Origin of the sequence: Providencia rettgeri (genome assembly GCF_013702265.1) — a bacterium.
Taxonomy (GTDB): Bacteria; Pseudomonadota; Gammaproteobacteria; order Enterobacterales; family Enterobacteriaceae; genus Providencia; species Providencia zhijiangensis.
Window position 1 is genome coordinate 3,515,656 of record NZ_CP059348.1, and the last position, 57,671, is coordinate 3,573,326.

Genomic DNA, 57,671 nt, shown 5'->3' on the forward strand with positions numbered 1-57,671 from the left:
AGGTGAATAACTGCCCATGTTGATGAAGTCGGTAATCTGTTTCTGTCGGTAACGTATTACAGATCACTCGGTTACAGGCGTCCGCAAACAGGGTTATTGGATCACCTTGTTGGTTGGTTAACACCAATTGGTCATCACTACGCCCTTCGATGCGTTCAATGGCTATTTGCGCATCGCCACAGGGGCATGGGGTCTCCCTAACAACCAAGATATCATCCAGTTGATAGCGCACAATGGGCTGAGTTTGCCGCGTAAAATCGGTGATAATCGGTGAAAAACGGCGTTCATCAATCCACTGTTTTTCAATATGCAAAAAAGCTTCATTCAGATGCAATGTGCCATGAGGGCAGGTGCAGCCAAGAAAACCTTCCGTCGCTTGATACACTTCGCCCACATCTGCAAAAACCGTTTTTAGCAGGGATTTGTCATCGGCATTTAGCACTTCCGCCACTGATATCACCCTTTTTGGGGTTAGTGAGCACTCATTTCGCTGCTGGCGTTTTGCGATTTCCACCAGCACCTGAGCAGGAGCAACAATAATGGTAGGCTGCCATTGATTAAGTGCAGCAAGATGCTCATCAAAATCCCCTAGCAAATCGTAAAACTGAAATGAGAGCCAACGGTTATTCACACTTTCATATAAGTTATTGTTTGCACGTAGAAACAGTGCAACGCGCTCTCCGGCAAATAGCCCATCCGGCAGCATCTTAGCCAGCATGGTTCCCGACCAGCGAGCTTGCTCATCAGGGCTAACCACAAACACCCCGCGTTTTCCTGATGTCCCAGACGATAACCCCACACTGAATTTCCCCACTGTTGGGGAGAAATCACGGGAAGATTCGCTCTGTCTTGCGCAGGCAAGCAGCTCATCCACTTTCAGCCCTTGGGTGTTCATACGGTCAAAATACTGCATCATCAAGGCTTTATTCATCACAGGCCACTGAGTAAGTGCTTGCTCACAATAGGCCGAAAAGTAGGGGCTACGCCGTAAAAAACGCTGAGTAAATACCGACAATTTTCGCTGTTGATATCGCTCTAGCGCTGTGGGATCCGTAAAACGCAGTCGACGAGCCTGCCAGTAATACCACAGGATTTTCAGCAGTTTCACAGCTCGCCCTCATGACACAATTGGATCGGTATCTGACGTTTATCAATCTGATGCAATTTATTGAGCGTGTCGTAATAGGCTTGGCTGTCATCCATAATCAAATTCGCCACCGCCATTGGCCCACGCAATTCTCGGTAATTTGTTGGCGACCACGCCGCATCCCCCGCCAGCAAGATCCAGCCGTCATCCGTTGCCACACATAACCCAGTATGCCCCGCGGCATGACCCGGCAGCGGTACTGCAATCAACGTTTTTTCAGGATTTATGGCGTAGCCAAATCCTAATTCGGCTAAGGCTTCAGGGAGCTCAATACGCTCAAAACCTTCATAAAACCGTGCTCTTTCTTCGAAATCTTCGGGTATCAATCCGCGCACAAAGGCTTTACGTAATGCGGAAAATCCGGTTAGATTGCGCGTTTTTTGCCACCCTTCCCCCGAACAGATTAACGGCACAGAGGGGAAATCCCGTAGCCCCGCAATATGGTCACCATGGAAATGGGAAATAATCACCCCAGTAATATCAGCAGGAGTAATGCCATCCGCCTTAAGCTGAGAAACGAGAGCATCTTTGGTATCAAAATAAACCGGCGTAACCGCTCGATACAGCCGAATGATCCCTTCACGGGTATGGTCATAAAAGTGGTCGGCATACCCCGTATCAAACAGCCAGCGCTGGTCATGCCCCTCAATCAGCCATGCCCGCGCGGGGAATTTACACGCTTTCATACTGGCACCTTTAAGGGCAACACAGCCGGGATGGGTGCAATATCCCACTTCAAATACCCGAATGTTCATCATGGTTTGCCCTCTTGGTTTTCATTAAGCCATTTTGCGGTGCGTGCGATGCCCTCCGCCATGGAATAACGTGGGATGTAACCGAGTTCCTGCTGAGCGCGTTGATTGTTTAAAATCATCGTGAAATAAGCAGCGCCGAGGCTATAACGGGTTAATAACGGCTCTTTTCGCTGCATAATCGCCAATTTTTCTAAGCAAAATGCCACACCGTATAATAGCGAATAAGGGGCTGATTTAATCTGGCACTCAGTACCTGTTTGCTCAAATAGCATTTTTAATGTCGTGGCCAACGGCTGAGGGTCTTGGTTGGTAATATTGTATACCGACCCGCTTTTTAACGGTTTTTGGGTTGCCAACATCATGGCATCCACCACATTTTCAACGTAGGTCAAATCGAAGGCATTTTTGCCCCCTGCCGGCAGCACCAATTTGCCATGACGGGCGCGAACTTGCCCCATCAAACGCGGCAATAAAACCCGGTCATGCGCACCAAATAATCCACGAGGGCGCAAAATCACAAACGTAGTTGAGGGATAATTCGGCACTATCTTGGTAATTTCTTGCTCGGCAAGGAACTTCGTTCGCGCATAATCATTGGCAAATTGCGTGTTATTCGTTGATTCGAAGATATTGTATTGGTGAGTAAAATTAAAATAGATAGCTGGCGTGGAGATATGCACAAACCGCTCGATGCCCTGCTCTGCCGCAGTCTGCGCCAAGGTTTTGGTGGCTTGCCAATTGATGGATTCAAATTTTTCACGTGCACCCCATGGCGCAGATAATGCGGCACAGTGCCAAATGGCCTGACACCCCAACATCAATTCCCGTGCGTTTTCCTGTGTTAACGTTGCCAGTTCTATGGGAATAAATGCCGCGCCAGAATCAGCTAATATCTGACCAATCGCCAAATCACGCCCGCAAGCTACCACCTGATGCCCTTCTCGTAGCAGTATTTCGACCGCATTGCGCCCAAGCCCGCTGGTCGCGCCGGTAACTAAGATCTTCATGGCACAAGCACCATTGCCGATAAGGCTAGCCCAGCGGCGGTTCCCACCAGCATTACGCGAGATTTGCCATAAAAACGGTCGGTGATAATGGCTTCATGTAGCGCGGAAGGAATTGATGCCGCCACTTGGTTGCCATGTGTGGCATAGATATCGACTAACTGTTCGGCGGTGACACTAAGGCGCTTGCGCATATGTTCCAAGGATAAGTGACTCGCTTGATGGGGAACTACCGTATCAATCTGCGCTAAGGTCACTCCCGCTTGAGACAGTATTCTCCCCATAAAATCCTCAACCATGGCGGATGCCATCTTGAATAGCGGTTTGCCTTTCATGTGGAATAAGAAATCGCTCGGCTCCATCCCTGAGCGTGGATTACGGCGAGTACCACCCGCTCTGATCTCACAAAGATCCAGTCCTTCAGGATAGGTTTCCAAACGAAATGCCAAAATGCCGCTATGCCCATCACCGCGCTCAACAAGTGTACAAGCTGCGCCATCACCAAAGATCAGCGAAGATTCTTCATGTTCCCAATCGATCCCACGAGAAGCAATATCCGCAGAGACAATCGCAATTCGGCGATATTGATGAGTAGCGAGTAGCCCACCCGCAATTTGCAACGCCGATAAATAACTCACACAACTCGCATTCACATCAAAGCAAGCAATTCCCGAGTGAAGCGCTGAACTTGCAAGAATATGAGCTGCGCTACAAGGTAGGGCTTGAACGGGAATAGCCGATGCACAAATCAAGGCATCCACTGAAGCAGGATCAATATGGTGGCGAGTTAATGCATCGTGAATCGCCGCGGCGGCTAATTCCGCTTGGCTATCGGTATTGGATGCATGGTAGCGCCAGCGGATCCCTGAGCGCTTTTCAACGTAACCGTTCGGCTTATTCAGCTGCTTATCCAAATCCATCGACAATATTTTATGTGTGGGTAGTGCGATGCCAGAAGCAATAATTTTCAGTGGCACAAACGTGTTGGGGTTAAGCATTTTTTACCTATTCTTGTAGTTTATTGCTTTATTACCCTTTCATTTATCAAATAACTCGTCGTCATGGTATCGGAAAAAGTGCATATAAAATAAATATTGGATAAGTTAGCTTATTTTCCATCAAATAAATGCGCTTCGCTTTTATTTCAAAGATAGCGCCCCATATTCAATACTCGAGCCACATTGCACGCTGTATTTTCTAAGTTTTCAGCCCCCTGCTTGAGCGCCTCACTAAGCGAAGACAATCTTGGCAGAATGCTAAATACCGCCGTGACACCTTCTTGGTGCAGACCTTTCACACCATCCCCTAACACACCACTTAATGCAATAACCGGAACCTGATGTTTTGCCGCGAGTCTCGCAATACCAAGAGGCGCTTTTCCGCCAGCGGTCTGCCCATCCATACTACCTTCCCCGATGATCACCAAATCGGCATCTGGTAAATGTTGCTCAAACGCTAAAGCGTCCATCACAATCTCAATACCGGATTTAAGCTCACCGCCGAGTAGCGCAGCCGCTGCAACGGCGATCCCCCCTGCTGCGCCGCCACCTGCAAGATAACGATAGTCAGTCCCCGTTAACTGCTGAAGAAGCGCCGCAAACTGATTTAACCCATTGTCTAACTCTGCCACCATTTCTGGCGTTGCGCCTTTTTGTGGACCAAAAACTGCCGCAGAGCCGTGTTCCCCAACCAAGGGGTTACTCACATCACAAGCAATGTCGATTTTGCACTGAGATAAACGCGGATCAAGCTGCTGAATGTCGATATGCGCTATCTGCGAAAGGATATTCCCCGTGCTCCCCAGTAATTGATGATTTTCATCATAAAATCGAACACCCAGCGCCTGTAACATGCCGACACCACCATCCACTGTGGCGCTGCCGCCAATCCCTAGAATAATCCGCTCAACCCCTTGAGCAAGCGCATTGGCTATCAGCTCTCCCGTACCATAACTGTTCGTCAGCATCGGGTTTCGCTTGGCTATAGGCACTAACATCAACCCACTGGCTTGCGCCATTTCAATCACCGCCGTCTTACTTTCAGCTAATAGCCCATAATAAGCCATGACAGGGAGCCCCAAAGGATCTGCCACGGTAACTGGTATTTTTTCGCCGTGCTGCGCCGCAATCAGCGCATCCACCGTTCCTTCTCCGCCATCAGCCACTGGCAGCGAAATATATTCTGCGTCAGGAAACACGCGTTGAAAACCTTTTATCACTGATTGAGCTGCAAGCTCGGCGCTCATGCTCTCTTTAAAAGAATCAGGTGCAATGATAATTTTCATTAATCAGCATTCCTTATTTGCACGATGTCATATTTATTCTTATTTCTATAAACTATTTAAAATAATGCCGATAATCAATAAACAAATCTGTATATTTATGACGAAGTAAATATAAATCTTTCTCTCGAAACATATTTATGAATAATATATATATAAGTGTAACAGCCCATTACCTAATTCATACTTCATTATTATTTTTTGCATTATTTTTATAAAAAATAAGCCAGTAATTATCGCCATAAAAAACCAATAAAAACCCCAAAACCCAGATTATTTAGCTAATTAAATCAAAATAATCGAACATAAGACCCGTAATCCTTTGTAATTTTACTCACTAACTGAGTGATCGAAATAGCTATTAACTATCGAAAATAGCCTATCAATCCGTCATAGATATTGGTAATTAGTTTAACTTAGCGGTTAAATACACCTAAATTGATATAGTCAATTTTCGATTACTCTCGCCAATTAAAGATAATAATATTTAATTATCTTTGAATACTATTATCTCAATAAAACTCGCATGGAGGGATCATGCTAGCTAATCAACAATTCGATAGCCATGAAGTATCCACTTACATTGGTTCATTTCTTAAACGACGACGTAAAGTTGTTGGGCTCACCGGTGCTGAACTCGCTTCTCGTTTAAGCATCAGCCAACAACAGATTTCTCGCTATGAGCGAGGTGTCAATGCGATTACTATTCAAAATCTTTTGGGAATTTTGCATGCTTTAGAATTAAAAAAGCACGATATTGATGAGTTCCTACAAAATATTTTCAATTTTTATCATATCGATATTGATATGGAGAATAAGTTGTTTAACTAGGAATTAGTTTCGACTAAACAACTCGTTAGGTATAGAGAGGGTAACGCCTCTCTACCTCTTCGCTCTCTGATTTCCCCATAACTCCCCTCAATCCCCCTCATATTTGTGACAAAATCAACGCCTATAAATCAACTTTGAACATTGCTATGATGGAAAAATTAGCCAATCTTGTGATGGAGATAACGATGAGTATCCAGCGCGACACTATTTTGAGCCATGCGTTAAACCAGTTAGAGAAACAGGGGTTATCCGCCTCGACAGAGAGTTTACTCACTGAAATTGAGTCCGATTTTACGACCCTGCGCCAATTCTGGCCTGATGATGAAGCGCTCGTTTATGATTCTCTACGCTATCACGGGCAGCAAATTGAAGTGTGGCAGCGCCAAACCTTATTAGATGAGCGACTCAGCCCACAATCAAAACTCATGGCTCGTTATCAACAACTGGCAGAAAAAGTCCGTGAAGGACGCTTCCCAGGCTGCCTGTTTATTTCCGCCTGTAACTATTATCCAGACCCAGAGCACCCTATCCACCAATTAAGCCGACTGCAAAAATCCAACTCATTCAGCTTTACTAAGCAGCTGCTCGATGAGCTAGATATTGAAGATGCGGAACTCGTCGCCAATCAGATGGAGTTGGTCTTAGAAGGCTGTTTAAATCGCTTGTTGGTTAATCGTGATATCCGTGATGTGGAAATTGCTCAACAGCTTTCTGAAGATATTTTGACTATCGCTCTGTGCCGTAAAAAAGGCGCATTAAGTTAAAATTCGTACACTCGCGCGTTAAACAGGCGTTTTTTGTCGAAAAAGAAAACACTCAGTCAGAAAATGGTTTTTTTTATAAAAAATGCATTGACGGGAACAGCCTAATACGGTTTAATGCGCCCCGTTGCCCGGATAGCTCAGTCGGTAGAGCAGGGGATTGAAAATCCCCGTGTCCTTGGTTCGATTCCGAGTCCGGGCACCACTATTTAAAGAACCCGCCCTAGTGGCGGGTTTTTGCTTTCCAGCGGATCACTTCAGTCTTCACTTCTCAAAAACCTCTTTCTTTATTCACCACAACTACCCTAAAAAATAGCGCAGTATCGTGACTACAGGCTTTTGAGTAAGTCTTGGCGATATGGCAATGCGGTCATTGCACCTTTCGCCGTGGTGGCTAAGGCACCACAAATTTGAGCTTGCCCAATAATCACACCCAGCGTGTCTTCATCACGCGGCAGACCATACACCGCCAGCCCTGCCAGTAAACCTGCGACAAAAGCATCTCCCGCACCTGTCGTATCAACCACCACTACCGGTCTAGCAGAATAATGTAGGATATCTCCCTGCCAACACACCATCACCCCATTTTTACCTAAAGTGACCAGCAGCAAATCAAAAGAATACTGTGCTGAAAGCTGTGCAATACCTTGCTGAATATCCGTTTTTCCGCTTAAGAAAAATAACTCTTCTTCGGATAACTTCACCACTGAGGCGAAAGTTAGCGCTTTATGTAAACATTCACGTAATAGATTTTCATCCTGCCAAAGATCCGTTCGGATATTAGGATCAAAACTGACGCGTCCACCGACACTACGGATTTTTTCCATGGCATAAAATGTGGTACTGCGGCTCGGTTCCGCACTCAGCGCGATAGAGCAAGCGTGTAGCCATTCATTTTTCTGAAATACGGGTAAGTCTTCGACTTCTAAAAAAAGATCCGCAGCGGGACGAACCATAAACGTAAAGGTTCGTTCTCCCTCTTCATCCAGTTCAACCACCACCGTTGATGTACGATGTTGCGGATCCAACTTCATATAGTCAGTGTCCACTCTCTCTTGCTCTAGCGTGCGGCACATAAAGCGACCAAAAGGATCATTCCCGACACGACCAATAAACCCACTTTGTCCATCAAGGCGAGCAACCCCAGCCGCCACATTCGCAGGCGCACCACCCGGCATCTGAAGTAAGCAGCCTTCTCTTTCGGGGATCAAATCAACAACAGCATCACCGAGAACCCACACTTTATCGGTCATAAATAACTCCACAAGCAATATTGAAAATAGTCAGTATGATTAAATTGAATCCCTTGGTAACCAAGGCGATGAAATATAGACAGTTTCTCGATGTGTCTCCCCATTAATGATATGTAGCGCGCTGCGTTTGCCAATTTCATAATGCGGGAGTTGTACCGTCGAAAGCGGTGGAATAAATAATTCACCGATCCCAACCATATTGTCGTAGCCCACAACGGCGACATCTTTTGGGATCTTCAATCCACTCTCTAACAAGATTTGATAAACGATGAATGCGATCCGATCATTTCCACAAATAACTGAATCAAAACCCGCTTTTCCATGGTGGATCTGCTTGCGTACAATCTCAGGAATATCTGCATAGTTTTCTGTACTTAAAAAATGATGAGATAACGCATCCGCATTAATTCCATGCTCTTCACAAGCGCGCTTAACCCCAAGAGCTCGGCGAAGAGTCGCAGGGTGGTTAGCTGGGAGATATAAACACAGCGGTTGGCGGTACCCCGCATTTAATAGCGCTTTCACCGCGTTATATTGGCCATCTTCATCATCGGGTACATAGCTGGCCGTTGGTACATTTAGGCTTTCACAGTTAGCGAGTACTAATGGCACTTTCATCATGTGCTTGGTAATTTCAACCTGCCGAAGTCCCATTGCCGTGTAGATAATGCCATCTGGGCGATGAGAAAAAAGTAAACTCGCGATGGCTTCAGGGTCATCACCTTCTAGCATATTCACCACATAGCTATTCCAACCATGTGAACGCGCCGTTTCTTCAATAGACAGCGTGATATCGACAGAGAAAGGGGACGTCGCCGTATCTAGCGCCAATACCCCAATCGTTCGAGGTTTTTGTCCTGAACGTGTACCGCGGATCATCCGAGCTGAAAGATCAGGCGTATAACCCGTTTCATTAATGGCTTTCTGAATGCGTTCTAATGTCTCTTTTTTCAGCTTTTCAGGGTTATTGATAGCCCTTGAGACCGTCATCATTGAAACACCAGCCAGCTTGGCGACATCTTTTAAGAGTACCATTTTGCCCTCTTTACTCTATTTTCAACGTCTTTGTTTTCAACGTCTTTTCATCGGAGTATACCAACCAATAAATCGCCACATGATTGCGAGAATAAGAAACCTGTGACATCCCTCACATACCGCCAATGTTAATGTTAACATTGGTGATTAACATCATATTTATGCACTATACCGTCTTTTATAAAGTGAATGTTAACATTAACAATATAGACATTCTGACAGTAGGAGAATATCTATGGGCAAAAAAACACGCGCTAACATGCATGCCTATCTCACATTAAGTGGTTTGTTATTTACTTTTTTTTGGACATGGTCATCCGTGTTTTCCTTGGTATCTCTGTGGCTTAGCCAAAAAATTGGCCTAAAGGGCACCGATACGGGCATTATTTTTTCTGTTATCAGCCTAACCGCATTTTGTGCTCAGCCTCTTTATGGGTTTATTCAAGATAGGCTTGGCTTGCGCAAAAATCTATTATGGTTTCTGGGGGGATTGCTATTAATCAGCGGGCCTTGGTTTATTTTTGTCTGTACCCCGTTATTAAAATGGAACATTTTTGCGGGAGCTGCTGCGTTGGGCATTTATGTTGGCGCGACTTTCTTTGCCGGTATTGGTGCACTTGAATCCTATACTGAACGCGTTAGCCGCATTGCGAGTTTTGAATATGGTCGTGCCCGTATGTGGGGTTCACTGGGCTGGGCAGGCGCCACCTTTTTTGCAGGGTTATTATTTAATATCGATCCCAACTTAAATTTCGCCATGGGTTCTGCCAGCGCGCTGCTGTTCATCATCCTGTTATGGCGTTTACGCAATGTTCGCCCTCATACCATGAATGAGCTTGAGTTCGGCAAAACTCAGTCACTGACTATCACTGATGCGCTGGGATTATTACGCATGCGTTCATTTTGGTCTTTGGTGATATTTGTCTGCGGGGTGAGTGTTTATAACGTCTACGACCAACAATTTCCGGTCTATTTTGCCTCGTTGTTTGCTAACCAAAACGAAGGCAACGAGATGTTTGGCTACTTAAATTCGCTTCAGGTTTTCTTAGAGGCGGGAGGGATGTTCTTAGCACCTTTCCTCGTCAATCGAATTGGCGCAAAGCGAGGCCTGCTTTTGAGCGGTGTCATCATGGCGCTGCGTATTTTAGGTTCAGGGCTTGCCGACGATGCAATCACAATTTCATTTATGAAACTGCTACATGCAGTTGAACTCCCTATCCTATTAATTTCATTATTTAAATACATTACATCCGTATTTGATAAACGTTTATCTGCAACCATCTACTTAGTGGGTTTCCAGTTTGTAGCGTCGCTCTGCGCCTCATTCTTATCCCCACTCGCGGGATACAGCTATGACACATTAGGCTTTGCAGATACCTATATGATCCTCGCCGCTATCGTCATTTTCATGACGATAATTTCAAGTGTCCTTCTGCAATCAGAGGATGCATCAACCGTCAATCACATGACAACATCGAAAAAAACGGTGGAACTATGAACCAAAAACTTCAGCAAGCACAATTTGCTCTTGAGCAACTTAAAGCTCAACGTGGAAACACCTATTACCCTGACTTCCATCTTGCTCCGCCCGCTGGCTGGATGAATGATCCAAATGGTTTGATCTACTTTGATGGGTTATATCACGCATTTTATCAACATCACCCAATGAGTGCTGATTGGGGGCCAATGCATTGGGGTCACGCCACCAGCCACGACATGATCCATTGGCAACATCAGCCTATCGCGCTAGCACCCGGTGATGATTATGATCGTGATGGCTGTTTTTCGGGTTGTGCTGTAAATGATAATGGAATCCTTTCACTCATTTATACAGGGCATGTGTGGCTAAAAGAAGCCGGTGACGATAGCGCTATCCGTGAAGTTCAATGTTTAGCAACCAGCACCGATGGTATTCACTTTGAAAAACAAGGTATTGTGCTAACGCCCCCCGATGGCATTATGCATTTCCGTGATCCTAAAATTTGGCAAGAAAATGGCACTTGGTGGATGGTGTTAGGTGCTCGAGACGCGGCAAATTGTGGGCAAACGTTGCTTTATAAGGGAAATTCACTACGCGAATGGCAACTTGATCGGATCCTCGCCCATGCTGACGTTGATGGTGGCTATATGTGGGAATGCCCAGATTTCTTCCCATGTGGCGACCACCACTATTTGATGTTTTCACCACAAGGCATCCAACAAAATACAGGTTACCAATATCGTAATCGCTTCCAATCCGGCGTGATCCAAGGTCACTGGCAGCAAGGAAGCGCCTTTATACAAAGCCAAAAATTTACTGAACTGGATAATGGACACGATTTCTACGCGCCACAATCATTCACGGCAGCAGATGGGCGACGTGTCATTATGGCTTGGATGGATATGTGGGAATCTGCTATGCCATCCAAACAAGAAGGCTGGGCCGGCTGCTTAACTCTACCACGCGAGTTATTTGAACGAGATGGGCATTTATGCCAACGCCCAGTGATTGAAGCCAAATCACTACGCCAACAGAGCCACCCCATTGAGCCTCACTCGGTTAGTCAAACAGAAGTGCTACTCGACCATTCCAGCGCCATCGAGTTAGAGCTTGTTTGGGATATAAACCAAAGTAATGCAGAACGATATGGTATAGCGCTAGGTAATAAAGTGGGCGATGGATTAGAGCTGTATATTGATAGCCAATCTCAGCGCTTAGTGCTCTGGCGGCACTACCCAGAATATGAGCTGGACGGTTATCGCAGCATTCCATTACCCGCGAGCAATAAACTTTCATTGCGTATTTTTATTGACCGCTCCTCCGTTGAAGTCTTTGTCAACGACGGTGACGCTGCAATGTCTAGCCGTATTTATCCCCAACCTAATGAACGCAAGTTAATGTTATTTGCTTCTCATGGCAGAGCAGTGATTTCTGAAGGAACGCTTTGGCAGCTCAAATAATGATTGAGCCGGAATTGGGATAAACAAAATAGCCTTGTGATGTGCTTTATCACAAGGCGTTTTTAATCCTTTAGACTCTGTTGAGGCCAGTCTCATTTTTATAATATTAGCTTAAATAGATAAGCATTATTATCGACCTTATAAGTCATTCACATCAAAAAAACTCTCGGAAAACCTGCATAAAATACGGCTTTAACGTATAATCAACTCTATTGAGCTTTGGCTCACTTCACACAGTGTCGAGATCATTATAAATAACACGCGAACCCAAACTAAAATGGGCTTTTGATACTCTATTGATCAGGTGAGATATGCTGGATTTTCTAAAGAATTATGACAACTTAACCGTCAGTGAAAAAAAAGTATTAAAATATCTTACCGATAATATTGCCGATATTCCCTACTTAAATATTAATGAATTAGTCGCCAAAACGTTTGTATCTAAGACTGTCATTATTAATTTGTCCCAGAAATTAGGTTTTAGTGGGTTTAAAGAACTCAAATTCCAAATTAATAACCATATACTTTCGCAGAATAAAGCGGAAAAAAAGAACCCCGCTTCTTATAAAAAGCAGCTTGAAAATAATATCCATAAAACCTTCACCTTGATTAATGAAGAGCAAATTCGCGACTGTGCGAAAACATTACGCGGCTCGCGTAATATCTTTTTAGTGGCACGTGGCACCAGTAAAGCCGTCGGTTATTATCTTGAACACTTGCTCTTCTCTCTTGGATTGCACTGCTTTTTTATCAACGATTACAATCTCTCCGACTCTTTTACTCGTCTAGTTAACCAAAATGACACCGTCATTTTTATCTCGTTGTCTGGCGGAACCAAGAAAATCATAGAAACCGCTAAAATCGTACAATTGAAAGAGGCTAACATCATCAGTATGACCGCCTTTCACACCAACGAACTCACCGCCTACGCCAATAACACTCTTTTCTGCTTCGCAGATAGCTATGACACCAAACGGGACGATTCAAAATCCAGAACTGGATTTTTTATTCTGGTGGATTTATTAATTAATGAATTGGAAAACCTGCTGTAAATAAACTCCCACCCACCTTATTTATTTAACTTAAGGTTAGCTGAGTGCTTTTCATTCAATTATTTTTGTAATTTTTCAAATAATCATTTATTTAAAAAACCCATAACACATTTATAGAAAAATCATTATTAATATGATTTTTAAAGCTTTATTTAATTTTAATGACCTATGTCTTAATCTGTGACCTGAGATAATATTTAAAACCGTAACATCATTTCATTTAAAAAACCCAGTGCTAGTATTCCAGTTAATTTCAATAATTCTTCGTCATTAGGAAAAAATATGGCTAAAAGAAAATTCGGTGAGTCAATCCAGCGCTTTGGTAGGACACTGCTCCTGCCAATCGGGGTTCTGGCTCCAATTGGTATGATACTGGGGATCAGTGGTGCATTAGTTCAAACCTACATGATTGCTCGATTCCCTTTCCTCGGCAATGAAACCGTTAACGCATTACTTGTCAGCATCCGTTCTATCGCGGGCGTCATCTTCGACAACATCCCATTACTGTTCGCCATGGGGGTTGCCTACGGCATGAGCCAACGCGATAAGGGGATCGCGGTCTTCGCCTCCGTTGTCGGTTACCTTTCGTTGATTATCACCATGAATATTTGGTTGGTACTCACCGGTAAACTGGCGGATCCGGCGATTATGGGTCAAGTGGGACAGATTAAGGTTTTAGGTATTCAAACCTTAAACATCAGTGCCGCTGGGGGGATTATTACAGGGTTAATTGGTGCATGGGCCACCGATAAATTCTATAACCTCGAGCTGCCGACCGCCTTCGCCTTCTTCTCGGGTAAAAAGTCAGTCGCGATTATCATGGTCGGCTTAATGATCATGGTCGGCGGAACATTACCGTTTATCTGGGAAGTGTTAGTGCAAGGCTTGATGAAGCTTTCCGCCGTCTTCCTCAGTCCTGTCGGTCCGTTCTTTACCGCGGGGGGTGAACGTCTGTTTATTCCATTCGGGTTACACCACGTATGGAACGTTCTGTTTAGATTTACCGAAGCTGGTGGTACCTATGTTATTGATGGACAGACCTTTGTCGGTGTCGTTCCAGCTTTAACGGAAGTGTTATTTAAGCAAGGTCCAAGTAGTGAATACTGGGCAATGATGCCAAGCCTGACGCGCTTTATGGCACAGCAACAAATGCTGGTAACGCTGTTCCTGTTCCCTGCGATTGCATTAGCTATCTATAAAACATCGAAAAAAGAGAACCGTGCTGAAGTTAAATCGATGTTGGTGACCATGGTATTGACCGCGATGCTCGGTAACGTGACCGAACCGCTCGAATTTACCTTCGTGTTTATCGCACCGCTGCTGTACTTAATCTATGCCATCATCGTCGGTATTGGTGCAGTGTTACTGTCATTCGCAGGCGTCGCTATCGGGTATATCCGTGGAACCGTGTTTGACTTCACTATCTTCGGTCTGCTGTACGAGCACACTAACTGGATATTCTTAGTGCTGATTGGTGGCGGTTTAGCGGTAGTGACTTACTTCATTTTCTACTGGGCGATTATCAAATTTGATATCAAAACCCCTGGTCGTGAAGAGTCGAGCAACCTGAAAAACACCTTAATTAAAGAAAAACGTTATGGCGAAATCGCTGAGATCCTTGTTGAAGCCTTAGGCGGTAAAGAGAACATTCGTAACGTAGATAACTGTATTACCCGTATGCGTATTGATGTCGCAGAAGTGAATAAAATTGATAAAGATTTAATGTTGGAATCAGGATGTACCGCATTCTTCTTTCCATCGGCAAACCACGTCCACGTAGTGTATGGACCGAAAGTTGAATTTGTTCGCAACGCTGTTGATGAGTTCATGAAGAAATAAAAGGATATATGATGAGAGCCTTATATGATTCTAAGAGTAAAACCATCGATGACCGCGGTATAAAAGCCCTGTTATCGGATGAAGCCAAATACAATACTTGGCTGATGTTTGAATCCATGTTAGCTCAAGCGCAGGCTGAAGCGGGGTTCATTCCCCAATCAGCGGCTGATGAAATTAAAGAAAAAGCGGTTATTGAGAACATTGATTTTGAAGAGATGAGCCGCATTTACCAAAAAATTGGGCACGGCTTCGTTCCCTTCTTAAAAGTGTTGGTGAATGCCTGTTCTGAAGAGAGTGGTAAATACATCCATTACGGAATTACCACTCAAAATATTCAGCAAAGCTCGCAGCTGTACATGATGAAAACGGTACATAATAAATTTATGTTCCTGTTAAGTGAGATCATCGAAAACCTGTCGGGTCTTGCTGAAAAAACTAAGCATATGGTGATGCCGGGCAGAACCCATGGACGCCACGCTATCCCAATTACTTACGGGTACAAAGTGTCCGTGTGGATCAGCGATTTCATCGACTGCTACCAGCGTATGAAAGAGTGTGAAAAGCGTGTATTTACCATCATGATGGGCGGTGCTGTGGGCGCGTTTAACTCCATGCCGGGGATTGGTCTAGAAGTGCAAAAACGCGTTGCTGAACTGACGGGTATGCATGCGATGGAAGTGCCATCACGTAACCTTAGCACCCATAAACTCGAGTACATGGCGAACTTAGCGCTGATGGCGAATATCTGCCATAAAATCGGGGAAGAAGTTTACAGCACGACGCTGGAAGAAATAGCGGAAGTGTCTGAAGGCTTCACCAAAGGCACTGTGGGCAGCAGCACCATGCCACACAAAATCAACCCGAAACTGGCGAAAGGGATTATTGCTAACTCTCAAAAACTGTATTCATTACCGAGTGTTGGGATGTATTCTGCCGTCAGACCGTATGAAGGTGATAGCAGCTCTTATATGTTATTCGATGGACTTATCGAAGAAGCGTTGGAACTGACCACTGAAATTTTATTAAGAACTGAAGAGCTTTCGAGAACCCTCGTGCCTCACGAAGAGAGAATGTTGCATAACGTTCTGAGAAATAAAGGGTTAGATAATACTGAATACGTGATGATGAAAATGGCTGAGAAGCTGGGTAAAGATAAAGCGCACTCATTACTGTATGAAGAAGCCATCAAAACCGCAGCGGATGGCGAGGATTTCTACACCAACCTCACCAAGAACGAAACCATTACGGCAGCATTTAGCAATGATGAAATCAAAGCGATGCTAGACCCACGTTCGTATATTGGTTTGTCCGTTGAAATCGCAGAAAAAGAAGCGAAACGTGGTTTAGCCGCAGCCCAAGAAATTAAACAGCTTTATCAGTAATTATTCGCTTAATAATTTAACTTAAACCTGTTATTTGAAGCCGCCATTTTAAAACAATGGCGGCTTTTTTTGGTTATAAAAATATGAATATTGCTAAATAATAGAAAAATAATTCATTACTTTAAATTAGTCATTAATACTTAAAAAATAATTAGCAAGAATGACTGTTAATAAATAATATGAATTTGTTACCACATCTGATTTATTCTCAATAAATTTATCTAAATTTTAATTCTTGTATTCAAAAGCAAAAATTAATTTAATTCCCCACATAGAACTATCATTTAATTTGTTCTTTTCGCGTTCTATTAATCTGCGTTTCATGTGATTAGCTAGTCAATAAATCTACTTTTTCGATAAATAAAAAGATTTTGAGATGGCGCTCAAGTATTTATTTTTATAAAACACAGATTATCTCTGCGATTCTGTTTTTGATTCTTAATGATGTTTTTTGATTGATAACAAAGGTATCAGAATGAACAAAGCACATAAATTTGCATCATCTTCTCGTTATAAAAATAAAGCTGCAATCAATAAAAATATTTTTCAACTTTCTATTATTACTTCTGCGCTGTTATTTTCCGGCTATACGCTGGCTTACTCTGAAACAGGGCAACTTGGTGATAAAAATAGCTGGGAAAGCCAAGAATATAAAAATGACTGGGGTTTAGCCGCCATGAATGCCTCCAGTGCTTACGCGCTGGGATATCATGGGCAAGGCGCTAAAATCGGCGTAATGGATTCAGGCGCGCTGTTATCTCACCAAGAGCTAAGTGGTTCCCGCTTCCACGCAGTTAAAGCCAAAGGTGAGTACGGCTCCACGGGGATGCGTTATCCTCAAGAATTAGGCGGCCACTATGAAAAAGGCCAAGCTTTCGATGTGACTGGAGACTGGATCAAAGGCGTGAACGATACTCACGGCACCCACGTGACAGGCACCGTCGGCGCTAACCGTGATGGCGAAGGAATGCATGGGGTCGCATGGGGCTCTGATGTGTATGTGGGTAACACAGGGGCTACCGACAGCAATAACTACGGCCCTTATCAAGATTACCAATATTTCTATACAGGCTGGAAAGCCATGGTGGATGCAGGTGCCCAAGTGATCAATAACAGTTGGGGAACCAACCCAAGAATTATTGATGCAGGGAAAACAGTCGGCCCTGATGGTGGTAACACCACCGTACATTTACCGGTCGATACTACTCAACAAACTGAGTACGAATATTTCTACTTCAAAAAAATCTACGGGGATAATCCATCCTTTGTGGATGCCGCCTATGATGCCGTGAAAGGCACTAATGTTGTTCAAGTCTTCACCACAGGCAACCGCGATTTCAAAAACCCGTACTACCGCCCTCTTTACCCTTATTTCAATCCACAAGCTGAGAAACATTGGATTGCGGTTGCTGGATTAAAACAGACGGCAGACAAAACAGGCTATGAAATTGAAGGTATGTTCAACGAAGCGGGTAATGCCAAATGGTGGACGGTCGTTGCCCCTAGCCGCTATATCTATTCCAGTGTTGTGGATGAAAACGGCAATCCAGGTTGGGATACCTTTAGCGGAACATCAATGGCAGCGCCGCACGTCACGGGTGCTATGGGCGTTTTAATGTCCCGTTATCAATCCATGAATGCCCTGCAAGTTCGTGATGTGATGTTCACGACTGCTAACCGTTACAACCCTGATGGCAGCCTCTATAAAGGTTGGACATCCGCTGATGGTGTACCTGATGAACGCTATGGTTGGGGTACACCTGACCTCGAAAAAGGCATGTATGGTCCGGGTCAATTCTTAGGTAAATTCGAATACCAACTGGATGCTGTACCACTCGATGTCTGGACAAACGACATCAGCCAAGCGGCGTTAGATCAGCGTGAAACCGAAGATTTGGCGTGGTTAGCCGATTATAAAGCCAACGGTATTGATGCTGGCGGTGATTACAATCTTGGTACCGATTTCGTGGTAAACGATGGCAACCCAGACCCAACTTCCCACATTGTTGATAAAGAAGATGCTAAAAAATGGCGTCAGGAATATTACCAAAAACGAGCTGAGGCTATTCAAGCCAAAATCGATGCAGGTCTGTATGACGGCGCTTTAGTCAAAACAGGTCAAGGTACATTGGTGATGACGGGGGATAACACCTACCGTGGTGGTACAACCGTCGAGCAAGGCTCTCTGTACGGTTTTACTGAATCCTTTGGTACTGCGGACGTGAATGTTAACGGCGGCACAATTAGCGTGCTTAATCGTTATAACGACCAATTCACTCAAAAAGGTCAGTTAGTCTCCAATGAAAGCCATAAAGCCAATATCAACATCAACGATAAAGGTACCTATTTAGTTACCGCAGGTCATGATGTGAATGTCGGTAATATGACCTTAAATCAAGGGGCTAAACTGGACGTTGCTGCCGATAATATTGGGCAACTGAAAGACGTTTATCTGAATGATAATTCAATCCAAGGTACGGTTAACGCAGATAATTTAGCCGACAACCGCGCTAAAACCAAAATGCTCGCAGCAAATACCAATAATGCTGCCGCAGATGATTATGCACTATTCCAAAAAGACGTTTCCGTAAAAGACAACGCCATTACGGGCTCTCTGAGCAAAAAAGCGGATACCTCATTTGCTTCATTTGCCAATAATGAAAATGGTCGTTCGATTGCTAATACACTAGAAAGTAATGCTAAAGGTCAGCTATTTGATGCAACGCTGCCGATGAGCGAACGTGACCTTCGTAATACTTATCAATCACTCGGTAGCGATATGTACCTTAATGCGAATAATGCCAGTGTGGTGAACGTATTAGGTCTAACTCGTACTGTGAAAGATCAGGCTATCGGCGTGGGTCATGGTCGCTATGCTAATCTCGAAAATAGCAATGCACGCATCTGGATGACGGGTGTTGGTCAATGGGGCAACCTTGATTATGGTTACAGCAATATGGATACCGATTTCTACGCAGCGTTAGTCGGTGCAGAAATTGATGTCGCTGAGCACACCAAAGCAGGTCTGTTCTTTGGGGCGGGTTCAACCAAATATAAAGCTCACGAATACGGAAAAATTGACAGCAATGACCTGCATGTTGGTGCCTATGGTGTATCCAATATCAAAAATGTGGCTGCGGTTAACTATGGTGTCACTCATACAAACCAAGACAGAGATGCGAAACGCACGCTGTGGGTAGGTCAAGAGTCCGGTTATAACTCCACCAGCTATGATGCGAAAATTACTCAGTTCTTCGTAGAAGGTGCCTATACCCAACTGAATAATGACCGTTATTCTGTTGAGCCTTATGCTGGATTTAACTGGCTGCATGTCACCAGCGACAATCTGCATGAGCAAGTGGGTAATATGCAATTCACCACCAAAACTGACAACCAAGATATCCAAGTCGGTACTGTTGGTTTGCGTGGCGGCTATCCATTCAGCGCGGGTAATGTAAATCTCACACTGAAAGGTGACGTATCTGCGAGCCATTTATTTGGTGATACTCGTCCTGAAGCGATGCTGTTCCTGTCAGATACTGGCGAAGCCAAAATTCGTGGTGGCAAGTTAGATAACTTATTTGGCGTGGGCTTAGGGGTTGATGCTCAGCTGAATAAATCCACGACTTTCGGTGTTTCTTACCAAGGTCAATATAACAGTGACGTTAGCTCCAGTGGTGTGAATGCAACACTGAAAGTGAATTTCTAATCACACTTTGAGTCTGTAAAAATGTTGGGCTCCGTCTTTACGGAGCCCAACATTTATTATTTTCATACTGATTAGCGCAGCGCATGAATATCAGAAGGAGATAACCCAGTAATTTGACTAATAATATCGACACTCAAACCTAACTTTAAACTCATTACAGCTTGCTGTTGCAAGTTTAGTACCATTTGTTGCTGATAGTGTTGACGTTCATTCGCTAATTTTTGTTGGCTAATCATTCGTTCCTCTTCCCTTCCTTTTTCCATTCCTTCATTTCTCAATCGCTGTGCAATATTCATCACGGTCTCCTGATGCTCTTCTGTTTGCTCAACCAACGTTTTTACTATATGGGTATAAGCAGGTGTGTCCATAACGCTAAAGAGGTAATTAATAACCAAAATAACATCATCTTGATGATTTTGATTATTGTTGAGTACCTGAACTAATCGTTCCGATAATCCGAATACGTCACCCTGTAGAGATGCATGCTTTAAAACTAACTCCATCGCAGCAACTTTACGGTGATTCACAAGTTCATCGTCACTTGCCATTGTCAGATCCACTAATGGCAGTGGATTGCAATACAAACTATGGGCTAAATCAGACCACTCAAAGCAATCCGTCCATGGCTGGGAATAAGGATAAGGGGATTGATTTCCATGATAAAACAGGATGGGAACCACCAGCGGCAAAGTTTGGTGCCCCTGCTGCAAATGCTGGTTCATCGCGCAAAATGCGTAATGCATCAACCTCCAACCCATCAGCTTATCGGGGGAAGATTGGTGCTCCACCAAGAAATAAAAATACCCCTTACCCTTGAGCGTTTGCACGGAATAGAGCATATCCGAAAAGCGAGAGCGCAGCGTTTTATCCACAAATGAAGCACTGGCTAATTTCAACGTATCAAAATTGCAAAGGTGTTTAATGCGATTAGGAAGATGGACTTCAAAAAAATCCCGCGCATTATCCACTTTGCTCATAAAGCCTTTAAAGGTTGAATCATGAGGAGCTACAATTGATTGGGTCGCCATCTCGGCCTCATCTTGGTTCATAAGATGGCGAGATACTAACCAATATTTTCGGGAGAGTGAGAAAAAGTTAGTCCTAATTAACGAGAATCACTTGACAGACTAACTCGTTGCTTTTAATCGAATTATTTACTTATTTTAGCCATAAAAAAACACCTCAATCAGCGTATTGCACATTGAGGCGTCATTCAAAATAAACGAATTTTTTAATTTACTCCTCGGGGAAATTTGGGCCGATTAAATCAATACGATCAGTACAAATTGCATTAACGCCCCACGCTAATAATAATTTGGCGCGTTCAGGGTCATTCACCGTATACACCAGAATATATAAGCCCGCTTGCTTCAATAGCTCGACCCGAGCTTTATCCAATAAGAGATGATCTAAATGGATAGAGACACAGCCTAAACGTGTTGTCAGTTCACGCCAATCCTCACGCCACGCCTCCAGTAATAAACCGCGTGGCAATTCAGGTGCTGCGGCTTGAGCCGCTTCAAGGGATTCAATGGAAAATGAAGAGAGTAACGGTGCAGTTTGTCCTTGCCAGAGTTGGCGAGCCGCTAATGCCACCATGGTTCCTGTCTCAATCTCCAAGCCAGTGGTTGGCTTAATTTCAATATTCGCCATCATGCGATGTTGTTGGCAACGCTCAGCCACTTGAGATAGTAGCGGCAAATGCTCGTTGGCAAACTCTTGGCTATACCAACTTCCCGCATCAATTTTAACCAGTTGGCTCCAGTCAAAATCCCCTGCAATTCCATACCCATTACTCGTTCGCTCAAGGGTATCATCATGCAGAAGGAAAATTTGACCATCGCGAGATAACTTGGCATCAAACTCAATCATGGTGTGACCATATTTTGCCCCGACATCAATCGCTGCGAGCGTATTTTCAGGGGCTAATTTACCGCCACCACGATGGGCGACAATTTTAGGATAAGGCCAAAGATTCATAAACGATGTCCATATTGAGTATCAAAAAAATGCTGATGGGCTTCAGGAAGATGAAGCCATAACGTGGAGCCAATCTGAGGGCGATGCTCATGCCCTAAGCGTACAATGACTTTCTGCCCAGCCCACTGGCCATGCACGAGATTATCAGCACCTAACATTTCAAGGGTCTCTACTACCAGCGGGATCCCCCCTGACGATTCAGAGCCTAACTGTAAATGTTCCGGTCGGATACCTAACGTTAGCGCATGCCCTACCCACTGTAAATACGTTCTACCTAACGGTAATTGCATTCCGCCACTGAGTTCAAAGCGAGAACCATCCGAACTCAGTTTTCCTTCCAGCAAATTCATGGCAGGAGAACCAATAAAACTCGCCACAAAACGGCTGGCAGGACGCTCGTACACTTCAACTGGGGAGCCAATCTGTTCCGCAACGCCTTTATTCATCACCATCACTCGCTGCGCCAAGGTCATCGCTTCCACCTGATCGTGTGTCACATACAAGCTGGTGGTTTTTAAGCGACGATGGAGCTGTTGCAATTCAAGGCGCATCTGTACCCGCAACTTTGCATCGAGGTTAGAAAGCGGTTCATCAAATAAGAATACGGCTGGGTCACGCACAATAGCACGCCCCATTGCCACACGTTGGCGCTGGCCGCCAGAAAGCTCTCTCGGTTGGCGCTTTAATAAGCCATCAAGCTCTAAAATCCGTGCAGCATCCGCCACTTTTTGGCGAATAATCTCTTTTCCTAGCCCACGAATTTTTAGTCCCCATGCCATATTTTCTTCAACACTCATATGGGGATACAGAGCGTAATTTTGGAATACCATCGCAATGCCACGCTCTTTGGGCTCTAGATGTGTGACCCGCTTTCGGTCAATCCAAATATCACCACTCGTGACTTGCTCAAGTCCTGCCACCATCCGTAGTAACGTAGATTTACCACACCCAGAAGGCCCCACCATTACGATAAATTCGCCGTCTACCACATCCACGGTAAGCGGCTTGATCACTTGATTTTTTCCGTCCCAACTTTTGGTGACGGCTTGAAGTTTTAATTCTGCCATGGTTATTTCTCACTATCGACCAAGCCACGCACAAACGCCCTCTGCATAGCTAATACCACAAGAACCGGAGGAATAAGCGTGAGCAACATTGCCGCCATCACTTGATTCCATTGCGTCGTACCCTCACCCGATGCGATCATGCCTTTGATCCCTGCAACTGCGGTTCCTAAGCTGGGATCTGCAACGATCAAGATCGGCCATAAGTATTGGTTCCAACCATAAATAAAGGTGATCACAAACAACGCCGCTAAGTTTGTTTTGGACAACGGCAACACAATGTCGATGAAAAACCGCATTGGCGAAGCACCATCAATCCGTGCAGCCTCAATCAATTCATCCGGTAACGTCATAAAAAATTGGCGAAATAAAAAGGTCGCCGTGGCGGATGCCATCAATGGCAAGGTTAGCCCTGCGTAACTATCCACCATGTTTAAGTTGGAAATCACCTCTACCGTGGGGAAAATACGCACTTCGACAGGCAACATTAACGTGATGAAAATCATCCAAAAAAAAAGACTACGGCACGGAAAACGGAACCAAACGATGGCAAAAGCCGATAACATCGAAATCGTAATTTTTCCAATCGCTATCACCAGCGCCATAATGGTGCTGTTCACCAACATCAACCAAAATGGGGCGCTATTCGCTGCCACGCCGTTATTCCAAATATGCAGGATGTTTTCCCATAAATGAGAGCCAGGTATTAGGGTAATAGGGGTATCGAAGACTGCTTTATCGTCGAGTGTCGCGGCAACAAAAGCCACATACAGCGGGAATAAAATCACTAAAATCCCAATTACCAGCATTGAATGACTGAATACGCTCAGTCCACGATTTTTCTCAATCATTGGTAACGTACCTTACGCTCGATAAAACGGAATTGAATCACCGTTAGGATGATCACCAAACCCATTAAAATCACGGATTGTGCTGCGGATGAAGAGAGATCTAGCCCTGAAAAACCTTCACGGTAAATCTTATAAATCAGTGTCGTCGTCGCTTGTACTGGCCCCCCGCCCGTTGCCGCATCAATCACAGGGAAAGTATCAAAGAAGGCATACACCAAATTCACCACCAGCAAAAAGAAACTTACTGGAGTAATTAATGGTAAGGATATTTTAAAGAAACGACGGATAGGCCCAGCTCCATCAATAGCCGCCGCTTCCATCAAAGAGCGTGGAATAGACTGTAAGGCAGCGAAGAAAAACAAAAAGTTATAACTGATTTGTTTCCAAACTGAGGCTAAAACCACTAAAAACATTGCCTGACCGCTATTTTGGGCATGGTTCCAGTCATAGCCAATGGATTCCAAACCATAGGTTATCAATCCTCTGCCGGGACTAAACAAAAACATCCATAAAACTGCCGCAACAGCAGGGGCAACAGCATAAGGCAACAGCATTAATGTTTGGTAAAAACGGCTTCCTCTTACCACATAATCAACCAACGCCGCGAAAAACAGCGAGACCACAAGCCCACTTCCCGCCACCCAAGCACTAAAAATCATTGTGGTATAGAAGGAGTCTACATAGTAGCTATCGCTAAAGAGTTGAGTGAAGTTTTCTAACCCCACAAATTCACTGGATAACCCAAAAGGATCAATACTTTGTAATGAATACCAGAGCGCTTGCCCAGCAGGCAAAATAAAGAAAATCACCGTAATGATTAGCTGCGGTAATACTAGCGCGTAAGGTAACCAGCGGGAGCGAAAGACGGGACGAAATGATGACATAAGCAATCCAATAAATCAGATGTGATGCAGCGCCCCTCTTAATTCCATCAAGAGAGGCGAAAGAACTCATTACTGAGTGGATTTTTCGAAACGGCGCAGTAATTGGTTACCACGCTCAACAGAGGCATCGAGGGCTTGTTGTGGGGTCTTTTTACCTGACCACACGGACTCTAGCTCTTCATCCACGATGGTGCGAATTTGCGGCATATTGCCTAAGCGTAATCCTTTGGTATAAGGCAATGGGGCTTTGTTTAACATTTGGCGAGTCGCAATATCCGCTCCCGGGTTTTTGTCATAAAAACCGGATTTTTTCGTTAACTCATACGCTGCCGTTGTAATGGGTAAATATCCGGTATTTTGATGCCATTTCGCCGCATTTTCAGGTTCAGCTAAGAATTTCATAAACTCTGCAACGCCTTTATACGTGGCAGGATCTTTACCACCCATCACCCACAGGCTCGCACCGCCAATGATAGCGTTTTGTGGTGCCGTTGGGATTTGTGCATCGTAAGGCATCATGCCAACACCAAAATCAAACTTAGCGTGCTTGCGAATATTCGCGAGAGAACCGGAGGAGCCAGTAATAATGGCACAATCTCCGTTATAGAATTTCTCAGTTGGCTCGTCTTTACGCCCTAAATAACTGAAGGTGCCTTTTTTATTCATATCTTGCAGCTGCTCGATATGCCTTACATGGTCTGGAGTATTGAATTCCAATACCGCGTCTGCGCCATCAAAACCGTTATTCTTCGATGCGACAGGCAAACCATTCCATGCACTGAAGTTTTCAATTTGGATCCAGCCCTGCCAACCGCTGGCATAGCCGCACTTCATTCCTGATTCACGTAATTTTTCAGTATATTGAGCAAGATCTTGCCATGTTTTAGGTGGGGTATCTGGGTTTAAACCGGCTTTTTTGAAGGCTTCTTTATTGTAATAAAGAACGGGAGTGGAGCTATTGAAAGGCTGAGATAACAGGTGTCCTGTTTTTGCATCACTGTAATAGCCCGACACAGTAGGCACAAACTGAGACTCATCAAAATCAATTCCGGCTTCTTGGAAAACTTCGTAGACAGGTTTGATAGCTTTGGATGACATCATCGTCGCAGTACCGACTTCATAAACCTGTAATATCGCAGGCGCATTGCCAGAACGAAATGCCGCAATCCCCGCAGCTAGGCTTTGCTCATAGTTCCCTTTATAAGTAGGAACCACCTTGTAATCTGGGTGAGTTTCATTAAAGCGAGTGACAAGGTCATTCACTTCTTCGCCAAGCTGACCTTCCATTGAATGCCAGAATGGGATTGTGGTGACTGCCATTCCTTGACTGCTAAAAGCCATGCCTAACATCATTGCTAAAGCAGACTGTTTGATAGATGCCATGCCAATTCTCTCTTTTATTATGACTGAAGTTTATCCGCCAAGATTTACACTAAAATGTGCGAATTCACGCAATTTATGTTCGAGAGAGAATTTATCACCGAGAAATGACAGAAATATCGCCAACACATGACAGATTGATGACGACCATATCTCTAGCAAATGACGTTTACATGACAATCAGCATTTTTAATTTTCATGGTATATCAAAAATAAATAATCAAATTAACTTAAATAATAAATTTTTGATTATTGAAAAATGATTAAATAACAAAAAATAGGAAAAACGAATAAAAGAGTAAAAAAAGATGCCAGAAATAACTTTGCAGAAACTGTCATTCTATACATATTATCCACCTTGTTTTTTATTAAAAACAACAAATAAAAATGAAATTGAAAACAAGCCTATTATTGATATCGCCATACAAACAAACTGAATTTCCAAATTAACTTTAGGATAATATTAAAACAACAACAAGCATTTAATACTACAAATCCAACAAACTAATAATAACCCATAAAATAAGCTATCTTATGATTATCAATTTATAGCCAATTTAAAATATACATCCGAAAATAATAAAGGGTAAATAAAAATCTATTTACCCTTAAAAACTCATTATTAGATTAACTTCCAGGCGTAAAATAAATTGGGGATCCAGGCCCTACCGGTAATCCCAAAATAAACACCCAAATAATGAAGAAGAGAGACCAGCCAATAAAGAAAATAATCGAGTATGGCAACATCATTGAAACCAAAGTGCCAATCCCTGCATCTTTCTTATATTTGACGACGATTGCCATAATTAAACCAAAATAGCTCATCATTGGCGTAATAATATTGGTCACCGAGTCACCAATACGATAAGCCGCTTGGATAGTTTCCGGTGAATAACCTGCCAACATTAGCATTGGTACAAATATCGGTGCTGTCACCGCCCATTGAGCAGAAGCAGAGCCGATCATGAGGTTAATAAAGGCGCAAATCAGAATAAAACCAACAAATAATATTCCACCATGTAAATCGATACTATTTAAGAAATTAGCGCCTTTGACCGCAATAACTTGCCCGATATTTGTCCATCCAAAGAATGCAACGAACTGTGCAGCAAAGAAAATGATGACTAAATAGAGACCCAAGGTGCTCATTGCGCTTGCCATTGCATCAACCACATCTTTGTCGCTACGCATGGTTTTTGCGATATAGCCGTAAACAATCCCCGGAACCGCAAAGAAAATAAAGATAAACACCACAATCGCTTTTAAGAAAGGTGAATTACTCACTAACCCCGTTTCTTGATTACGTAAAATTCCACTTTCCGGCACCACCATTAAGGCTAATACTGCCGCTAATCCCCAGAAAGTCACCGATGCCCAGAACAGTGCTTTTTTCTCCAGCGGAGTGACTTCAGCAGAGGCTCGGAGTTTATCTTCGTCCTCATCGACACCACCGCCCTGATAAGGGCCTAACTGTGGCTCAACAATTTTCTCTGTGATGAAATAACCCAAGATAGTGATCAAGAAGGTACTGGCAAACATAAAGTACCAGTTTGCTTCTGCCCCAACGATATAGGTAGGGTCAATAATGCGAGCGGCTTGTTGAGTGATCCCTGACAATAACGGATCCACTGTTCCTAATAGCAAGTTCGCTGAATATCCACCGGATACCCCTGCAAATGCAGCTGCAAGCCCAGCTAATGGATGGCGACCTAATGAATGGAAAATAATCGCAGCCAGCGGAATCAATACCACATACCCCAGTTCTGCCGCGGTATTAGACATAATCCCAGCAAAAACAATCGCAACGGTGGTTAATTTACGTGGCGCTTTGATAACAATCAGACGCATTGCGGCAGATAATAAACCGGCACGTTCTGCAATCCCAACCCCTAAAAGAGCAACTAATACCGTGCCTAGAGGCGCGAATCCCGTAAAGTTGGTGACCACGTTAGACAGAATTTTACGGATGCCTTCCGCATCTAACAGGCTAACAATGTGAATAATTCCGTCTGCCGCACGACCTTTCGCACCTTCAGGGCGAGGATCCGGCACACTAATACCAAAATACTGACCAACGGCGGAAGAGACTAATAAAATCCCAATTAAGATAATGAATAGAATAACAGGATGTGGCAGAGCATTTCCCAGCCACTCAACCGTTCGTAAAAAACGGCTACCCTCTTGTCTTTTTTGTTCCATGTATGCTCCTTATAAACAAGAGAAATGAACATTACACAATGTTTTTCTCTTCACCTAATTACAAGCATATAAATTCAAACCAACAAATTTGATACAAATTGAATACATTAACTAACAATCAACGTGATGATAGTAAAAATAGAATATTTACTTTGTTAAATTTTATTTATGTTAAAAACTAAAACCATAAAAATTAAATATCATAAAAATACAAAAATGTGGTCAAGCTAACATTTTAATAATATTAACAAGCCATTTATGATTATTTTTGACTAAATAGATATCAAATTTCGTCAGTTTTATTCCATTTAATTCGATTAATACCTATTTTTACATTTACAATAAATTTGAGTTAGATGGAGCAAAGTAAAATACCAATTAGCCTGATTAATGTACGTTTTTAATCTAGATTAATCAGCGCTATAATCGACGCCTATTTACTACGGGGCGAGCTATAATGTCTGTCATTGATCTTTGGGCAGAGCGTCATATTCAAGACGCTTTAAATAAAGGGGAGTTATCCAACCTCAATGGTGAAGGGAAACCTTTGCAGCTAGACGATGACAGCCTAGTTCCTGAAGAATTAAGGGCGAGCTATCGTATTCTTAAAAATTCTGGGTATCTACCGCCTGAACTGCAACAGAAAAAAGAAGCACTGAATTTATGTCACATGCTGCAGCAACTCTCTGCCGATGACCCCAATTATGTTGCCATCAGTAAGCAATTAGCATTACTCGAGCTAAAACTCAAACAAGCCAATATCAATACCGACTTTTTATATGGCGAATACGCAGTGACAATTTCAGAGCACTTAGAGTCTAAATAGCGAAGAATTAACGTTTAGGTAGGGATTGTAGGCGATATTCCTGAGGGGTTTTACCGTAAAACTTACGAAATGCTTGGCTAAATGCAGAGTGAGAATCATACCCCACCAAAGTGGCAATATGCTCAATAGTTTGGTGAGTTAATAATAAACTTCCCGCTGCCTCCATCCGTTTTTGCAATAAGAATTGCATGACCGTAAGCCCCGTTTCCGCTTTCACTTTACGCTGTAAAGTACTGACTGACATATAAAACGCGCAGGCGATATCTTCGCAGCTTATCGGTAAATGCAGACGTAACTCTACCCAATGAACCAGCTCATCAACCCAACGATTTTCTGGTTTTAACTGGGCTAATAACAGGCGAGCAACGGCAAAGTTTTGTTCCGGTGCTTGAGGGAAACTTTGCAACCAATTTAATAACCCCACCGCCGCTGGCGTCAGCGTGAAATGCGTCATTCTTTCATTTACTGACCACTGCGCCGTTGCAGGCATTTCCAGCACATAATTTTGATTGCCTTCTTGCCCACTGAAAGCGTGACTAACACTCGGCGGGATCACCACTCCCTGACCCGCATTTAGCAGCCAATGTTGACGATGCATATTGATCTCCATCGCCCCTGATAACGCAAAGACTACCTGCCATTGCCCATCATGTTGATGAGAAATAACCTCTTGGGAATATTGGCGATAGTGCAATTCAGGTAATAACAAGGCAAACTCCTACAGGGTGGCATACCGTAGGAGTATAACGGTTTTAATTAAGAAAATGCAGCCTTACAAATTAAGCAAGGCGAGAGCCATTAGGTACTGGTAATTTGAATTCCGCTAATACAATGGCGCCTGTTTCATCGGGAGCACCTGTAATTAACACTTCAGATTTTATGCCAGCAATACGTTTAACTTCGAAATTACAAACACATAAAACCTGTTTGCCAATTAAACTTTCAGGGGTGTAATGCACGGTAATTTGTGCGCTTGAACGCTTAATTCCTAATTCCCCTAAATCTACATCCATCACATAAGCGGGCTTTTTTGCTTTACTGTTCACTTCTGCACGAATAATCGTACCAACACGCATTTCCACTTTCGTAAAGTCGTCCCACTCAATAATTTGCATATCTTTATTCCTAAATTAAACGATGGTAATAGCTTAAATTAGCATAGGATAGATAGAGGCTCTTAGCGTCAAACATTCATTTTATGTTGTGAAACAGTCATTGATTATCACCTGATAATCACAGGTAATAATCAATGGGTACAAGAGAGATAAAACGCGAGGTTACATATTTGAGAAAGTATTCATAATAATGCCGCCAGAGATAATTAATCCCATCGCGAAGACTGCGGGCACATCCGGTTTTTGTTTATATAAAATCATTGAAACTAACGTCACACCAACAATACCAAACCCACACCATAAAGAATACGCAACCCCAACAGGGATATAGCCCATTGCACGTGTTAACGCGAAATAGCACAGACAATAAGCCACAATCACTAAAATTGACGGGCCTAATTTGCTAAAACTATTGGTTTTTTTGATCATCGATGTACCCGTGATTTCTGAACCAATTGATAATGCCAACCATAAAAATCCAGTAAACATAATATTTCTCTCTTCTTATTAATGAGCAACTTTGTTGGTTGAAGACAGTGACGCATCCGAATTTTCAGCCGGTTCCGCCTCATCCGAGCCCATTTTAGAAAACAGGTTCATAATCACGATCCCAGAGGCAATAACCCCCATCCCAATCATTGCCGCCATATCAGGGTGCTGCCCATAAAACAGCATACCTAAAGTTGAAACCATCAAAATACCAGTACCCGACCAAGTCGCATACGCTAGCCCAACCGGAATATATTTCACTGCGCGAGAAAGAGAGTAATAACAGATAACATAAAGAATCACTATCAGACCTAATAATAATGATTTAGTTGTTCCTTCACTATTATCGAACATTTTCAATGTGGATGTTGCTGAGGTTTCAGAAATAATAACCGCTAGCATCCAAAGCCATGATTTTGCTTTAGAGGACATAGATAATACTCCTACATAGATAGACGTTTAAAATATTAAATTGAAATAAAATTTATTTTTTTAGAGACTTTAAATAATCCATTGCCGAATCTGTTAATTTATTTTTATTTAGGGAATATTCCTTTGGGTCATTCATTACTTCTCTCAAAGTAATATAGCGATTCTGGTTTATTTTATTTTCACTCGATATCTCATCATTTTTAATGAGCATTTTATTTTCAATATTATTAAATGTATCGAATTGAATACCTAATGAGATAGCCTTATTCATATTCTCTTTAATAAGGCGGTTATAATGTTCATTTTTATTCAAACCTAATATTTGGTTCAAATCACTGTCAGGGCAGCAATGATATTTCAATGCCATGATAGGAATATTTCGAGAGAGTGTTTGGATGATAATTTCACTCTCTTCGCTGGTTGCCAACCCATTCACGACTTCATTCAGTACCTTGGTTCCTATAAAAGGGAGAAAAACCCCGTGAAATCCTGCAAGTTTTCCCATATTAAAGGTATGAATATCAAAACATTGCCCAATTTCTTTCCATTGATTTATCGTCGATTGCGTTAGCATCTCCTTGGTGGCATAGAAAGAAAAAGACATTGAAGGTAACTGCAATAAACGCTGATAAACCGCCTGTTGATAGTCTTGGCTTGGGGACAATAACACCAAGACTCGTCGTTTCAGCTGTTGCAGTACCTGTAACACTATCTGCTCAATCATTTTTTCGTTCATATTGCCACCGTTCATTTAGGACTTAACTGACAACAAACACGCTGTCACTGTTACGTAACCCTGCCGCATTCGCTTCATCTGTATCAATATGAAACTCCAGAGAAAACCTTGCATCCACTCGAACAACGACCTCATCAAATACGAGACTACGTTCACCTTCCGTGCGAACACATACTCGCTGTCCATTGGAGACATTTAGCGACCTAGCATCCATTAAATTCATGTGAATATGGCGCTGAGCGCAAATGACTTGTTCACAAAGATTAACGTGCCCTGCGGGGCCAATTAACAACGCACTCCCCGATTGATTTAAATCGCCAGATTCACGTACTGGCGCTTTAATACCTAATGCAAAACAATCTGCTTTCGAGACTTCCAGCTGGGTTGTTGGTCTTGTGGGTCCTAACACTCGCACTTTACTGATCGACCCTTTAGGCCCAACCACCATCACACACTCTTTTGCCGCAAATTGACCTGGTTGCTTCAAGTCTTTAAATGGCGTCAGTTGATAACCTTCACCAAAAAGCGCGGTAACATCTTCTTGTGAAAGATGGACATGACGGTTCGAAACGCCCACAGGGATAGCAATGGGGCTATCAATCATTGAGGCTGGGTTTGACATAGCTAAGCGAGACAGAATTTTTCCCATCAGCTGCTGGTTTATCATGATTTTTTCCCTTTACGCACATCAGCTTTTGGCTCCACAGCGGCAATCTCGACATCCATCGCCACGGGCGCCTCAACGACCGGTTTTTCAACACCGTTTTCTTCTTCGCTCGCGTTATGCTTAGTGGATAGCAGCTGGGTGATCACTCGCTCTTCTGGGCGGGCAATGACTAATGTGCCTTTTAATAGGTCTTGATGGCTGATAACCGATGCACCATGGTCAACGGCGGTTCTTACTGCACTAATTTCCCCTTGAAAACAAACAGAAACTAAGCCAGAACCGATTTTACGGTAGCCAACAATCTCGACACTCGCCGCTTTGCATGCAGCATCCGCAGCTTGTATTGCTGATGTCAGCCCGTAAGTCTCAATGACGCCTAAACTTTTCATTTTTCTCTCCTACTTAGTGACGAACCAGTCGAATATCGAAATCGAATTTTTTAAAGAAAGCCTCTAATTGATCTAACTCTTCCGCGCTGTAGGTTGGGTCTTTCTTGATGGGATAAATCATGTCGAGCTTGTCGTATTTTCCGCGACCAAGCTGGTGATAAGGCAGAATATCAATTCGACTTAAATTGCCGCGTTTCGACAATTCCATGGCGTATTCAATTGCGCCTGTTATTGCATCAAAAGAATCGTTATATCCACGAACTAAAGGCATACGCATCACCACATTTGCCCCTAGTTCCATTAATCTTTCGAGGTTGCGACGCACATTTTCATTACCAATACCAAACAGATTTTTGTGTTCAACAGTATCGATATGCTTAACATCAAACAGGAATAGGTCGACAACTTCGGCTAACTTTTCATAATTAGCTAATGACGTTGTACCCTGTGTTTCAATCGCCGTATTAATCATCATTTTTTTGCATTCACGCAAAAGCTCAACGGCAAAATCTGTCTGTAAACTCATTTCACCGCCACCAATCGTGACACCACCACCAGAGGAAATATAAAAATCGTAGTCTTGCATGATGATCTCCATCATTTCTGAGACCGTGACATCTTTTCCCATAATGTCTAGCGCATCAGAAATGCACACTTCCTCACATTTACGGCAACCGATGCAGTCAATACTACGATTTACGCGGTGGACGGCTTCCCCTTGCTCATTGGTGGTCATGTAATGGATCCCCGCAGGGCAAACATCCACACACTTCCCACATCCAACACATTTATCGTGGGAAAACATCACTTGGAACTGGCTACTTAGCCCTTCAGGGTTAGCGCACCAAGGGCAACGAATATTGCATCCTTTAAGAAAAATTAGGGTTCGAATGCCATCACCGTCATAAATTGAGTATTTCTGGATATTAAATATCCGCCCTCTGATTTCTGCCGCTGTGTTCATCATTGCATCTCCAAAACAGTTTCAAACTTATTGTTTTTATTATGTATGGTGGGAATAGCAGCCTATCCCCACCCAGATTTGGTTTAGAATTTCTCAATCACAGTACGGCTAATGATTTCATCCTGAACCTCTTTACATAACTCAACGAAGTAAGCACTGTAGCCAGCAACACGAACGATTAAGTCACGATATTTCTCAGGTTCTTGCTGTGCTTTTTTCAGCATTTCGTTATCAACGTAGCTGAACTGCATTTGACCGTTACCCAAAATGGATGCCGTTCTTAACAACGTGATTAACCCATTGCGACCTTCTGGTGTATCTAATAAGCCTTTTAAGAACTTAAAGTTATGCACCATACCGATGTTCATCGTTTCCACGTTCATCTTACTGATGGATTTAATAATTGCCGTTGGGCCCTGTTTATCCGCCCCTTGAGTTGGGCTAATCCCATCTGACAGAGGCATCCACGCTAAACGACCATTCGCAGTCGCGGCAGTTAGCTCGCCAATCGGCGTATTGTTAGAAATAGATAATGTGCCGTGACTCAATGTGGAATACAGCATGTCGTATTTGCGGCACTCGCGTTCAGTCCATTCAGTAATGTCTAAAGCATATTGGTCGACATAGTTGTCATCATTACCGAACTTAGGTGCATTCAGGCAATCACGACGTAACTCTTCATAACCTTCAAAGTTGGCAAGCAGGCCATCGCGCACTTGCTCTAAGGTATAGCGGCCCTCTTCATAAACCACTTTGCGAATAGCCGCCATTGAGTCAACGTAAGTTGCTAGACCAGAGAAAATCAGCCCCGGGCCGTGGTTAATCATTGCACCACCCGCCGCAACATCTTTCCCTTTCTCCATACAGCCTTCCACCAGTAAAGACATCAATGGTTTTGGCGCGACATCACGGTGAACACGCTGGCTGATGACCGTACCAATCGCAGACAGACGAACAATATGGGCAATTTGCGCTTTCACGGCATTGTCGAAATCTTCGAACGTTTTCAGGCTACGCAGATCCCCGGTATCTAAACCTTGGTGACTATCGAACAGCACCATCCGACCACGGTTCAAAACAAACTCAATGGCGATTGGCCACTGGGTGTAACCCGTTGATGTCCACTGATAAATTCGACCTGATTTTTGTGGTTCCACGCAACCCATTAAGCAATAGTCGCGAGCATCTTCGAAATCAAAGCCTTTACGCAGCATCATTTTGATATGGGAATCATCAAAGTGGCAGGCAGGGAAGCCCATACCGGCTTTCACCACATCCACGATTTTTTCCATATATTTTTGCGGAGATTGGTTGTGAATACGGCATGCTAATGATGGCTGGTAAACTTTCACGAAACGTACTGCATCCATAATTAAGTACGTTAAATCGTTACATGCATCACCACCAGAGCGTTTTTGACCACCCACAGTTAAGTTGATAAATGGCTGATACCCAGCGAAATATTTAGCACCCAGCTCACTGGACATCCACATTAATTCCGCACATTTGATGATAAACGCCTGCATCATTTCCAGTGCTTGGTCTTGGGTTAAACGACCCGATTGAATATCGCTTTCATACATTGGGAAACAGTATTGGTCTAAACGGCCTAATGACAATCCTGTTTGGTTTTCTTCAATTTCAAACAAGGATTCCACAGTCCAAATACTTTGCAGCGCTTCTTGCAATGTTTTTGGTGGATTCGCCGGTACATTTTCGTTCACTTGAGCAATTGTGAGTAACTCTTCACGACGTTTCTGATCTGTCTCTTGAGAAGCCAGTTCACGAGCATGTTCAGCGATACGATGCGCATAAGCCACCACACCTTCACAGGTTTCAATCGAGGCTTTATAGAAATAGATGCGGTCGATGTCCTCTGGATTTTGCATGCTTAACTCAGCCAGTCTTGCCTGAGCATCCGCTTTAATGCCATTCATGCCCTTGGTGAAAAGCAATACGTCATAACCAGGGCAAGTATCGCCACCGCCATTGATTTGGTGATAAGACAAGTCACTCACAAAAGTTTCGCCGCTGAATTCCCAAACCCCAGCTTCACGATATTGCGCTTCACAAATTTCATCCAGAGAACGACCTTCCCAGAATGGCGCAATTTCTTCACGAATCACTTTTTTATCTTCTTCGGAGATCACAAATGGATCTTGTGGGCGAGTGCTCATTGTATCGAGTTCATCCACTACCCAGCGCCATGCGATATCAGGTGAAAATGCACCTGCGCGCGCTTTACCACATGGGTGACCGACAATCAGCTCTTCAGGCTGAATCAAGATAGGTGCGGTTTCACATGCACGACGGAACGCTTTTGCACGTAATAAAATCGGCGGTAAACCTGGGTTATTTTTCACTACTTCCGTAAAGGCTAATGCGCGATAGATAGACACGCTTGGACGCGCTTCTAGATAACGGTTACGCAAACGCTGTAAGCGCGGCGTTAACCCTTCCATCACTTTGAATTCATTATCTTGTTGAGCCGTTGGTGCTACATAACTCGCTGAAGCCGCAGAATATTGAGGCTGCGTGCTTGCTTGACCGCAATATAAACGGACTTTTAATCCAGCATTAATTGCGCTGATATTTTCATGAGCAGAAAGCATCATCGCGGAAAGTTCGTTAATGCAAACTTGCGGATCATTAAGATAAACACCGCCTTTCAGTGCATCAAACATTGGATAACCATCAATGGCGCGTGTTGCACGGACTTCTGACAGCTCAGCCAGTTTTAACCATAAGCTTTCAACAATCTCGTAAGCCTGTTGTTGAGTTAATCGACCTTGCTCAATGTCGCGCTGATAGAATGGATAAACGGCTTTGTCGAAACCCATTGGGTTCACGGCATAGCTGCCATTTTCTAAATGCAAAATCAGTTGTAATAGGTAGAACGCTTGGCAAGCTTCTTTAAAGGTTTGTGCTGGTTTTGCAGGTACTTGGCGTAATACTTCCGCGCTTTCTTGTAATTCGGCACGACGATATGGGTTAGCTTCTGTGGCCGCAAGATTTTCTGCTCGTACAGCTAAAGCGTTTGCAAAATGGATGGCTGCATCACAGGCATAAATTGCTGCACGACAGTTATTTGCCTCATCAATACTATTACGGCTAACGGCACTACCAATATTTCTAACGCGATTTTCTAGCTGGTTTTTGATTTCCGCAAATCCGACATTTAGTACCACTAAATAATCCGGTGCGGCGATTGTGCTATCACCCGCTAAAAACTCATAAATACTCTGGCTGTGTACTTCATCTTCCGTATGGAAAATTGCACCGCGAGGAGTTGAAGATTGGCTACCAATAATCAATTCATCTTGTGCAATAAAAGCAGGGAAATTACGAATAAACTCATAAAAACGCTGAGCGGGTTTAATCGCTTGAGGCGCCCCTGTTAATTGATTTCTGACAGTTTCAAGAATGTTGGCACGTTCGGTAATGATTGAGCAATTGCGAGCACTTAAACGTTCAGCCAGTGTTTTTACACGTGGGGTCAAAGCATATTTGGCCATGTTAGCCTCTCCTGATGTTCTTTCTAGTTCGTTATTCATCACATAAAAAGCGTTAACTATTAAAAAGACTGTCTGTACAGTGCTTCTAGCTGCTTTTCATTTACGTCCCGTGGATTAGTCGGAGTGCAACTATCGCGCAACGCCTGTCCAACCATTTCCCCTAAACGGGCATTAAAATCAGTTTCATTGACGCCTGTAGCGTGAATGCCTTTCGGCATATTCATTTCATCTTTCAATACGTTGATTGCCATAATTAAGCTCTCAACGCCTTCTCGTATATTTGAAGCCGGTAAATTAAGTTTTCTGGCTAAATCGGCATAACGCTTCGCCGCGTTGGTTTCACAACACCCTTCTAGCCCCGCATTAAATGCCACCACTTGAGCCATCAATAGCGCATTCGCGCGACCATGTGGAATATGGAACACGCCGCCAAGTGCGTGCGCTAAGCTATGGGTGATCCCCAGGGATGCGTTGGTAAATGCCATTCCAGCAATACACGATGCGTTATGCATTTTTTCACGAGCCACTAAGTTACTGCCGTCGCGATAGCAATCTATTAAGTGAGCAAAAACTAACTGAACGGCTTTCTCGGCAAGCGCATCTGAAAAGTCAGAGGCACTGCGTGAAACATAAGCTTCTAGGGCATGACATAGCACATCCATTCCCGTATCTGCCGTGATAGCAGCAGGGACTGACTTCACTAAAACAGGGTCTAAAATCGCCACATCGGGCAACATAAACTCATCAACCAATACCAACTTCTCGGAATTAGACTTAATCACCGAAAAAGACGTGACTTCAGAGCCTGTTCCGCTGGTTGTCGGAATAGCCACAAAATGAGGTTTGGCTCTATGGCTGTCTTGGCGGGTATGCCATAGGGAGTAAATAATCGCTTTTGCCGCATCAATCACCGAACCACCGCCCAGTGCAATCACTAAATCTGGATATTGGCTATCCATGATTTTCATGCCTTTTACGATGGACGAGATTTCCGGGTCAGGCACGACATCGTCATACAGAGAAAATGAAATTCCCTGTTGAGATAATCGATGAATCACTTCGTCGGCTACCCCAAATTTCACCATCGCTTTATCGGTTACGATAAACGCGTGCTGGGCGTTAACCTGAGATAAATAATCCAAAGCATTCGCACCGAATTGCACCCTTGGTTTAATCAAAAACTGGTTCATGCGTTATTTACTCCCTACCGTCTCGATACACTTTTTCAACAATGGCAACCACGGACATCGCTTTGTATTTGTCCTTATTCAATGCGAAGTACTCTTCCGCCAGAACAAGGTCATTAATACCTGCGCCTACACTGTCCACCGCAACATACGTTTTGTCCTTCAACGGTTTGAGATCATCACCAAGCGCCGTGATCATCAGTAAATTACTGCCACTAAGCTCTTGGCATTTCTGCGTTGCGACAACATGTCCAATTACCTTTGCCAAAATCATGATTTACCCGCCTTATCTCAATAAATTACTTATTTAGGCGTCCGAGAACGGCCTTAATAATCTGCTCGACATTCTCTTCCGTGATCTCCCCATGAGTGGCGACCGCTTCAGCAACATCGGCAACGTCAACATGACTCACTGCATTAGCAAATCGGTTATCCGCAGCGCTATTACTTTGAGCTTTTACTGGTTGAGCCTGACGAAAACGGTCATCATCGAGAATACTGACAGACGCTTGATTTCCATGCCCAGTCGATGCGATTGGCGATGTTGAGTAAGCCGGAGCACTCACTGGTGCGGGTTGTCTCAAATCATCAATGGAACGAACGCCATAACCGACTTTACGGATATTGAGCAAGTTCATCGGACCGACGTTGTCAGAACTAGAACCACCTCCAATCGCTCCACATCCTAATGTCAGTGCTGGCGTAATATTGGTGGTTGCACCAATTCCACCTAGTGCGGCTGGCGTATTAATCAAAATACGGTTAACCGGTTTTTCGAGAGAAAATTGGCGAATAACATCTTCATTTTGCGTGTGGATCACCAGCGTGTGTCCTAAGCCTTCGTTAGTCAGCAAATCAACAACACGGTGGCACGCAGAGCGCCAATCCTCTTCAACATACATGCCTAAGATTGGGCACAGTTTTTCCCGTGAATACGGGTTTTTCGGTGAGACGGTGTCTTGTAGCGCAATTAACACTCGCGTATTAGCAGGAACACTAAAGCCCGCACGTTGGCTCAACGTAATCGCGTCTTTTCCTACGACTTCAGGGTTAATCGTGCCATTCGCTCTCAGTAGCATCGAAGCCATGCGTTTCGCTTCATCTTCATTCATGAAGTAAGCGCCTTGAGCTAATAATTCGCGGTGAACGTCGTTGTAAATGCAGCGTTCAACAATGATGGATTGCTCAGATGCGCAAATCACACCGTTATCAAACGTTTTGCTGGTAATGATGTCACTGACGGCTTTTTTGATATCCGCGCTACGTTCAATGAAAGCAGGACCGTTACCAGGGCCACCACTGATTGTTGGTGTGCCAGAGGCATAAGCGGCGCGTACCATGCCTTCCCCACCCGTTGCCAGAATGAGAGAAACATCTTTGCTGTGCATTAATTCTTTTGTTGCTTCCAGCGTTAGCATAGTCACACCATCGACGATACCTGCTGGCGCACCCGCTTCAAGTGCCGCTTTTTTTACGATCTCAAGCGTTCTAAAACTACATGCTTTCGCGTTTGGATGGGGGGAAAAGACGATTGCGTTACCGGCTTTCAAGGCAATCAATGTTTTATAGATAATGGTTGAAGTTGGGTTAGTCGAAGGCACCAGTGCCGTGATAACCCCTAACGGAACACCCACATCCATAACTTTATTGATTTTGTCATCATTAATGATGCCAACTGTTTTCAGATCTTTAATATGTTCATACACACGAACTGAAGCGAACGTATTTTTCAGGACCTTGTCTTGCCACTTCCCAAAACCCGTCTCTTCATTCGCCATTTTTGCTAACTCTTCTGCATGACGAGCAGATTCTGTCGCAATGTGTTTAACAATACTGTCGATTTTCTCCTGCGAAAAAGTCGCAAAGATTTTTTGTGCTTGTTTCGCATTTCTAACCAGCTCTCTAGCCAGTTGTCTGGATTGCAGATCTTTATCTAATGCAACCATGTCTTCCCCCGTACCGGAGTCAAAAGATTAAACTTACTAATTTGTTGTTTTATCTAATACTTCTAATGATTAAGCTTTATGCTGCTGCGCGATTTTGCCGATATCATTGTGTGGTCTTGCTATCACACGAGAAGTCACCACGGTGCCAACACGCTTGGCAGCTTCGACACCGGATTCAACCGCCGCATTAACAGCACCCACATCGCCTTTTACCATGGCGGTGACGAGTCCAGAGCCCACATTTTCATAGCCGATTAGCTCGACGTTAGCGGCTTTGCACATTGCATCAGCAGCTTCGATACACGCCACTAAACCTTTGGTTTCAATTAAGCCAAGAGCTTCTTTCATAAGTAAATTTCCTATTTATTCTGCGACTTTATACTGAGAGACAATTTTCTGGATGTCGCTGTGTGGACGAGCGATAACCAGAGAGGTCACGACGGTGCCAATACGAGATGCAGATTCAACGCCAGAATCCACTGCCGCTTTAACTGCGCCAACATCCCCTTTCACCATGGCGGTGACTAACCCAGAACCCACATTTTCATAGCCAATCAGCACCACGTTAGCGGCTTTACACATCGCATCAGCTGCTTCGATACAAGCAACGAGCCCTTGTGTTTCAATAAGACCTAATGCATCACCCATATTTCCCCCGAAAACGCTATGCTTTATGTTTAATCACGATTTTGTTGATATCGTTATGTGGACGGGCGATGACTAACGATGTCACCACTTCACCAACACGCTGTGCAGATTCGACACCGGAATCTACTGCCGCTTTTACTGCGCCAACATCACCTTTCACCATGGCAGTCACGAGACCAGAACCCACGTTTTCATAGCCGATTAGCTCGACGTTAGCGGCTTTGCACATTGCATCAGCTGCTTCAATACAAGCCACCAAACCTTTTGTTTCAATAAGTCCTAATGCATCACCCATTGTTGTTTCCTCCAAGGAAGCCGTTACGTTTTTCTCTACCCGCAGCACCTAAGAGCCATGTTCCAGAACGTTGATGCCTCTTAACTGTGAGTAAACATTTATGCCAATTGAGTCTGCGTGGTGATTAATTGAACGCAGCTTTTGGCTTCAAAATCACTATAATCCCCAAAAAATAAAACAAAATATAAATCCATGAAGTGAAGATAATTAGAATAAAAACCCAGAATTTATAATCAACAGGCAGCAGATTCACATCTCTATGCTAATAAACTGGAAAATTCACGTATCTATCTGGTGGAAGAAAAAACCATAAATGCGGATAACGGGTTTATTGGAGGAATGGTTAACAAGATGTGATTGAGCTGATGCAAGAAGGTAATTTGGTCAATAATAAGTGTGGCTTGCCTCACGCCCGAGCCATAAGCTAATGAGAGGTGGGAAGATAAGAATATAAGCAGAAAGGAAATTGCTTTGTTTTACAAGGCACACAGTGTGATATCACTGATTGCCAGGCAGTAAAAGCTGTATCAACTTGCTAGTTAAAGTTGTGCAGTAAACCAATAGGAATGAATGTGTGGATAGGCCCCAAGCTGCATGGGCTATCAATCAAGTCCACGCGCTTATTTAGGCGTGCAGATAAACAAAGGGGAATTAATTGAACTCAAGAGTAGCGCTTTATCATTGAGTTTTTGGGCATTGATAAATAAGCCGTCATGGCTATCTGACATTTCCCGCATAAAATAATCAAAAATCACATTAGGGGATTCATCAATTGAGGAAGCACTGGCTTCCCAGTGGCTAATATTATAGTGCTGTTCCGTTGGCGAAATACGTTTGCTGGTGTATTTGAATTTGACATATCGCTGTAAATAAAGCCATCCGGCGCTGGAGGTGGTATATCCTTCGACAACAATAGAGCCTTCTCCGTTCGTCCCAAAATTAAAGTGAATATTACCGTTAACGTTTTCATCCTTCATATTCTCAAAACGCATAATCCCCTTGGTTGAACACGCCATTTGACCGGAATTTTTATTGGCCAATACAACTGACTGTGTATAAATCACAACACACGCAAAGATCAGCGCACTCACGAGACATAATAGCTTTCCCGATATTTTCATTGTGGCTTCCAAGAATAATAAAAATAATTATCACAATAACTGAATGGATTGGATTCATTGGCAGCGCAATGGGCGAGAAAGACGCGCCCTAAGCCATTCTTCTGCAATTTATCCCCATAAAAGAAGACAAAACGCTCTTTATCATTACACGCCAAATTTAAGTTTTTCCTAACTTTATCAAAGTTTTGGACATAGTTATCAGCCACAAAAGCGTTAATCATTTTTTCATTAGATAACACATCGCAGCTGGTATGTTCTAGCGTTGGCAAAACCATTGGCGCGGAGGGCTGAGATGAAAAATAGCTCATCGCTGCCAATAAAATGGAGCTACATAAAAAAGCCGCACTCGCGAGATACCAGCAAATTTCACGTTTCTGTTTTGGTAATGAATACGGTAATTTTTCAGAGGGGGATTCAGCAGGTTTAGTCTCTAAGGAAGAAGCCAGAACCACTTCGGCTTTTTGTATTTCATTCAGGCTGTTTAATAAGTGTGTGGTATTGAGCGTCTCTTCATCGAGTAATTCCAATAAAATCTCAGAATTAAACTCTAAGCGCCCACGAGCAACGGTGACAATAATGTTTTCAATACCGTATTGTCGAAATGTTTTCCTTAGCAGGCTGAGATACTGGTTTAAATTACTGTTTGATGAAACCAGACCATTATCATCCCAAACCGCCTTAAGCACTTCATCACGAGAAACTACGCCTTTTTTTTGAATTAAATAGAATAATAATGCATTAGCCGTAATAGACAGCTGAGTATCCACCTCATCTTTTTTTAAAGATAAAGTGCCATCAACGGCATCATAAATAATGAAGGCATTGATTTTATATTTCATTATCGCCTCATTGTATGTTTAGACGTATTTTCCCTTGGAAAACTAACCCATCTCTTCAAACGAAATTTGTGTTAACCGCTGAATGATGGCATTACGTTCTTGGCTCGATAATGTAGGGCCTTCCGTTAACGCAGATAACCACAGCCCATCGGCGGCATAGCGCACTAAAGCCCCCAAATAGCCATTATCAAATGCATCACCTTGAGCGAGATGCCCTAACATCCAATCACGCCAGCATTTACGCAACACAGGCTCTGTGGGCATAGCCAATGATAAAAGTGCGAGCTGAAAACTTTCATCGGAGTCTTTAAGCTCGCCAACGTAGTGCAAATAGGCACGAGAAAATCGCCCATAAGGATCGGAATCATTCGCCATAATGGCGGCAATACGCACATCCATGATGTCTAATAGCTGGATAAACAATGCGTGAATAAGTTCTTGTTTACTGGGGAAATGGTGCATTAACCCCCCTTTACTCACACCCGCTTCTCTGGCGACAGCATTCAGCGAAAGCGCCGCAATACCTTCTCGACCAGCGATTATCCTAGCTGCCTTTAGCAACTCTTCTTGTCGTTTGATTGGATCTTTTTTTCTTGGATGCACGAGTGTGTTCATGGGAATGAATAATACCGACCAGTCGGTATGTTCTATTTTGACTCGTATCAATGAAGAGAATATTGAGAGGAATTAAATACGAATAGTGTAATTGACGTCACAGTATTCTTTTTTAGCCACCCTAAATCACAAAGTTAATTTGAAAATATAAACAAATAACGTAATGAATTTCCTGCAATTTACAATTGGAAAAAATTAAATTTAACTTAATTTATTTTTAATGAATTTTATTATGCTAAATTATTAAAGAAATTCCTATTCCAAAGAAAATATGCGAGTTCGTTGTATTTTCACAACATAAGAAGAGGTTTTGATTATGTCCAATCAGTATAATATCGGTGTGGTTGTGGGTAGTTTACGTGCTGACTCTTATAATCTAAAAGTCGCCAAAGCCATCACTAAATTATTCCCATCGAATTTTACCTTCAAATTTATCAGCATTGCTGATTTACCTCTCTATAACCAAGAAGCCGACCAGAATGTTCCCGCGGTAGTGGCTAATTTTAAGAGCCAAATCAAAGCATCAGACGGCATTATCTTCGCAACACCGGAATATAACCGCTCAATGCCAGGTGTATTAAAGAATGCAATTGACCAAGGCTCTCGCCCTTGGGGAGATAACTCATGGGATGGTATTCCTGCGGGCGTATTAGGGGTTTCGATTGGTAATATTAGCACCGCAATTGCCCAGCAACATTTACGCAATAGCCTCGCGTTCCTCAATATGCCGACGATGAATCAACCTGAGTGTTATTTAAAATGGTATGACGGCATGGTGGATGAGCAAGACACCATTTCCCCAAAAAGTAAGGATTTCTTACAGCCTTGGGCAGATAACTTTGCCAAATTTGTTATCCATAATCGCGTGCGTTAATCACTGATTTTGTATGTAAAAAAGGCATCACCAGCGTGATGCCTTATATAACAATAGCCAAACAGAATCGATATTAACGCCCTGCTTTCAGCTTTTGGAAATACTCTTCATACAGAATATTGGTATTCCCCACATCGCTTTGCCATTCCCCTTTTTTCAATACCTCTTCTGATGGGTATAGAGATGGGTCATTCGCAATCTCGGCTGGTAATAATTTTTTCGCTTCTAAGTTTGGCGTCGGATAACCGATAGACTCCGCCACTTGTGCCGCAATTTCTGGGCGTAATAAGAAGTCGATAAGCTTGTGTGCCCCTTCTGCGTTCTTCGCGTTGGCAGGGATAGCTAAGCTGTCCATCCAGAAAATACCGCCCTCTTTTGGCCATACAACTTCAATCGGTAAACCCGCTTGTCTAGCCACAAATGCCGAGCCGTTCCACAGCATACCGACATCCACTTCGCCTTCAATATACGGGGTTGCAGGGTTGTCTGAGTTAAAGGCCAGAATATTTGGACGCAATTTTTGCAGTTCGTTATAGGCTTCTTCAATCTGCTTTGGATCCGTGGTATTGCCAGAATAACCAAGCTTTGTTAGCGCCACTTGGAACACTTCGCGGGCATCATCCATCATCAGTAAGCTATTTTTGTATTCTGGCTTCCAAAAGTCTGCCCATGAAGTGACGGACTTAGGATCAACCGCATCACCATTGATTCCGATCCCTGTTGCGCCCCAAATATAAGGCACTGAATAGTCGTTATTTGGGTCGAATTCTTTATGGATAAGGTTTGGATCGAGGTTTTTAAAGTTAGGCAGTTTTGTCTTATCAATCTTTTGCAGCATGCCTTCTTTGCTCATTTTGTCGATAAAATAAGTCGATGGCACCACTAAATCATAAGCCCCTTCTTTATAGGTTTTCAATTTAGTGTACATGCTTTCATTGGATTCATAGGTGGAGTAAATCACCTTGATCCCAGTCTCTTTAGTAAATTGCTCTAATAAACCGGGGGGAACATATTCTGTCCAGTTATAGAAATACAGTACGTTTTTGTTATCGTCAGCGGCAGTTGCCGTGCCAATACTTGCAGCCATTAAACCTGCGGCTAGCAGATAGGACCATTTTTTCATCACTGATTTTCCCTCAACAAAGTGCTTTTTATCTATCTTCATAGGCTCAGTTAAAGCCTACCCTCTCGCCAGATGGCATGAAAAGATTGGGTGCCCAAATGACACCCACCAAGTACAACTTAACGTTTTGATGACTTCGCGACGGCATTTTTACCGTGTTTATCGCGCATAACCCACTGGCTTAAACAGACCAAAACCAGCGACATCAGCAACAACACCGTTGCCAGTGCATTCACTTCTGGGGAGACCCCGACTTTTACCATTGAGTAGATTTTCAATGGTAAGATTTCATAGCTTGGCCCCGTCACAAAGGAAGAAACCACCACATCATCCATTGATAAGGTAAAGCTCAGCAGCCACCCTGCTACAATCGCAGGCAGTGCTAATGGCAGAATGATTTTCCGTAAAATGGTAAATTCCCCCGCCCCGAGATCCCGCGCCGCTTCCAACATTTTCACATCAAAATCTTTCAATCTCGCGTATACCGTCACCACTACAAAAGGCAGGCAGAAGGTGATATGTGAAAATAACAGCGACCAGAAACCTAATGAGACGCCAAGGATCATAAACAGGACTAGCAATGAAATTGCCATCACAATATCGGGGGACATCATCACTACAAACAGCATTCCGCCGACAAATGGCTTGCCTCTAAAACGATAACGAAATAGAGCAACAGCGGTTAATGTGCCGATAATTGTCGCAAACGTCGCCGAAAGCACCGCCATGGTTAATGAATGCCTTGCGGCTTCAAGCAGGCTGTCATTATTGCTCAGTAACTCATACCATTTGGTCGAAAAACCTTGCCACTGAATACCAAAACGCGATTCATTGAATGAGTTCACAATCAAGATAATGATTGGAATATAAAGATACGCGTAGATGGTGGTCATAAAGCCACCACGCAAAATACGTCCTATCATTCTTCATACGCCTTTTTATTCAAAAGCTTAGCAGCTCGGTAGTACACATACAGCAGCAGCCCCATCATCACCGTGAGGAAAATACTGGTTGCCGCCCCAAACGGCCAATCGCGAATATTCAAGAACTGGCTCTTAATGACGTTACCAATCAGCAGGTTTTTCGCCCCACCCATTAAATCCGCCACGTAGAACAGCCCCATTGCTGGCAGCAACACTAATAAGCAGCCCGCAATAATTCCCGGCATGGTCAATGGAATAATAATCTTCACAAAAGTTTGGCATTTATTGGCGCCCAAATCCCGCGCCGCTTCCAAGTAGGATTTATCCAGCTTTTCAATACTGGAATAGAGCGGCATCACCATAAATGGCAACAAGATATAGATTAAGCCCAATACCACCGCTTCTGGGGTATACATCAATTTCAACGGCTTATCGATAATGCCAATCCACAGCAAAAAGTCATTCAAATACCCTTTGGTACTTAAGAACACTTTTAAGCCATAAATACGGATCAATGAGTTGGTCCAAAATGGCACAATCAGCAGAAATAGCATCAGCGGTTGGATGCGCTTAGGCAGCTTCGCCAAAATAAATGCAAAGGGGTAGCCGATCACAAGGCAGAAGAACGTGGCGATTAACGCCATATTCAACGAATGCAGCATCACTTGGGCATACATCGGGTCTGACAGACGGATGTAGTTGTCCCAAGTAAACACCAGATCCACCAGATTTGTATCACTGCGCGTGAAAAAACTGGTGCCGATGATCATTAAGTTAGGCAGAAAGACGAAGAGCAACAGCCAAGCGACGACGCCCGTGATAATCACATTCTGCAAGATTTTATGCTTACGAATGATCATCCAGAACTACCTCCCAGCTTTCAACCCAAGTCACGGCAACTTTTTGGTTAAGGGAGTGGTCGACATCAGGGTCATCTTCGTTAAAGAACTCACTGACCATAATAATTTTGCCATCTTCCATCTCAACCACTGAGTCTAACGTCATGCCTTTGTAGTTACGTTCTCGCACATAACCGATCAGCCCAGGGTGATTATCGGCGTCATTGACTTCTTCAACGCGTAAATCTTCAGGGCGCAATAAGACGTTTAAATGCTGACCTTCTGTGACCGGTAAATCGGTGAAAATATCACATTCATGCCCTTCAACATTGGCACGAATACGTTGTTCATCAATACGATGTAACACTTTTGCATCAAAAATATTGATTTCACCGATAAATTGAGCAACAAACAGGTTTTTCGGCTCTTCGTAAATTTCACGCGGCGTACCATCCTGCTCAATTTTCCCTTCACGCATCACGATGATACGGTCAGACATAGCCAGAGCTTCTTCTTGGTCATGAGTCACAAAAATAAACGTAATCCCCAGCTTACGCTGTAAGGCTTTCAGCTCATTTTGCATCTGTTTACGCAGCTTATAATCCAGCGCAGATAACGACTCATCCAATAGCAAAACCTTGGGACGATTAACAACCGCACGCGCAATTGCCACGCGTTGCTGTTGACCACCCGAAAGTTGGTTCGGCATACGCTCTGCAAAATCCGCCAATTGCACCATATGCAAGGCTTGCTCCACCCGTTTTTGAATGTCCGCTTTTGGTGTTTTTTGCATGCGCAAACCAAATGCCACATTTTCAAATACGGTCATGTGTGGGAATAATGCATAGCTTTGGAAAACAGTATTCACGAAACGTTGTTCCGCAGGAATATCTGTAATGTCCTGACCATCAAGAATAATTTGACCGTCATCCACATCTTCTAATCCAGCAATCAGACGTAAAACCGTCGTTTTACCACAACCAGAAGGCCCTAAAATGGTGAGAAACTCCCCATTTCGGATCGTGAGGTCAAGCTCAGAAATAATTTGTTTGCCATCAAAACCTTTATTTAAAGATTTTAATTCGACGAGTGGTGTGAGAGAAGTTGTCTCAGTCATTTATAATACACTCTATCCCTAGGAATAATGCAGATAGAACCGCCACCGTTAAAGACTGTTAAGCCCCCAGGAGAACCCCAGCAAAGCCCAAAACCAGTAGCGCCATTTTTAATAAAACAATAAGGCCAGCATAATAAACACTGTTAATGAAAATTGAAAGCCATTTTCAACACTTTGTTTGCCTTTCACTATGAATTTAAAACAAATAAAAGCGATTTATGATAAAAATAAGTGACATAGACATATTTTTCATAGCTTTGTGCTTATCTATCATTTTTCATTATAGAACCCAAAATAAAAGAAACATTAAAAGAATATTAAATTCAATATGTTAAATAAAAAATCAAACTAAACTATCGATTAAGATAACTTGCTCAAGTAATAATAAAAACCCATTTTCCTTTTATTTTCACTCTGTATTTTATTTATTATCTCCAGAATGCTAACCAACCATAAATGATTAATTAATCCACTAACCTATTAGGATATTTATGGAAAAATTGAATGCATAAAATCTAAATTAACTGCTCCGCGATAACATGGATAACAAATAATTAAACCCAATACCCATAATTAATTTATGTGATTAGCTTCATACTTTGAATTCGAATATTAGTTTCTTGGCAAAGTTTAACCAAAGTCATATTTTCTTTTACATCCCTTTGAATATAATGAGTAATTATTCTAATTTCATTCAGACTATTATCCCTATAAACGATTATCCCGCCTGACAAAACAAGCGAGATTTAGAATAAAAAGCCTATAAACAATTTATTTCTTATATTTTCCGCTAAAATTAATATGTGAGTGAGCAAAATGGCTAATAAAGAGTTTTTTTACCAAGAACCTTATCCGCTATCTGAGGATAAAACCGAATATTACCAAGTCTCTGATAAATATGTTTCTGTAGAGCAATTTGCTGGGAAGCAAATGCTAAAAATTGAGCCAGAGGCTTTAACCTTTCTTGCTGAACATGCAATTTATGAATCCCAGTTCTTTTTAAGACCTGCCCACCAAAAACAAGTCGCCGCGATTTTGCACGATCCAGAAGCCAGTGAAAACGACAAGTATGTCGCCCTGCAATTACTGCGTAACGCCGAGATTTCTGCGAAAGGTGTTCTGCCAAACTGTCAGGATACGGGAACCGTTGCTGTCGTCGGGAAAAAAGGGCAACAAGTTTGGACGGGCTGTGATGACGAAGAATACCTCTCTCGAGGCATTTACAACGTTTTCCAACACGAAAACCTGCGTTTTTCGCAAAATGCCCCGCTGGATATGTTTAACGAAGTCAATACAGGTACCAACTTGCCTGCACAATTTGATATTTTTGCCACTACGGGTGATGAATACCATTTCTTATTTGTTAACAAAGGCGGAGGCTCTGCAAATAAATCCGCTCTTTATCAAGAAACTAAAGCAACGCTGACCCCGGCTAAGTTGAAAAACTTCTTAATTGAGAAAATGAGAAACTTAGGGACAACCGCTTGCCCACCTTATCATATCGCATTCGTTATCGGCGGTACTTCAGCGGAAACCACCCTGAAAACAGCCAAACTGGCTTCAGCAAAATACTATGATAACCTGCCAACGACAGGTAATGAGTATGGCCGAGCGTTCCGTGATGTTGAGCTAGAAAATGAGTTATTAGAAGCGTCACGCCATCTCGGCTTTGGTGCGCAATTTGGCGGTAAATACTTTGCCCACGATGTGCGTGTTATTCGCTTGCCTCGCCATGGTGCTTCTTGCCCGATCGGTTTAGCCATTTCTTGTTCCGCTGACCGCAATATCAAAGCAAAAATCACCAAAGACGGCTTGTGGCTGGAGAAAATGGAGCATAATCCAGCACAATATATCCCTGAATCGATGCGTCATCAGTCAGAAGGGAACGTGGTTCATATCGACCTCAACCGCCCAATGAAAGATATTTTGTCCGAGTTGAGTAAACACCCTGTATCAACCCGTGTATCTCTCAGTGGTCCACTGATCATCGCTCGCGATATCGCTCATACCAAGCTCAAAGAGCGCTTAGATAATGGTGAAGACTTACCACAATACTTTAAAGATCATATGGTCTATTACGCTGGCCCTGCGAAAAAACCTGAGGATATGGTGTCGGGTTCTTTAGGCCCAACAACGGGTAACCGTATGGATCCATACGTTGACCTATTCCAATCTCATGGCGGTAGTATGCTAATGCTGGCAAAAGGTAACCGTACCCAAGCAGTAACTGACGCCTGTAAAAAACATGGCGGTTTTTACCTTGGTAGCATTGGCGGCTCCGCGGCGATTTTGGCGCAAGAGTTTGTCAAAAGCTTAAATTGCCTCGAATACCCAGAGTTAGGTATGGAAGCCGTCTGGAAAATGGAAGTGGAAGGGCTGCCAGCCTTTATTTTGGTGGATGATAAAGGCAATAACTTCTTTGATATTGTGCAGAATGACACTTGCAAGAAATGCGTTAAATAAATAAAAAAACAGGGTGAGCCATTTTTATTTGACTCACCCTGATTTATTTATCTGCCGCTATTTTCAGTTTTCTATTTATCAACTTTCTATTTATCAACGACAACGTTCTTATTCACCACATCCTGCTCGCTATTGCCTACCATCAATGCAAATTTGCTAATCGGGTCAGTACTATAAGCATACAAGCGTTTTAATGCGTATGGATTATCACCGAGCTTCACTTTTCCTTGGATGGTAGACACCGCAAGATGTAAGCCCGCTTCTTTTGCCGCATCAATCGCCGTTTGGTTATAAGCACCGAACGGGTAGGCCAAATAACGCTGGTCTCTTTCGAATTTCGCCAATACTTTCATTGAGCGTTTAAAATCCAGCATGATGGTATGCTCTTTACGGCTAAAGATTATCGGGTTATTACGGTTATCTAAGCGATGTAAAAAATGCGTATGAGATTGAATGTTGAAAACATCTTGGCTCTCTTTAATTTCCTGCTTACTCATAAATTGCAGAGAATCCGGATCCCATTTTTGTGGCTGAGTTTTGATACGCGAAGAGATGACAAACAGCGTCGCCTGTTGCTGATTATCTCTTAAAATAGGTAATGCATAGCGATAAACGGATTTAAGCCCGTCATCAAAGGTTAAGACTACGGCACGCCCTGGTAAATTCGCACTCTTATTTAAATAACCTTCCACATCTTCGAGTGATAATGTTTGATACCCCATCTCTTTGAGGTAATTCATTTGCTCACGAAAAGCATCAACCGAGGTTGTTGTTGAAGTATGGCGAAAATTTTTATTTTCACTGTCTTCGAGAATATGGTGATAAGTAAAAATAGGAATGCCTTTATCAATCGCCACATCATCTAAGCGAACATAACCCAAGCGATCACCGAGACGAATGGTTAACCATGAGGTTTTATCCCCATCTTCATCCGTTTTGATCATTCGAGCCAACACTGGATAGCGAAGATTTTCCCATAAAGAGGCGATTTGCCGCGAATCTTCATCAGTTGCACTGAATACTGGCGTTTTTTGGCTTGTAATCAAATAATCATAAACCGGGTTTTTAAGATCGTTTAAACGGTCATCTTCAGGGATATTCCGAGGCTTCTTTTTGGATATCTGAGTGCTTTTAACATAAGCAAAATCATTACCAAACTGTAGGGCATTATAGTCACCATTTGGACTATAGGCGTAAAAGCCATTGTCTGGATTAATCTCCCCAACAATACGCATTTGACCGCCTACAATAGCAAAGATGTTTTCTGGCGCTTTTGTCTGAATCAATTTGGGTGGTACATCCACCAGCTCCCAATTATCAAGATTGATCGCTTTTGAACCACTGATAATTAAATTATTATTTTTTATATCCGCAGCATGTGAAACAGAAAAAAGATTAACGAAAAAGGTCAAAAATAGAAAAAGTACTCGATTAGACATGTCCTTTCCACTCAGTATCACCAATACACCGCGCCAGTTTAAACCGACTTACAATTTAACCCTATACCCTGATAAAAATATTTTTTCATGGCAAAGCCACGATAATATTTCCGTGGCTGTTGTTATAGGTAATTTGCTATAGATAATTTGTTATGGATAATAGTGTATGGCATTCAATGAATACTGAGCGAGTTAAAACCTTTCAATTAAATGAAAAATAAATTTATCAACTTATTAACAATAAAATGAATAGTCTTAAAATAGCGTATTTAAAAATAAATAAACTCTACTTTTGTCCGTAATACGCATTTTTACCATGTTTACGTAAATAATGTTTATCCAGCAATTCTTGCTGCATATCGTCAATTTTTGGCGTCAACTGGCGCGTGAATAAATTCATATACGCAATCTCTTCCAACACCACTGCATTGTGTACCGCATTATGAGCATCTTTACCCCAAGCGAAAGGGCCGTGGCTATGGACTAATACCGCGGGAATATCCTTTGCAGAAATTCCGAGCTGCTTAAATGTCTCAATAATCACATGCCCAGTTTCTCTCTCATATTCACCGGCAATCTCACCTTCTGTCATTTTACGGGTACAAGGTATTTCACCATAAAAATAGTCGGCATGTGTGGTGCCTAATGCGCTTAGCGGTAAGCCAGCTTGTGCCCAAATGGTTGCATGGCGCGAATGGGTATGTACGATACCACCAATCTCGGGAAAGGCTTGATATAACGCTAAGTGAGTGTCGGTGTCTGAAGAAGGCTTATATTTTCCTTCGACGACTTCACCAGTAGTTAATGAAACGACCACCATGTCATCCGCTTTCATGGTTTCATAATCCACCCCGGAAGGTTTAATCACCATCAAACCGGCGTCTCGGTCTACTCCACTTACGTTACCCCACGTAAACGTTACTAGCTTATGTTTTGGTAATTCAAGATTCGCCTCAAATACTTGCTGTTTTAATGTTTCCAGCATGATGACCTCCCAAGGTGCAAAAAGATGGCGTGAATACGATATGAAAATAGCGAGTCATATCAACGACAAGGCTCTCTTTTATTCTCTATTTACTGTCGATGAATAGACGTTGTTCTGATTATTAAGGTAAACAGATTTAGCTGAATAAAAAAGCCTGACACTTTACAAATCATTAACAAATCAACATAACTCGGTCGCATTCGGTCATAATCAAACAGACTAAAACAAAAATACGCCTAATAAAAATGCCCGAATATGTGAAAGTTGATTAATGCTTCGTCTAGTTTCTGGCTATATACCGCCATATTTAGTGATCTAATTAACGATAAAAATGAAAACAGAAATGTTTATTTCATATAAACGTGATCGATAACTCTATAAATAGCTTTGTTTGTTTCTATCCGTTATTACATGAGTCGAGTCACGACAAAAAAAATCCATCACTGGCAGACTGTTTACCGTGGAAAGAATGTTTGTTACAGAAATAATAAATGCCATGGGCTGAATAGGAGTTTTGAGATGCTACAAGCTGAACGCCACCGATTAATTTGCTCCCATGTTTCTCAACATGGCTCAGCGTTAGTGCGCGATTTAGCCCAGCTTTGTCACGTTTCTCAAGAAACTATTCGCCGAGATTTAACGGTATTAGAACGTGAAAAACGTTTAATTCGTAGTTTTGGTGGTGCGGTTGCCACTGAGCAAGATGAAAGCCCAGTACTGAATGTGATGCCCTCTTCGGTCAAACTCAGTCAAATGGTGGATGGTGCAGAATCCTTTCGTAAAAGAACGGAAGAGAACCCAGATGCGAAAATGAAAATCGCCAAAGCGGCGTTGAAATTTATTCAACCGGGTGACTGCATCATGATGGATAACAGCAGTACATGCTGGTTTCTAGCAAGGCAAATACCCGATATCGATATTACGGTGGTCACCAACTCCGTCAAAATCATTCAAGCATTAGCATGCCGAGATCGCGTTCGCGTCATTGGCATTGGTGGAGAGTATTCAGAACGCCATGATGATTTTCATGGTCCCATTTCTGAAAGTATTATCCGTAGCTTTCAAATTAAAACGTTATTTTTATCATGCCAAGGATTCAATATTGAAACTGGCGTTCGAGATGGCAGTGAAGTTAATGCCAAATTAAAAAATATTATGATTCAGGTTTCTGAGAATTGTGTGTTATTAGCGGATAATAATAAATTAGACCAATATGCTTTTAGCCAAGTTTGTACCTTAAATGATATTAACGTGTTAATTACCAATAAACTTAATGATAAAAATTTCAAGCAAGCATTTCCAAAATTAAACATTATTGAATGTGATAAATAGTATTTAGTGTAATAAATAGCATTTATATCGATGATAGTCGCAGCGTAACTAAGTGAGTAAATTAAGCAATTTGTTTTTATTTTAAATAACCGAATTACACCAGGCAGCAAAGAAACCTATTAATTAAATTAACGATTAATAGAAATTAATTATATCTATCCGATTAAACAAAACATTAACCCTATGTTGATGAGCATGGCTATATCTGCACATCATCCCTGAGGAATATAACGATGAATATGAAAAAATTAGTTTTACCTTGCTTAATGGGCGCCGCACTGTTTTCCAACATGGCGATGGCTGAATCACAGAAAGCACAAAAGCCATTTACCATGGGTGTCGTGGTAAAAGTAGGGGGAATTCCTTGGTTTAACGTCATGGAGCAAGGGATCACCGAAGAAGGTAAAAAGCTCGGCGTTAATGCATTCCAAGTGGGTCCAACCACCGCTGACCCTGCAGAACAAGTTCGTGCAATTGAAGATTTAATCGCGAAGAAAGTCGATGTTATCGGCGTCGTTCCTAACGATGCAAAAGTCCTTGAGCCAGTTTTAAAACGCGCCCAAGAAGCGGGCATCAAAGTGATTACTCACGAATCCCCAGATCAAAAAAATGCGGATTGGGATTTCGAATTACTGGATACCCAAAGCATGGGCGCTAACCATATGAAAGATATGGCTGCATGTATGGGTGAAGAAGGTAAATACGCCATGTTCGTGGGCAGCCTGACGGTACCTTTAGTCAACGAATGGGCTGATGCGGCAATCGCTTATCAAAAAGCACACTATCCGAAAATGCAAATGGTCGATGACCGCTTTGGTGTCGCGGAATCCGTTGATGATTCTATGCGTACCGCAAACGACCTGCTATCTAAACATAAAGATCTGAAAGGCATCATGTCATTTGGTTCTCAAGGGCCTATCGGTGCGGGTCGCGCTATCGATAAACGCCGTAAAAACGCAGAAACCTGTGTCTTCGGTACATTCACGCCGGGTCAAGGCATTAAATTGTTAGAAAAAGGCGCGATTGATGGCGGCTATATCTCTAACCCGAAAGTGGCTGGTCAAGTTTTCGTACAAGTCGCGACGGCAATGATGAATGGCGAAGAGATCAAAACTGGCGTCAGCATCGGTGATATGGGTGAGATCAAAGTGAGTGGCAACACCATCCTCAGCGATAACCCAGTTAATCTGAATATTGAAAACACCAAAAAACTGGTTGAAGTCGGTCTGTAAGTTCGCTCTACATAATAAAAATACGACAACAGTATTATTTTGTTCCACCTAGTTTAAGTGACAGCAGTACCCTATTTAGGTCTGATAGCGGTGTCTGTTGTCACTCTGAATCTGACGACACAGTCAACACCAGGACTCCACTATGACAGCCGAAAAAAACTCCCCACTGATTACGTTACGGGATCTTTCCAAAAGCTTTGGTGGTCATCGTGCATTACGCAATATCGACTTGACGCTAAACAAAGGTGAAGTTCACTGTTTAGCGGGCACCAATGGCTGCGGAAAAAGTACGTTAATTAAAACCATTAGCGGCGTTTATGCTCCCGATGAAGGCAGCGAAATTGAAATCGACGGCAAACGATACTCTCGCCTAACCCCAGACAAAGCGCGAGAGCTAGGCGTTCAAGTTATCTACCAAGACTTATCCTTATTTCCTAACTTAACCGTGGCGGAAAACATCGCCTTTGAACTGAATTTAAACGGTTATTTCGGTTGGTTTCAGAAAGGAAAAGTGAGGGAAAAAGCGTTACAAATTCTCAAGGAACTTGAGTTCACCATTGACCCTGATACCCCCGTGCAATTTTTGCCAATCGCCCAGCGCCAACAAGTTGCCATTTGCCGCGCACTGGTCGCAGATGCGCGCTTAGTGATCATGGATGAGCCAACGGCCTCGTTAACACGCACCGAAGTTAATCAGCTACTTTCTACCGTGAATTACTTGAAAAACAAAGGGATCACTGTTGTTTTTGTTAGCCATCGATTAGAGGAAGTGAAAGAGATTTCTGACCGTATTACCGTTATTCGTGATGGTCAGAAAATGGGTACATGGCCAGCAGAAGACCTGACCACGCGCAAAATCACCGAGCTGATGACAGGGCTTGATATTGTTCATGAGCGTAAATTACCCAATAACGCAGAAGAAACTCACACAGTCTTAGAGCTGAAAAATCTCAGCCGTGCTGGGCAATACCAGAATATTTCCCTGTCATTAAAGCGCGGTGAAGTACTGGGACTTTGCGGATTATTAGGCTCTGGTCGTACCGAGCTTGCCCTTTCCCTGTTTGGGATCACCCGTCCTGACAGCGGCGAAATGATCGTCGAAGACAAGCCGATTATCTTCAAAAACAATGCCCAAGCTATCAAACATGGTATTGGTTACGTGTCTGAAGACCGCCTGACACTGGGTGCAATTTTGCAGCAGTCTATCGCTGAC

General features: G+C 43.0%; 52 protein-coding genes and 1 tRNA gene (2 of these 53 only partly in view). 15 read left to right on the forward strand and 38 right to left on the reverse strand.

Going from position 1 to position 57,671, the window contains the following annotated elements; translation table 11 throughout:
* From H0913_RS16145 to H0913_RS16165, 5 genes are all read right to left on the reverse strand, one after another.
* Positions 1-1,108, reverse strand: the 5' portion of a protein-coding gene (locus tag H0913_RS16145; protein WP_181477600.1) for a F390 synthetase-related protein. 170 nt of this gene lie to the left of the window's left edge; 1,108 of the gene's 1,278 nt are visible here — the first part of the coding sequence; its start codon is at positions 1,106-1,108; its stop codon lies beyond the left edge, outside the window.
* Positions 1,105-1,905, reverse strand: a complete 801-nt coding sequence (locus H0913_RS16150) for an MBL fold metallo-hydrolase (RefSeq protein WP_154639361.1) — start codon at positions 1,903-1,905, stop codon at positions 1,105-1,107. The genes H0913_RS16145 and H0913_RS16150 overlap by 4 nt, the downstream gene beginning before the upstream one ends.
* Positions 1,902-2,909 carry an NAD-dependent epimerase/dehydratase family protein gene (locus H0913_RS16155; RefSeq protein WP_181477601.1) on the reverse strand — a complete coding sequence of 336 codons (1,008 nt, stop codon included), beginning with the start codon at positions 2,907-2,909 and terminating at the stop codon, positions 1,902-1,904. Before H0913_RS16155 ends, H0913_RS16150 begins: the two co-directional genes overlap by 4 nt.
* Complete coding sequence (locus H0913_RS16160) at positions 2,906-3,904, reverse strand: 3-oxoacyl-[acyl-carrier-protein] synthase III C-terminal domain-containing protein (protein WP_154639363.1); 999 nt, start codon at positions 3,902-3,904, stop codon at positions 2,906-2,908. Before H0913_RS16160 ends, H0913_RS16155 begins: the two co-directional genes overlap by 4 nt.
* A 146-nt stretch (positions 3,905-4,050) precedes the next feature.
* Positions 4,051-5,190, reverse strand: a complete 1,140-nt coding sequence (locus tag H0913_RS16165; RefSeq protein ID WP_181477602.1) for a glycerate kinase — start codon at positions 5,188-5,190, stop codon at positions 4,051-4,053.
* Positions 5,191-5,724: 534 nt separating this feature from the next.
* Between H0913_RS16165 and H0913_RS16170 the strand changes: the two genes are divergently transcribed.
* From H0913_RS16170 to H0913_RS16180, 3 genes are all read left to right on the forward strand, one after another.
* Positions 5,725-6,018 (forward strand): helix-turn-helix domain-containing protein, encoded by a 294-nt coding sequence (locus tag H0913_RS16170; RefSeq protein ID WP_181477603.1) that lies wholly within the window; start codon positions 5,725-5,727, stop codon positions 6,016-6,018.
* Positions 6,019-6,209: 191 nt separating this feature from the next.
* Positions 6,210-6,782 (forward strand): division control transcriptional repressor DicD, encoded by a 573-nt coding sequence (gene dicD / locus H0913_RS16175; RefSeq protein WP_418055385.1) that lies wholly within the window; start codon positions 6,210-6,212, stop codon positions 6,780-6,782.
* 126 nt (positions 6,783-6,908) lie between these two features.
* A tRNA-Phe gene (locus H0913_RS16180) sits at positions 6,909-6,984 on the forward strand.
* A 124-nt stretch (positions 6,985-7,108) separates the two neighbouring features.
* On the opposite strand, the gene H0913_RS16185 is transcribed toward H0913_RS16180, so the two are convergent.
* Positions 7,109-8,032, reverse strand: coding sequence for an aminoimidazole riboside kinase (locus H0913_RS16185; protein ID WP_181477605.1), 924 nt, complete (start codon positions 8,030-8,032; stop codon positions 7,109-7,111).
* A 39-nt stretch (positions 8,033-8,071) separates the two neighbouring features.
* Positions 8,072-9,067, reverse strand: a complete 996-nt coding sequence (locus H0913_RS16190) for a LacI family DNA-binding transcriptional regulator (protein WP_154603525.1) — start codon at positions 9,065-9,067, stop codon at positions 8,072-8,074.
* Positions 9,068-9,302: 235 nt separating this feature from the next.
* Between H0913_RS16190 and H0913_RS16195 the strand changes: the two genes are divergently transcribed.
* The 6 genes from H0913_RS16195 to pta all read left to right on the forward strand — a co-directional run bounded on the left by H0913_RS16195 (position 9,303) and on the right by pta (position 19,989).
* Positions 9,303-10,565, forward strand: coding sequence for an MFS transporter (locus tag H0913_RS16195; RefSeq protein ID WP_154603526.1), 1,263 nt, complete (start codon positions 9,303-9,305; stop codon positions 10,563-10,565).
* Entirely contained in the window at positions 10,562-12,007 is a 1,446-nt protein-coding gene (locus H0913_RS16200) for a glycoside hydrolase family 32 protein (protein WP_181477606.1), read from the forward strand. Before H0913_RS16195 ends, H0913_RS16200 begins: the two co-directional genes overlap by 4 nt.
* 311 nt (positions 12,008-12,318) lie before the next feature.
* Positions 12,319-13,059: a MurR/RpiR family transcriptional regulator gene (locus H0913_RS16205; RefSeq protein WP_154603528.1), complete on the forward strand. Its 741-nt coding sequence runs from the start codon at positions 12,319-12,321 to the stop codon at positions 13,057-13,059.
* 282 nt (positions 13,060-13,341) lie between these two features.
* Positions 13,342-14,898 carry a PTS transporter subunit EIIC gene (locus H0913_RS16210; protein WP_006658525.1) on the forward strand — a complete coding sequence of 519 codons (1,557 nt, stop codon included), beginning with the start codon at positions 13,342-13,344 and terminating at the stop codon, positions 14,896-14,898.
* A gap of 11 nt (positions 14,899-14,909) precedes the next feature.
* The gene (locus tag H0913_RS16215; RefSeq protein ID WP_181478821.1) at positions 14,910-16,280 is read left to right on the forward strand and encodes a class-II fumarase/aspartase family protein; all 1,371 of its coding nucleotides are present in this window, start codon (positions 14,910-14,912) and stop codon (positions 16,278-16,280) included.
* 475 nt (positions 16,281-16,755) lie between these two features.
* Complete coding sequence (gene pta, locus H0913_RS16220) at positions 16,756-19,989, forward strand: autotransporter Pta (RefSeq protein WP_232368799.1); 3,234 nt, start codon at positions 16,756-16,758, stop codon at positions 19,987-19,989.
* A 71-nt stretch (positions 19,990-20,060) separates the two neighbouring features.
* Here pta and H0913_RS16225 read toward each other — a convergent pair whose 3' ends face one another.
* The 7 genes from H0913_RS16225 to H0913_RS16255 all read right to left on the reverse strand — a co-directional run bounded on the left by H0913_RS16225 (position 20,061) and on the right by H0913_RS16255 (position 28,347).
* Positions 20,061-21,017 carry an Rpn family recombination-promoting nuclease/putative transposase gene (locus H0913_RS16225; RefSeq protein ID WP_181477607.1) on the reverse strand — a complete coding sequence of 319 codons (957 nt, stop codon included), beginning with the start codon at positions 21,015-21,017 and terminating at the stop codon, positions 20,061-20,063.
* A gap of 208 nt (positions 21,018-21,225) precedes the next feature.
* The gene (gene ugpQ, locus H0913_RS16230) at positions 21,226-21,969 is read right to left on the reverse strand and encodes a glycerophosphodiester phosphodiesterase (protein WP_181477608.1); all 744 of its coding nucleotides are present in this window, start codon (positions 21,967-21,969) and stop codon (positions 21,226-21,228) included.
* Entirely contained in the window at positions 21,966-23,036 is a 1,071-nt protein-coding gene (locus H0913_RS16235) for a sn-glycerol-3-phosphate import ATP-binding protein UgpC (protein WP_154639371.1), read from the reverse strand. The genes ugpQ and H0913_RS16235 overlap by 4 nt, the downstream gene beginning before the upstream one ends.
* 2 nt (positions 23,037-23,038) lie before the next feature.
* Positions 23,039-23,884, reverse strand: coding sequence for a sn-glycerol-3-phosphate ABC transporter permease UgpE (gene ugpE, locus H0913_RS16240; protein WP_154603157.1), 846 nt, complete (start codon positions 23,882-23,884; stop codon positions 23,039-23,041).
* Positions 23,881-24,768, reverse strand: a complete 888-nt coding sequence (ugpA, locus tag H0913_RS16245) for a sn-glycerol-3-phosphate ABC transporter permease UgpA (RefSeq protein ID WP_154603158.1) — start codon at positions 24,766-24,768, stop codon at positions 23,881-23,883. Before ugpA ends, ugpE begins: the two co-directional genes overlap by 4 nt.
* A 69-nt stretch (positions 24,769-24,837) precedes the next feature.
* Positions 24,838-26,151 (reverse strand): sn-glycerol-3-phosphate ABC transporter substrate-binding protein UgpB, encoded by a 1,314-nt coding sequence (gene ugpB / locus H0913_RS16250; RefSeq protein ID WP_154603159.1) that lies wholly within the window; start codon positions 26,149-26,151, stop codon positions 24,838-24,840.
* A 624-nt stretch (positions 26,152-26,775) separates the two neighbouring features.
* Positions 26,776-28,347: an AbgT family transporter gene (locus H0913_RS16255; RefSeq protein ID WP_154603160.1), complete on the reverse strand. Its 1,572-nt coding sequence runs from the start codon at positions 28,345-28,347 to the stop codon at positions 26,776-26,778.
* A gap of 457 nt (positions 28,348-28,804) precedes the next feature.
* On the opposite strand from H0913_RS16255, the gene H0913_RS16260 reads away from it, so the two are divergent.
* The gene (locus H0913_RS16260; RefSeq protein ID WP_154639373.1) at positions 28,805-29,173 is read left to right on the forward strand and encodes a DUF1992 domain-containing protein; all 369 of its coding nucleotides are present in this window, start codon (positions 28,805-28,807) and stop codon (positions 29,171-29,173) included.
* Between the two features lie 7 nt (positions 29,174-29,180).
* On the opposite strand, the gene H0913_RS16265 is transcribed toward H0913_RS16260, so the two are convergent.
* The 18 genes from H0913_RS16265 to H0913_RS16350 form a co-directional block, all read right to left on the reverse strand.
* On the reverse strand, positions 29,181-29,882 hold the full coding sequence (locus H0913_RS16265; RefSeq protein WP_154639374.1) for a helix-turn-helix transcriptional regulator: 702 nt from the start codon (positions 29,880-29,882) through the stop codon (positions 29,181-29,183).
* 70 nt (positions 29,883-29,952) lie between these two features.
* Positions 29,953-30,288: a tRNA-binding protein gene (locus tag H0913_RS16270; protein ID WP_181477609.1), complete on the reverse strand. Its 336-nt coding sequence runs from the start codon at positions 30,286-30,288 to the stop codon at positions 29,953-29,955.
* A gap of 162 nt (positions 30,289-30,450) precedes the next feature.
* Positions 30,451-30,777, reverse strand: coding sequence for a DMT family transporter (locus H0913_RS16275; RefSeq protein WP_036949254.1), 327 nt, complete (start codon positions 30,775-30,777; stop codon positions 30,451-30,453).
* 18 nt (positions 30,778-30,795) lie between these two features.
* The gene (locus H0913_RS16280; RefSeq protein ID WP_036949253.1) at positions 30,796-31,209 is read right to left on the reverse strand and encodes a DMT family transporter; all 414 of its coding nucleotides are present in this window, start codon (positions 31,207-31,209) and stop codon (positions 30,796-30,798) included.
* A 52-nt stretch (positions 31,210-31,261) separates the two neighbouring features.
* Positions 31,262-31,945, reverse strand: a complete 684-nt coding sequence (locus H0913_RS16285; RefSeq protein WP_181477610.1) for a hypothetical protein — start codon at positions 31,943-31,945, stop codon at positions 31,262-31,264.
* Between the two features lie 22 nt (positions 31,946-31,967).
* On the reverse strand, positions 31,968-32,612 hold the full coding sequence (locus H0913_RS16290) for a phosphate propanoyltransferase (RefSeq protein WP_036949251.1): 645 nt from the start codon (positions 32,610-32,612) through the stop codon (positions 31,968-31,970).
* Positions 32,609-33,001, reverse strand: a complete 393-nt coding sequence (locus H0913_RS16295; RefSeq protein WP_154603166.1) for a BMC domain-containing protein — start codon at positions 32,999-33,001, stop codon at positions 32,609-32,611. Before H0913_RS16295 ends, H0913_RS16290 begins: the two co-directional genes overlap by 4 nt.
* Before the next feature lie 13 nt (positions 33,002-33,014).
* Positions 33,015-33,965, reverse strand: a complete 951-nt coding sequence (gene cutD, locus H0913_RS16300; protein ID WP_181478825.1) for a choline TMA-lyase-activating enzyme — start codon at positions 33,963-33,965, stop codon at positions 33,015-33,017.
* 83 nt (positions 33,966-34,048) lie between these two features.
* A complete protein-coding gene (gene cutC / locus H0913_RS16305) occupies positions 34,049-37,480 on the reverse strand; it encodes a choline trimethylamine-lyase (protein ID WP_181477611.1) in 3,432 nt (1,143 codons plus the stop codon).
* A gap of 59 nt (positions 37,481-37,539) precedes the next feature.
* On the reverse strand, positions 37,540-38,670 hold the full coding sequence (locus H0913_RS16310) for a 1-propanol dehydrogenase PduQ (RefSeq protein ID WP_181477612.1): 1,131 nt from the start codon (positions 38,668-38,670) through the stop codon (positions 37,540-37,542).
* 7 nt (positions 38,671-38,677) lie between these two features.
* Positions 38,678-38,941, reverse strand: a complete 264-nt coding sequence (locus tag H0913_RS16315; protein ID WP_036949246.1) for a EutN/CcmL family microcompartment protein — start codon at positions 38,939-38,941, stop codon at positions 38,678-38,680.
* A 25-nt stretch (positions 38,942-38,966) separates the two neighbouring features.
* The gene (locus tag H0913_RS16320) at positions 38,967-40,613 is read right to left on the reverse strand and encodes an acetaldehyde dehydrogenase (acetylating) (RefSeq protein WP_154603169.1); all 1,647 of its coding nucleotides are present in this window, start codon (positions 40,611-40,613) and stop codon (positions 38,967-38,969) included.
* A 69-nt stretch (positions 40,614-40,682) separates the two neighbouring features.
* A complete protein-coding gene (locus H0913_RS16325; RefSeq protein WP_006658501.1) occupies positions 40,683-40,961 on the reverse strand; it encodes a BMC domain-containing protein in 279 nt (92 codons plus the stop codon).
* 15 nt (positions 40,962-40,976) lie between these two features.
* Positions 40,977-41,261 (reverse strand): BMC domain-containing protein, encoded by a 285-nt coding sequence (locus H0913_RS16330; protein WP_006658500.1) that lies wholly within the window; start codon positions 41,259-41,261, stop codon positions 40,977-40,979.
* 16 nt (positions 41,262-41,277) lie between these two features.
* The gene (locus H0913_RS16335; RefSeq protein ID WP_004249182.1) at positions 41,278-41,556 is read right to left on the reverse strand and encodes a BMC domain-containing protein; all 279 of its coding nucleotides are present in this window, start codon (positions 41,554-41,556) and stop codon (positions 41,278-41,280) included.
* 620 nt (positions 41,557-42,176) lie between these two features.
* Positions 42,177-42,677: a FidL-like protein gene (locus H0913_RS16340; protein ID WP_154603170.1), complete on the reverse strand. Its 501-nt coding sequence runs from the start codon at positions 42,675-42,677 to the stop codon at positions 42,177-42,179.
* Positions 42,674-43,516 (reverse strand): transcriptional regulator, encoded by an 843-nt coding sequence (locus H0913_RS16345; RefSeq protein ID WP_154603171.1) that lies wholly within the window; start codon positions 43,514-43,516, stop codon positions 42,674-42,676. Before H0913_RS16345 ends, H0913_RS16340 begins: the two co-directional genes overlap by 4 nt.
* A 42-nt stretch (positions 43,517-43,558) precedes the next feature.
* On the reverse strand, positions 43,559-44,131 hold the full coding sequence (locus H0913_RS16350; RefSeq protein WP_154603172.1) for a TetR/AcrR family transcriptional regulator: 573 nt from the start codon (positions 44,129-44,131) through the stop codon (positions 43,559-43,561).
* 316 nt (positions 44,132-44,447) lie between these two features.
* Between H0913_RS16350 and H0913_RS16355 the strand changes: the two genes are divergently transcribed.
* Positions 44,448-45,005, forward strand: coding sequence for an NADPH-dependent FMN reductase (locus tag H0913_RS16355; RefSeq protein WP_154639378.1), 558 nt, complete (start codon positions 44,448-44,450; stop codon positions 45,003-45,005).
* Positions 45,006-45,078: 73 nt separating this feature from the next.
* Here the strand turns inward: H0913_RS16355 and potD are convergent, their stop codons facing one another.
* From potD to potA, 4 genes are all read right to left on the reverse strand, one after another.
* A complete protein-coding gene (gene potD, locus H0913_RS16360) occupies positions 45,079-46,128 on the reverse strand; it encodes a spermidine/putrescine ABC transporter substrate-binding protein PotD (protein WP_154603174.1) in 1,050 nt (349 codons plus the stop codon).
* 119 nt (positions 46,129-46,247) lie between these two features.
* The gene (gene potC, locus H0913_RS16365) at positions 46,248-47,051 is read right to left on the reverse strand and encodes a spermidine/putrescine ABC transporter permease PotC (RefSeq protein WP_181477613.1); all 804 of its coding nucleotides are present in this window, start codon (positions 47,049-47,051) and stop codon (positions 46,248-46,250) included.
* On the reverse strand, positions 47,048-47,911 hold the full coding sequence (gene potB / locus H0913_RS16370) for a spermidine/putrescine ABC transporter permease PotB (RefSeq protein WP_036949234.1): 864 nt from the start codon (positions 47,909-47,911) through the stop codon (positions 47,048-47,050). Before potB ends, potC begins: the two co-directional genes overlap by 4 nt.
* Entirely contained in the window at positions 47,898-49,007 is a 1,110-nt protein-coding gene (potA, locus tag H0913_RS16375; RefSeq protein ID WP_108479516.1) for a spermidine/putrescine ABC transporter ATP-binding protein PotA, read from the reverse strand. The genes potB and potA overlap by 14 nt, the downstream gene beginning before the upstream one ends.
* An 816-nt stretch (positions 49,008-49,823) precedes the next feature.
* Here potA and H0913_RS16380 point away from each other — a divergent pair.
* A complete protein-coding gene (locus H0913_RS16380; RefSeq protein WP_154639380.1) occupies positions 49,824-51,470 on the forward strand; it encodes a fumarate hydratase in 1,647 nt (548 codons plus the stop codon).
* An 86-nt stretch (positions 51,471-51,556) separates the two neighbouring features.
* Here H0913_RS16380 and H0913_RS16385 read toward each other — a convergent pair whose 3' ends face one another.
* Positions 51,557-52,909, reverse strand: coding sequence for a polysaccharide deacetylase family protein (locus H0913_RS16385; RefSeq protein ID WP_154603176.1), 1,353 nt, complete (start codon positions 52,907-52,909; stop codon positions 51,557-51,559).
* 286 nt (positions 52,910-53,195) lie between these two features.
* Positions 53,196-53,894 carry an L-ribulose-5-phosphate 4-epimerase gene (gene araD, locus H0913_RS16390; RefSeq protein WP_154603178.1) on the reverse strand — a complete coding sequence of 233 codons (699 nt, stop codon included), beginning with the start codon at positions 53,892-53,894 and terminating at the stop codon, positions 53,196-53,198.
* 519 nt (positions 53,895-54,413) lie between these two features.
* Here araD and H0913_RS16395 point away from each other — a divergent pair.
* From H0913_RS16395 to H0913_RS16405, 3 genes are all read left to right on the forward strand, one after another.
* The gene (locus tag H0913_RS16395; protein ID WP_181477614.1) at positions 54,414-55,226 is read left to right on the forward strand and encodes a DeoR/GlpR family DNA-binding transcription regulator; all 813 of its coding nucleotides are present in this window, start codon (positions 54,414-54,416) and stop codon (positions 55,224-55,226) included.
* A 239-nt stretch (positions 55,227-55,465) separates the two neighbouring features.
* The gene (locus tag H0913_RS16400; protein WP_036949290.1) at positions 55,466-56,458 is read left to right on the forward strand and encodes a substrate-binding domain-containing protein; all 993 of its coding nucleotides are present in this window, start codon (positions 55,466-55,468) and stop codon (positions 56,456-56,458) included.
* A 142-nt stretch (positions 56,459-56,600) separates the two neighbouring features.
* A protein-coding gene (locus tag H0913_RS16405) for a sugar ABC transporter ATP-binding protein (protein ID WP_154603179.1) crosses the window boundary here: on the forward strand, positions 56,601-57,671 show its 5' portion. Its footprint extends 435 nt past the window's final position; the window shows 1,071 of its 1,506 coding nt (coding positions 1-1,071); the start codon lies at positions 56,601-56,603; the stop codon falls past the right edge of the window.

Coding starts and splice junctions, on each gene's coding strand:
- H0913_RS16150 (WP_154639361.1), bottom strand. CDS start 1,905: ATGATGAACATTCGGGTATTTGAAGTGGGATATTGCACCCATCCCGGC.
- H0913_RS16155 (WP_181477601.1), bottom strand. CDS start 2,909: ATGAAGATCTTAGTTACCGGCGCGACCAGCGGGCTTGGGCGCAATGCG.
- H0913_RS16160 (WP_154639363.1), bottom strand. CDS start 3,904: ATGCTTAACCCCAACACGTTTGTGCCACTGAAAATTATTGCTTCTGGC.
- H0913_RS16165 (WP_181477602.1), bottom strand. CDS start 5,190: ATGAAAATTATCATTGCACCTGATTCTTTTAAAGAGAGCATGAGCGCC.
- H0913_RS16170 (WP_181477603.1), top strand. CDS start 5,725: ATGCTAGCTAATCAACAATTCGATAGCCATGAAGTATCCACTTACATT.
- H0913_RS16185 (WP_181477605.1), bottom strand. CDS start 8,032: ATGACCGATAAAGTGTGGGTTCTCGGTGATGCTGTTGTTGATTTGATC.
- H0913_RS16190 (WP_154603525.1), bottom strand. CDS start 9,067: ATGGTACTCTTAAAAGATGTCGCCAAGCTGGCTGGTGTTTCAATGATG.
- H0913_RS16195 (WP_154603526.1), top strand. CDS start 9,303: ATGGGCAAAAAAACACGCGCTAACATGCATGCCTATCTCACATTAAGT.
- H0913_RS16200 (WP_181477606.1), top strand. CDS start 10,562: ATGAACCAAAAACTTCAGCAAGCACAATTTGCTCTTGAGCAACTTAAA.
- H0913_RS16205 (WP_154603528.1), top strand. CDS start 12,319: ATGCTGGATTTTCTAAAGAATTATGACAACTTAACCGTCAGTGAAAAA.
- H0913_RS16210 (WP_006658525.1), top strand. CDS start 13,342: ATGGCTAAAAGAAAATTCGGTGAGTCAATCCAGCGCTTTGGTAGGACA.
- H0913_RS16215 (WP_181478821.1), top strand. CDS start 14,910: ATGAGAGCCTTATATGATTCTAAGAGTAAAACCATCGATGACCGCGGT.
- pta (WP_232368799.1), top strand. CDS start 16,756: ATGAACAAAGCACATAAATTTGCATCATCTTCTCGTTATAAAAATAAA.
- H0913_RS16225 (WP_181477607.1), bottom strand. CDS start 21,017: ATGGCGACCCAATCAATTGTAGCTCCTCATGATTCAACCTTTAAAGGC.
- ugpQ (WP_181477608.1), bottom strand. CDS start 21,969: ATGAATCTTTGGCCTTATCCTAAAATTGTCGCCCATCGTGGTGGCGGT.
- H0913_RS16235 (WP_154639371.1), bottom strand. CDS start 23,036: ATGGCAGAATTAAAACTTCAAGCCGTCACCAAAAGTTGGGACGGAAAA.
- ugpE (WP_154603157.1), bottom strand. CDS start 23,884: ATGATTGAGAAAAATCGTGGACTGAGCGTATTCAGTCATTCAATGCTG.
- ugpA (WP_154603158.1), bottom strand. CDS start 24,768: ATGTCATCATTTCGTCCCGTCTTTCGCTCCCGCTGGTTACCTTACGCG.
- ugpB (WP_154603159.1), bottom strand. CDS start 26,151: ATGGCATCTATCAAACAGTCTGCTTTAGCAATGATGTTAGGCATGGCT.
- H0913_RS16255 (WP_154603160.1), bottom strand. CDS start 28,347: ATGGAACAAAAAAGACAAGAGGGTAGCCGTTTTTTACGAACGGTTGAG.
- H0913_RS16260 (WP_154639373.1), top strand. CDS start 28,805: ATGTCTGTCATTGATCTTTGGGCAGAGCGTCATATTCAAGACGCTTTA.
- H0913_RS16270 (WP_181477609.1), bottom strand. CDS start 30,288: ATGCAAATTATTGAGTGGGACGACTTTACGAAAGTGGAAATGCGTGTT.
- H0913_RS16275 (WP_036949254.1), bottom strand. CDS start 30,777: ATGTTTACTGGATTTTTATGGTTGGCATTATCAATTGGTTCAGAAATC.
- H0913_RS16280 (WP_036949253.1), bottom strand. CDS start 31,209: ATGTCCTCTAAAGCAAAATCATGGCTTTGGATGCTAGCGGTTATTATT.
- H0913_RS16285 (WP_181477610.1), bottom strand. CDS start 31,945: ATGAACGAAAAAATGATTGAGCAGATAGTGTTACAGGTACTGCAACAG.
- H0913_RS16290 (WP_036949251.1), bottom strand. CDS start 32,612: ATGATAAACCAGCAGCTGATGGGAAAAATTCTGTCTCGCTTAGCTATG.
- H0913_RS16295 (WP_154603166.1), bottom strand. CDS start 33,001: ATGAAAAGTTTAGGCGTCATTGAGACTTACGGGCTGACATCAGCAATA.
- cutD (WP_181478825.1), bottom strand. CDS start 33,965: ATGAACACAGCGGCAGAAATCAGAGGGCGGATATTTAATATCCAGAAA.
- cutC (WP_181477611.1), bottom strand. CDS start 37,480: ATGGCCAAATATGCTTTGACCCCACGTGTAAAAACACTGGCTGAACGT.
- H0913_RS16310 (WP_181477612.1), bottom strand. CDS start 38,670: ATGAACCAGTTTTTGATTAAACCAAGGGTGCAATTCGGTGCGAATGCT.
- H0913_RS16315 (WP_036949246.1), bottom strand. CDS start 38,941: ATGATTTTGGCAAAGGTAATTGGACATGTTGTCGCAACGCAGAAATGC.
- H0913_RS16320 (WP_154603169.1), bottom strand. CDS start 40,613: ATGGTTGCATTAGATAAAGATCTGCAATCCAGACAACTGGCTAGAGAG.
- H0913_RS16325 (WP_006658501.1), bottom strand. CDS start 40,961: ATGAAAGAAGCTCTTGGCTTAATTGAAACCAAAGGTTTAGTGGCGTGT.
- H0913_RS16330 (WP_006658500.1), bottom strand. CDS start 41,261: ATGGGTGATGCATTAGGTCTTATTGAAACACAAGGGCTCGTTGCTTGT.
- H0913_RS16335 (WP_004249182.1), bottom strand. CDS start 41,556: ATGGGTGATGCATTAGGACTTATTGAAACAAAAGGTTTGGTGGCTTGT.
- H0913_RS16340 (WP_154603170.1), bottom strand. CDS start 42,677: ATGAAAATATCGGGAAAGCTATTATGTCTCGTGAGTGCGCTGATCTTT.
- H0913_RS16345 (WP_154603171.1), bottom strand. CDS start 43,516: ATGAAATATAAAATCAATGCCTTCATTATTTATGATGCCGTTGATGGC.
- H0913_RS16350 (WP_154603172.1), bottom strand. CDS start 44,131: ATGAACACACTCGTGCATCCAAGAAAAAAAGATCCAATCAAACGACAA.
- H0913_RS16355 (WP_154639378.1), top strand. CDS start 44,448: ATGTCCAATCAGTATAATATCGGTGTGGTTGTGGGTAGTTTACGTGCT.
- potD (WP_154603174.1), bottom strand. CDS start 46,128: ATGAAAAAATGGTCCTATCTGCTAGCCGCAGGTTTAATGGCTGCAAGT.
- potC (WP_181477613.1), bottom strand. CDS start 47,051: ATGATAGGACGTATTTTGCGTGGTGGCTTTATGACCACCATCTACGCG.
- potB (WP_036949234.1), bottom strand. CDS start 47,911: ATGATCATTCGTAAGCATAAAATCTTGCAGAATGTGATTATCACGGGC.
- potA (WP_108479516.1), bottom strand. CDS start 49,007: ATGACTGAGACAACTTCTCTCACACCACTCGTCGAATTAAAATCTTTA.
- H0913_RS16380 (WP_154639380.1), top strand. CDS start 49,824: ATGGCTAATAAAGAGTTTTTTTACCAAGAACCTTATCCGCTATCTGAG.
- H0913_RS16385 (WP_154603176.1), bottom strand. CDS start 52,909: ATGTCTAATCGAGTACTTTTTCTATTTTTGACCTTTTTCGTTAATCTT.
- araD (WP_154603178.1), bottom strand. CDS start 53,894: ATGCTGGAAACATTAAAACAGCAAGTATTTGAGGCGAATCTTGAATTA.
- H0913_RS16395 (WP_181477614.1), top strand. CDS start 54,414: ATGCTACAAGCTGAACGCCACCGATTAATTTGCTCCCATGTTTCTCAA.
- H0913_RS16400 (WP_036949290.1), top strand. CDS start 55,466: ATGAAAAAATTAGTTTTACCTTGCTTAATGGGCGCCGCACTGTTTTCC.